General features: G+C 50.6%; 42 protein-coding genes, 8 tRNA genes and 1 riboswitch (1 of these 51 running past the window's edge). Of the genes, 19 read left to right on the top strand and 31 right to left on the bottom strand.

Features of this window, described 5'->3' with window-relative positions; translation table 11 throughout:
* Window positions 1-42: the 5' end (the start) of a hypothetical protein gene (locus tag L2725_RS19210; RefSeq protein WP_249250438.1), read on the bottom strand. 270 nt of this gene lie to the left of the window's left edge; the window shows 42 of its 312 coding nt (coding positions 1-42); its start codon is at window positions 40-42; the stop codon falls past the left edge of the window.
* Window positions 43-163: 121 nt separating this feature from the next.
* Between L2725_RS19210 and L2725_RS19205 the strand changes: the two genes are divergently transcribed.
* The gene (locus L2725_RS19205; protein ID WP_249250436.1) at window positions 164-853 is read left to right on the top strand and encodes a DUF6882 domain-containing protein; all 690 of its coding nucleotides are present in this window, start codon (window positions 164-166) and stop codon (window positions 851-853) included.
* Between the two features lie 84 nt (window positions 854-937).
* Here L2725_RS19205 and L2725_RS19200 read toward each other — a convergent pair whose 3' ends face one another.
* From L2725_RS19200 to L2725_RS19180, 5 genes are all read right to left on the bottom strand, one after another.
* Window positions 938-2,092, bottom strand: a complete 1,155-nt coding sequence (locus L2725_RS19200) for a mandelate racemase/muconate lactonizing enzyme family protein (protein ID WP_249250435.1) — start codon at window positions 2,090-2,092, stop codon at window positions 938-940.
* A 5-nt stretch (window positions 2,093-2,097) separates the two neighbouring features.
* Window positions 2,098-3,699, bottom strand: coding sequence for a BCCT family transporter (locus tag L2725_RS19195; protein ID WP_249250433.1), 1,602 nt, complete (start codon window positions 3,697-3,699; stop codon window positions 2,098-2,100).
* An 801-nt stretch (window positions 3,700-4,500) separates the two neighbouring features.
* Window positions 4,501-6,084: a BCCT family transporter gene (locus L2725_RS19190; protein ID WP_249250432.1), complete on the bottom strand. Its 1,584-nt coding sequence runs from the start codon at window positions 6,082-6,084 to the stop codon at window positions 4,501-4,503.
* A 247-nt stretch (window positions 6,085-6,331) separates the two neighbouring features.
* Entirely contained in the window at window positions 6,332-7,456 is a 1,125-nt protein-coding gene (locus L2725_RS19185; protein WP_249250431.1) for a mandelate racemase/muconate lactonizing enzyme family protein, read from the bottom strand.
* Window positions 7,457-7,479: 23 nt separating this feature from the next.
* Window positions 7,480-8,832, bottom strand: coding sequence for an FAD-dependent oxidoreductase (locus L2725_RS19180; protein ID WP_249250430.1), 1,353 nt, complete (start codon window positions 8,830-8,832; stop codon window positions 7,480-7,482).
* Between the two features lie 134 nt (window positions 8,833-8,966).
* Here L2725_RS19180 and L2725_RS19175 point away from each other — a divergent pair, with 134 nt between their 5' ends.
* Window positions 8,967-9,635, top strand: coding sequence for a GntR family transcriptional regulator (locus L2725_RS19175; protein WP_249250429.1), 669 nt, complete (start codon window positions 8,967-8,969; stop codon window positions 9,633-9,635).
* Between the two features lie 155 nt (window positions 9,636-9,790).
* Complete coding sequence (locus L2725_RS19170) at window positions 9,791-10,705, top strand: cation diffusion facilitator family transporter (protein WP_249250428.1); 915 nt, start codon at window positions 9,791-9,793, stop codon at window positions 10,703-10,705.
* Between the two features lie 121 nt (window positions 10,706-10,826).
* Here L2725_RS19170 and L2725_RS19165 read toward each other — a convergent pair whose 3' ends face one another.
* A complete protein-coding gene (locus tag L2725_RS19165; RefSeq protein WP_249250427.1) occupies window positions 10,827-11,105 on the bottom strand; it encodes a hypothetical protein in 279 nt (92 codons plus the stop codon).
* A gap of 142 nt (window positions 11,106-11,247) precedes the next feature.
* On the opposite strand from L2725_RS19165, the gene L2725_RS19160 reads away from it, so the two are divergent.
* The 4 genes from L2725_RS19160 to L2725_RS19145 all read left to right on the top strand — a co-directional run bounded on the left by L2725_RS19160 (window position 11,248) and on the right by L2725_RS19145 (window position 16,154).
* Entirely contained in the window at window positions 11,248-12,090 is an 843-nt protein-coding gene (locus L2725_RS19160) for an ABC transporter substrate-binding protein (protein ID WP_249250426.1), read from the top strand.
* 139 nt (window positions 12,091-12,229) lie between these two features.
* Window positions 12,230-12,805, top strand: a complete 576-nt coding sequence (locus L2725_RS19155) for a hypothetical protein (RefSeq protein WP_249250424.1) — start codon at window positions 12,230-12,232, stop codon at window positions 12,803-12,805.
* Window positions 12,806-12,880: 75 nt separating this feature from the next.
* A riboswitch (cobalamin riboswitch) is annotated at window positions 12,881-13,128 on the top strand.
* Between the two features lie 113 nt (window positions 13,129-13,241).
* Window positions 13,242-15,236 carry a TonB-dependent receptor gene (locus L2725_RS19150; protein ID WP_249250422.1) on the top strand — a complete coding sequence of 665 codons (1,995 nt, stop codon included), beginning with the start codon at window positions 13,242-13,244 and terminating at the stop codon, window positions 15,234-15,236.
* Between the two features lie 186 nt (window positions 15,237-15,422).
* Window positions 15,423-16,154 carry an HDOD domain-containing protein gene (locus L2725_RS19145; protein WP_249250421.1) on the top strand — a complete coding sequence of 244 codons (732 nt, stop codon included), beginning with the start codon at window positions 15,423-15,425 and terminating at the stop codon, window positions 16,152-16,154.
* Window positions 16,155-16,190: 36 nt separating this feature from the next.
* Here L2725_RS19145 and L2725_RS19140 read toward each other — a convergent pair whose 3' ends face one another.
* Window positions 16,191-17,081: a LysR family transcriptional regulator gene (locus L2725_RS19140; protein WP_249250420.1), complete on the bottom strand. Its 891-nt coding sequence runs from the start codon at window positions 17,079-17,081 to the stop codon at window positions 16,191-16,193.
* Window positions 17,082-17,321: 240 nt separating this feature from the next.
* On the opposite strand from L2725_RS19140, the gene L2725_RS19135 reads away from it, so the two are divergent.
* Window positions 17,322-17,543, top strand: coding sequence for a dodecin (locus tag L2725_RS19135; protein ID WP_115137010.1), 222 nt, complete (start codon window positions 17,322-17,324; stop codon window positions 17,541-17,543).
* Between the two features lie 47 nt (window positions 17,544-17,590).
* On the opposite strand, the gene queG is transcribed toward L2725_RS19135, so the two are convergent.
* Window positions 17,591-18,793 (bottom strand): tRNA epoxyqueuosine(34) reductase QueG, encoded by a 1,203-nt coding sequence (queG, locus tag L2725_RS19130; RefSeq protein WP_249250419.1) that lies wholly within the window; start codon window positions 18,791-18,793, stop codon window positions 17,591-17,593.
* Window positions 18,794-18,939: 146 nt separating this feature from the next.
* On the opposite strand from queG, the gene L2725_RS19125 reads away from it, so the two are divergent.
* Both L2725_RS19125 and L2725_RS19120 read left to right on the top strand, forming a co-directional pair.
* Window positions 18,940-19,473, top strand: a complete 534-nt coding sequence (locus L2725_RS19125) for a phosphatase PAP2 family protein (protein WP_249250418.1) — start codon at window positions 18,940-18,942, stop codon at window positions 19,471-19,473.
* 55 nt (window positions 19,474-19,528) lie between these two features.
* Window positions 19,529-19,948, top strand: coding sequence for a DUF3069 domain-containing protein (locus L2725_RS19120; protein WP_249250417.1), 420 nt, complete (start codon window positions 19,529-19,531; stop codon window positions 19,946-19,948).
* A gap of 51 nt (window positions 19,949-19,999) precedes the next feature.
* Here L2725_RS19120 and L2725_RS19115 read toward each other — a convergent pair whose 3' ends face one another.
* Together L2725_RS19115 and L2725_RS19110 are read right to left on the bottom strand one after the other, a co-directional pair.
* The gene (locus tag L2725_RS19115) at window positions 20,000-21,694 is read right to left on the bottom strand and encodes an NAD-dependent malic enzyme (protein WP_115137007.1); all 1,695 of its coding nucleotides are present in this window, start codon (window positions 21,692-21,694) and stop codon (window positions 20,000-20,002) included.
* Between the two features lie 143 nt (window positions 21,695-21,837).
* The gene (locus L2725_RS19110; RefSeq protein WP_248937393.1) at window positions 21,838-22,299 is read right to left on the bottom strand and encodes a YehS family protein; all 462 of its coding nucleotides are present in this window, start codon (window positions 22,297-22,299) and stop codon (window positions 21,838-21,840) included.
* Window positions 22,300-22,677: 378 nt separating this feature from the next.
* Here L2725_RS19110 and L2725_RS19105 point away from each other — a divergent pair, with 378 nt between their 5' ends.
* Window positions 22,678-25,269 (top strand): TonB-dependent receptor plug domain-containing protein, encoded by a 2,592-nt coding sequence (locus L2725_RS19105; RefSeq protein WP_249250416.1) that lies wholly within the window; start codon window positions 22,678-22,680, stop codon window positions 25,267-25,269.
* A 77-nt stretch (window positions 25,270-25,346) separates the two neighbouring features.
* On the opposite strand, the gene L2725_RS19100 is transcribed toward L2725_RS19105, so the two are convergent.
* From L2725_RS19100 to L2725_RS19080, 5 genes are all read right to left on the bottom strand, one after another.
* Window positions 25,347-25,976: a glutathione S-transferase family protein gene (locus L2725_RS19100; protein WP_249250415.1), complete on the bottom strand. Its 630-nt coding sequence runs from the start codon at window positions 25,974-25,976 to the stop codon at window positions 25,347-25,349.
* Between the two features lie 90 nt (window positions 25,977-26,066).
* Window positions 26,067-26,570, bottom strand: a complete 504-nt coding sequence (locus L2725_RS19095) for a DUF4447 family protein (protein ID WP_249250412.1) — start codon at window positions 26,568-26,570, stop codon at window positions 26,067-26,069.
* Window positions 26,571-26,602: 32 nt separating this feature from the next.
* Window positions 26,603-27,007: an SMI1/KNR4 family protein gene (locus L2725_RS19090; protein ID WP_115137002.1), complete on the bottom strand. Its 405-nt coding sequence runs from the start codon at window positions 27,005-27,007 to the stop codon at window positions 26,603-26,605.
* A gap of 96 nt (window positions 27,008-27,103) precedes the next feature.
* Complete coding sequence (locus L2725_RS19085) at window positions 27,104-27,886, bottom strand: RelA/SpoT domain-containing protein (RefSeq protein WP_249250411.1); 783 nt, start codon at window positions 27,884-27,886, stop codon at window positions 27,104-27,106.
* Between the two features lie 161 nt (window positions 27,887-28,047).
* Window positions 28,048-30,144 carry a M13 family metallopeptidase gene (locus tag L2725_RS19080; protein WP_249250409.1) on the bottom strand — a complete coding sequence of 699 codons (2,097 nt, stop codon included), beginning with the start codon at window positions 30,142-30,144 and terminating at the stop codon, window positions 28,048-28,050.
* A 275-nt stretch (window positions 30,145-30,419) separates the two neighbouring features.
* On the opposite strand from L2725_RS19080, the gene rsuA reads away from it, so the two are divergent.
* Window positions 30,420-31,124, top strand: a complete 705-nt coding sequence (gene rsuA / locus L2725_RS19075; protein WP_249250407.1) for a 16S rRNA pseudouridine(516) synthase RsuA — start codon at window positions 30,420-30,422, stop codon at window positions 31,122-31,124.
* Between the two features lie 90 nt (window positions 31,125-31,214).
* Here the strand turns inward: rsuA and L2725_RS23290 are convergent, their stop codons facing one another.
* Window positions 31,215-36,077 carry a S8 family serine peptidase gene (locus L2725_RS23290; protein WP_283164376.1) on the bottom strand — a complete coding sequence of 1,621 codons (4,863 nt, stop codon included), beginning with the start codon at window positions 36,075-36,077 and terminating at the stop codon, window positions 31,215-31,217.
* 287 nt (window positions 36,078-36,364) lie between these two features.
* Between L2725_RS23290 and L2725_RS19060 the strand changes: the two genes are divergently transcribed.
* Entirely contained in the window at window positions 36,365-37,270 is a 906-nt protein-coding gene (locus L2725_RS19060; protein ID WP_249250405.1) for a LysR family transcriptional regulator, read from the top strand.
* 116 nt (window positions 37,271-37,386) lie between these two features.
* Here the strand turns inward: L2725_RS19060 and L2725_RS23285 are convergent, their stop codons facing one another.
* Window positions 37,387-42,279: a S8 family serine peptidase gene (locus tag L2725_RS23285; protein WP_283164375.1), complete on the bottom strand. Its 4,893-nt coding sequence runs from the start codon at window positions 42,277-42,279 to the stop codon at window positions 37,387-37,389.
* Window positions 42,280-42,582: 303 nt separating this feature from the next.
* On the opposite strand from L2725_RS23285, the gene L2725_RS19045 reads away from it, so the two are divergent.
* Complete coding sequence (locus L2725_RS19045; protein WP_249250403.1) at window positions 42,583-43,512, top strand: LysR family transcriptional regulator; 930 nt, start codon at window positions 42,583-42,585, stop codon at window positions 43,510-43,512.
* Here L2725_RS19045 and L2725_RS19040 read toward each other — a convergent pair.
* From L2725_RS19040 to L2725_RS19030, 3 genes are read right to left on the bottom strand one after another with little or no spacing between them, the layout of a single operon-like run.
* On the bottom strand, window positions 43,505-44,443 hold the full coding sequence (locus L2725_RS19040) for a DUF4097 family beta strand repeat-containing protein (protein WP_249250401.1): 939 nt from the start codon (window positions 44,441-44,443) through the stop codon (window positions 43,505-43,507). The two genes, L2725_RS19045 and L2725_RS19040, sit on opposite strands and share 8 nt — an antisense overlap.
* Window positions 44,440-44,955: a hypothetical protein gene (locus L2725_RS19035; RefSeq protein ID WP_249250399.1), complete on the bottom strand. Its 516-nt coding sequence runs from the start codon at window positions 44,953-44,955 to the stop codon at window positions 44,440-44,442. Before L2725_RS19035 ends, L2725_RS19040 begins: the two co-directional genes overlap by 4 nt.
* Window positions 44,952-45,479: an RNA polymerase sigma factor gene (locus L2725_RS19030; protein WP_346429400.1), complete on the bottom strand. Its 528-nt coding sequence runs from the start codon at window positions 45,477-45,479 to the stop codon at window positions 44,952-44,954. Before L2725_RS19030 ends, L2725_RS19035 begins: the two co-directional genes overlap by 4 nt.
* Window positions 45,480-45,764: 285 nt before the next feature.
* On the opposite strand from L2725_RS19030, the gene L2725_RS19025 reads away from it, so the two are divergent.
* A complete protein-coding gene (locus L2725_RS19025) occupies window positions 45,765-47,627 on the top strand; it encodes a methyl-accepting chemotaxis protein (RefSeq protein WP_115136991.1) in 1,863 nt (620 codons plus the stop codon).
* Window positions 47,628-47,762: 135 nt separating this feature from the next.
* Here the strand turns inward: L2725_RS19025 and L2725_RS19020 are convergent.
* The 8 genes from L2725_RS19020 to L2725_RS18985 all read right to left on the bottom strand — a co-directional run bounded on the left by L2725_RS19020 (window position 47,763) and on the right by L2725_RS18985 (window position 48,800).
* A tRNA-Leu gene (locus L2725_RS19020) sits at window positions 47,763-47,849 on the bottom strand.
* Window positions 47,850-47,907: 58 nt separating this feature from the next.
* A tRNA-Phe gene (locus L2725_RS19015) sits at window positions 47,908-47,983 on the bottom strand.
* Window positions 47,984-48,056: 73 nt separating this feature from the next.
* A tRNA-Leu gene (locus tag L2725_RS19010) sits at window positions 48,057-48,143 on the bottom strand.
* 59 nt (window positions 48,144-48,202) lie between these two features.
* Window positions 48,203-48,278, bottom strand: a tRNA-Phe gene (locus tag L2725_RS19005).
* A gap of 55 nt (window positions 48,279-48,333) precedes the next feature.
* A tRNA-Leu gene (locus tag L2725_RS19000) sits at window positions 48,334-48,420 on the bottom strand.
* 33 nt (window positions 48,421-48,453) lie between these two features.
* A tRNA-Leu gene (locus tag L2725_RS18995) sits at window positions 48,454-48,540 on the bottom strand.
* A gap of 39 nt (window positions 48,541-48,579) precedes the next feature.
* A tRNA-Leu gene (locus L2725_RS18990) sits at window positions 48,580-48,666 on the bottom strand.
* A gap of 58 nt (window positions 48,667-48,724) precedes the next feature.
* Window positions 48,725-48,800: transfer RNA gene (locus tag L2725_RS18985), tRNA-Phe, on the bottom strand.
* 250 nt (window positions 48,801-49,050) lie between these two features.
* Between L2725_RS18985 and L2725_RS18980 the strand changes: the two genes are divergently transcribed.
* Entirely contained in the window at window positions 49,051-51,240 is a 2,190-nt protein-coding gene (locus L2725_RS18980; protein ID WP_249250398.1) for an efflux RND transporter permease subunit, read from the top strand.
* A 40-nt stretch (window positions 51,241-51,280) separates the two neighbouring features.
* On the opposite strand, the gene L2725_RS18975 is transcribed toward L2725_RS18980, so the two are convergent.
* Window positions 51,281-52,042, bottom strand: coding sequence for an outer membrane protein assembly factor BamD (locus L2725_RS18975; protein ID WP_248937405.1), 762 nt, complete (start codon window positions 52,040-52,042; stop codon window positions 51,281-51,283).
* A gap of 125 nt (window positions 52,043-52,167) precedes the next feature.
* On the opposite strand from L2725_RS18975, the gene rluD reads away from it, so the two are divergent.
* The 3 genes from rluD (at window position 52,168) to clpB (ending at window position 56,620) form a co-directional block, all read left to right on the top strand.
* A complete protein-coding gene (rluD, locus tag L2725_RS18970) occupies window positions 52,168-53,142 on the top strand; it encodes a 23S rRNA pseudouridine(1911/1915/1917) synthase RluD (protein WP_115136988.1) in 975 nt (324 codons plus the stop codon).
* A gap of 2 nt (window positions 53,143-53,144) precedes the next feature.
* Window positions 53,145-53,861, top strand: a complete 717-nt coding sequence (gene pgeF / locus L2725_RS18965; RefSeq protein WP_249250397.1) for a peptidoglycan editing factor PgeF — start codon at window positions 53,145-53,147, stop codon at window positions 53,859-53,861.
* 185 nt (window positions 53,862-54,046) lie between these two features.
* Entirely contained in the window at window positions 54,047-56,620 is a 2,574-nt protein-coding gene (clpB, locus tag L2725_RS18960; protein WP_248937407.1) for an ATP-dependent chaperone ClpB, read from the top strand.
* Between the two features lie 90 nt (window positions 56,621-56,710).
* On the opposite strand, the gene L2725_RS18955 is transcribed toward clpB, so the two are convergent.
* On the bottom strand, window positions 56,711-57,178 hold the full coding sequence (locus L2725_RS18955) for a DUF4124 domain-containing protein (protein ID WP_249250396.1): 468 nt from the start codon (window positions 57,176-57,178) through the stop codon (window positions 56,711-56,713).
* Between the last annotated feature and the right edge of the window lie 493 nt (window positions 57,179-57,671).

The following is a 57,671-nucleotide window of genomic DNA, read 5'->3' as shown; positions in this document are numbered from 1 at the left end:
CTTGCTACCGCGACAATCCAGCTTTTGGGTTAATTTACTCATAATGAGTCACCCTTCTCTATGAGGTGTGATTGCTTCACCCCATCCTTGCGAACCCTTTCAGCTTACATTCATCTTGGGAGCCGTAGCTTGCTGCAGTAAACAGGAAAATGTGAGAAAGGGAATGTTCGAGTCCATTTTGAAGTTTAATGTTTGTCGTATGTTGGCCAATCAATACGCGCTGCAGGAGTTTACTGAAAATAGCGCCTGGAGTATCAATCTGGAGCAGGGCAAGTTGTCTTTCGCCAATGGCGCCAGCTTCAGCTTTGATGTGCTTGGTAGTGAGTCATTTCAAAGTAATACCTGGGTATGGAGCTGGGCAAACAGCAGTTTGGGGTTGAGTCCCGCCGACCTCACTAAAGCTGAAGCTATCAAAGCCAGTGGTGAAGAACATGGCATGGAATTTCTGACAACACCCAGGTTCTCACTTGAATACATTAAACCTCATCATATTGCTATGGTCTGCGCATCCATGACTGGCGACCTTTGCTATTTTGTTGCCACTCACGAACATGGTGCATTGTACTTGTTGTTGCGGGGATTGCCTGCGGACATAGAGACGGCTTCAGTGGAGCGTATTATGTTGGTGATAGGGGAAGCCATTCAGGACTATCCCTTCGGCCACAAAGAGATGATTTTGCCTTTTCTGGAAAGCCAGGGGTACGCACTGAGTAAGCTGGGTGACCGTATCAATGCCGTGAAAGACGATGTCGGGCTGGCGCTTATCTTTGATGATCAGGAGCGGCTACAGAAGATTCAACGTTCAGATGACCTCCACGCTCCCACGACACCCTGGTGGAAATTCTGGGTATGAAGACTGTGTCTTTCTATTGATTACTTGAGCGGTAATAAAACAGGCACCCTTGGGTGCCTGTTTGCTGTTGGTCAGGTTAACAGATCAGAACTTACGACCCGTGGCCTTCTCTACAAACTCAAAATTCAGCTCGATTCCCAGGCCAGGCTTGTCGCTGACTTCAATGGTGCCATCGATAATCGGTGGCTCATTCAGGGTCAGGTTCTGAGTCAGGGTACCGTTCCAGAAATCCGGGTGCAGGTATTCAACATACTCAGAAATCCCCAGACAGATACCCAGATGACGGGCGGCAGCAGCCGTGATGCCGGTTTTCCAGTTGTGTGGCATCAACTGGGCATTGTGGTGCTCACAGATATCCATAATACGGATCAGTTCAGTGATACCGCCACAGCGATTGTAGTCAGACTGCACGACACTGATACCTGTCTTTTCCAACCACTCCTGTGCTTCGAAGCGAGTAGTGGACATCTCAGCACCACACAGGCGAGTGTTGATGGCGGCTGCCAGTTTGCGATGGCCTTCCAGGTCATCGTGCTGCAGCGCCGCTTCGATAAAGTACAGATCGATATCTTCCAGCTGACGGAAAGTCCAGCGAGCCTTCTGCCAGTCGGTCCAGCGGTACAGACAGTCAACCATCATGTCCATATCCCAGCCGATAATTTCGCGCAGCTCACGCAGGTAAGCCACGATTTCTTTATCAGTGACATTGTCATTCGGGATGATGCATACCTTGATGGCCTTGGCGCCGTTCTCTTTGGCTTTGGCGATCAGCGGCTTATAGGCTTCAACAATTTGGGCCAGGGTCGCACCGGCTGGCAGCGAAGGATACAGAGTGAAGTAAGGCGTCAGCGCCTTCTTCTGCTTGCCGCCCATCAGCTTGTAAGCGGGCACGCCCAATTGCTTCCCTGCCAGATCGTACAGGGCCATATCGATACCTGAGATGGCGAACATACCCAGACCACGCATGCCGATCCACTTGGTGGTATCGTACATGCGCTGGTAGTTGGCACGGAACTCCAGAGGGTCATGACCAATCACAGCTTCAGTGATGTTGTTCAGCCACTTGTGTTCATTCTCAATTTCGGCGAAGGCCTTCATCACCTCTGGTGGGCCATCGGCCTCGCCCAGACCATAAAGACCATTTTTGTCAGTCACCTTAACGATACAGGTGTTTTCACTCCAGTTAGTGGCAGCCACTTCAACCGGGATGAATTCAACGGAAGCAATATTTGCGCGCATGCTTATTAAACCTCAGATGCAACAGCGGAGTTATTTACAGCTTGAGCCGATTCTGGGGTCGCTTTAGCAGCAGGTGCTACAACAGCATTTTTCATCAGCTCAGGGTGATCCTGACGGATCCACTTCATCAGACAGACCACCATCAGAATGTTCAGCATGATCATTGGCAGGCCAACGATGATACACATGGACTTGATGGTGTCGATGCTGCCACCCATGAAGAAGGCGGCCATAGACACAGCACCAATACCCATGGCCCAAATCATACGCACAGACACGTCCGGATCGGCATCAGCATCCAGTTCTTTGGTGGTCATCATGGAGATAGATACCGCCGCTGAAGTCATGGTGGTAGACATCAGGAAGAACTCAACCACCAGGAAGATAATCAGGATGCCTGCGCCAAATGGCAGGGCGTTGATCACTTCGATTACCGCCATGGATACACCGGCTTCGTTCATCCACTCCAGCACCGGCAGTACGCCGAACAGTTCGCTGTGAACAGAGTAAGAGCCGAAAATCGCGATAAAGAAGGCACAACCGGCAGAGCCGAAGAAGATGGTGGTCAGTACCAGTTCTTTAATGGTGCGGCCTTTGGAGATACGCGCCAGGAAGATACCCATCATCACCAGGTATGCGAAATACCAGGCCCAGTAGTACATGGTCCAGGCTTGTGGGAAGCCGGATTTTTCTACTGGATCAGACCAGAAGCTGATGCGGATAAAGTCGTTCAGCATCACGCCCAGGCTGTCGAAGAAGTAAGAGAAGATAAAGGCAGTCGGGCCAACCAGCAGGATAAAGATACCCAGAGCGAATGCTGCATACACACACCAGTCTGCCAGTTTGGCTACACCTTTCTTCATACCAGCCAGCATGACCACGGCATAAAACACGATAAAAAGTACAATCAGGCCAACCTGTAGCCAGATATCGTTTGGCAGGCCGGTGACTTTCTCAATGCCTGAACCAATCAGGTCAACCGCCAGACCCATAGAGGTAGAGAAGGCGCCCAGGGTGCCGAAGATAGCGATAATGTTGATCGCATAGCCAATTGGGCCGTCGGCATTTTTCTTGCCGATTACGTCTTCCAGCAGATTGGACAGACGCAGGTTACGCTTTTTCTTTTTGTGCAGGTAGTAAGCGTAAGGTACTGCAGGCAAACAGAAAATTGCCCAACCGATAGGACCCCAATGGAACAGGGTATAGGTGATCAACCACTGGGAGGCTTCAGGGCTGCCGGCCTCGGCAAACATCGGCGGGCTTTGCATGTAGTACATAGGCTCGCCTACGGCCCAGAAAATCAGGGCCGCGCCAACACCTGCAGTAAAGATCATAAAGGCGTAGGAAGAGTAAGAGAACTCAGGCTTGTCGTCGTCAGCCCCCAGCTTGATGCTGCCGAAGCGGCTCAGGGCAATCCACAGCAGGAACACCAAAGCGCCGAAACCTGCCAACTGCAGGAACCAGCCCAAATCATTGGTGATCCATTTCATACCCGCGTGGGCGACATCTTTGGAGCCTTCCGGGAAGAACACAGCCATGGCCAGCGCCAGGAAGGTAAAGCTGATGGCGGGCCAGAACAGCTTGTGGTCGAGATTATTGAATTTCATTTTATTGAATCCCCGCTGTCAGGTGTGCTTCCTGCTGCCCGACGCGAATATTGCTCGCATTGCTTAATGTAATGCTTATTTAGTTGTTTTTTATATGGTTACATTCAAGGCTGATATTCATCTAATATATCAGTCGAGTGGTGGCTAATATATCGGTATTTAAGGAATTGGCAATTTGCACAAACAAAAATGTGATGCACAGCATTGTGCTCTTGAGTTATTGCTGGTGGTCGTGAAATTAAGTTAATTTAAAACAATGAGTTAATTGGTTTTTTGTCGGGCGCTGAAACCAGAGGGAGTAGCATGCCTGGTGGTGATCAATGTCTCGTGGTTGCTTGTTTTGTGGAGGTGGTCACTGTGCTGTTTTGCATTAAAAACACCGCTTTTGTGATCTATATCATGCAGTGTGTGGCCGGTATTAGGTGTGGCTGATTTTGGTTGTGGGCTGTTGGGGACGAATCTTGTTTTGAGCGGGCTTTATAAGCACCTGGCAGGCTGACTGTGACAGGAATCGGTCTTGGATCACTGCGCCCAGTTGAGTGTCCGTATGGACAGAGAAACGGCCCATTGGATTGTGGACTTTTTGGGGAAATCAATTCGCTTCAATATGAAAAAAGCAGATGCTTCTGAGAAGGTATCTGCTTTGGCCTGTGGGTATGGCGTGTGAAATCAATTAGTTCCAGATATAAAAAAACGGACCTCTCTGAGAAGAGGTCCGTTTGCGGGGTGTGAAATCAATTACGCCATAGGGCGGTAACTGTCACCGTCAATCTGATTTCAGTTTGTTAGCGCAAAACGTTATCAGGCTTTGGCGGCGTTATCGACGGACTGCTCGTCAGCAATACCGAGGATTTTGTCCTGCTCATTTTGGTGAGCCATGATGCTGTTGTAGTTGTTCTTCAGGTACTGCAGGGTCTTCACTGCAGCCACGAAGAAGATTGGGATAATCAGAGTCACAATCAGCACAGGGAACGACTTCATAATGTTCAGGTCAGCTTCAATCACCAGGAAGATGATTGGCAGTGCAGTCAGCAGCATACACCAGAACAGACGGAACATTGGTGATACGTTGGCTTCGTCATCCAGCTGCTTGGTTGCGATACCCGCCAGAGAGTAAGAAGTACCATCCAGAGTCGTTACAGTGAACAGAATCATGGTGATCAGGTAGATAGCAGTCAGGATCATCGGGATAGAAGTCGAACCGAATACTTCTGCCACCAGCGCCGCTGGCTTGCCTTCGTTAATCAGCTTAACGCCGTCAACCACACCGTTGTTAACCAGATCCATGGTGAAGGTACCGCAAATACCGAAGATAACGGCTGAGCCCAGAGTACCACCGATAACCAGTACCAGGATCAGGTCGCGCAGTTTCTGGCCCTGAGCAATCTTGGTGATGAACACGCCGATACCAGGAGAGTAAGAGATCCAGTTAGCCAGGAAGAATACAGTCCAGTACTGAGGGAACAGGGTAGAACCGAATGGATCTGTGCTGGTGCTCATACGGATGTAGTCGCTCAGCATGATACCGATACCGTTGGACAGGTTGTTAATCATCAGTGCAGATGGACCGATGATAAAGATCAGACCAATGAAACCGGCACAGATATAGATGGTGGCGCTGGACAGAGCTGCCATCCCTTTTTCAATACCTATGTAAGAGCTCAGGGAGAAGATCACGGCCAGACCCAAAATCACGCCCACACCCAGCATCAGGGTATCCGGAATACCGGTCAGGCTGGCGATGTTGGAAGAGATCATCGGGATACCCAGACCCAGGGTCAGGGCAGTGGCAGCCAGAGTGGTAATGATGAACAGCAGGTCGATAGCTTTCTGGGCCCAAACAGGCAGAGCATCGTTACACAGGCTGTTTACCACGCCAGACAGGCTCAGAGACTTGCTGCGCTTGAGGTAGAACACCACAGCGAAAGGCACGGCTACGATCAGGTAAGAGAACCAACCTGCGGCACCCCAGTGGAACATGTTGTACGCAGTCGCGTATTCCATGGCCATGTGCTTATCGTCGATACCGAACTGTGGATCCATGAAGTAGTAAACCGCTTCAATGAAACCCCAGTACATGGTGCTGGCGCCCATACCGGCAGACAGTGCCATGGCGAACAGCTGGAATTTGGTGAACTTTGGTTTGCAGTCACCCATACGGATATCACCGTATTTGGAGAATGCCAGATACAACAAAGCAATCGTGGCAAATACGATGTACCACAGGAAGCCGGTGCCAAGGTTGATTACGGTGAAGTCGAGCATAGTGCCCATGGTGCTTTTGACTTCAGCGGGGAAAAATACTGCGAGGATGCCCAGGAACAGGACCAGGCTGAAACTGCCCAGGGTGAGTTTCAGGTCAATGCCGGATGTGTTTAGTTTCATTGTGATGGCTACTTCTTTCTTATCATCAGAAGGATATGAAGCAGTCAATCAGGCCAGCTCGCCGCGACCTTCCTGCAGGGGTTCCGGTTCGTTGACTTCCGGAACCCCTGAGGAGGCGCTGTAGGCAGAGATCAGTCTGTTGCTGTCTTCATATCAATTTTTTGCCGACAGCCATGTCGGCGTGTTTGTCGTCATCAGATAAAGGCAGCGGTTCTCAGGTCACTGCCGATATCTTGAGTATTTGCTTTTATTCAAATACGTAAGAGGCGACAGACATTTCCTTCACTTTGTCCCAGTCCATTTCAATACCCAGACCATTTCCGGCTGGAGCGTGGACAAAACCTTCCTTGTCAGTGCGGATGGTGTTGATAGCACCCAGTTCGAAGTCTTCGTATGGGTAGAACTGCTCGAAGTACTTGCAGTTGTTGTGAGCCAGTGCCACGTGCAGGTTGGCAGCCTGAGTCAGGGTGTAACCCATTGCCTGGATTTCCAGGTTCTTGGAGAAGCCTTCAGCAATGTGGAAGCACTTGTTCAGTGGAGTAATACCACCACATACAGTGGCATCCTGACGTACGTCGGACCACATGCCCTGAGACAGAGCGTAAGTCACTTCCTGCAGCGTCAGCAGACAGTTACCGTGGCTGGAGATTTCCAGGTCAGTCTTAGCAGTCAGACGCTTGTAAGTGTTGTAGTCGTAGTCAGAAACCGGTGCTTCCAACCATTCCCAGTCGTAGCTTTCCAGACGCTTGGCCATCTTCATTGCCTGCTCTGGGGTGTAGAAGGTCGCAGTATCCAGCATAAAGCGGATGCCGGTTTTACCGTAGCGAGCCTGAACCGCATCAACCAGTGCAACGTCTTTGTCGTATACGCAGTAGCAGTGCAGTTTAATGGCAGTGAAACCGTGCTCAATGCAGTCGTCGATGTAGGGGAAGTACTCTTCCACTGTGTCGAACATAGGGGTAGAAGCGTAAGACAGCATCTTGCTGCGCGCGCCGCCCAGCAACATGTACAGAGGCATACCGGCTTTCTTACCCTTGATATCCCATGCAGCGATATCGATTGGCGACTTGGCTGGCAGACCGCCCCAGGTACAACGAGCCATCAGCCAGTCGTACAGTTCCTGAGTTGCCAGTGGGTTCTTACCCAGCAGGCCAGGCACGATAGTGCGCTGAGATTCGATGATGCAGCGGTCGAAATCGTTTTCGGTGTAGCTGATGGTTGCACCTGCACCTTCGGTACCGTCGTTACAGATCAAACGTACGATATTGTTGGTGTACAGCAGTGGCTCCTGGTTGTCCGCCCATGGGATCGGTGCTGCCAGACGGTCAGCTACTGCATAAAGTTCAACGCGTGCAATTTTCAAATCAGACATTTTCTTTACCTACTCTTCTCGCCTTACAGGGCAGAGCCATTGGCAATCATGGTTTCGCGGATATCGGCAACGTTCAGGTTGCGAATCGCGGTATTGGTTTCAATCGCTTTTACTGCAGCAACGCCGGCGGCGTGACCCAGTTCGAAGCACTGGGCAGTAACGCGGGCAGAGGCCAGAGCTTCGTGCTCGGCGCTCAGGCAGCGACCTGCAACCAGGATGTTTTCACCCACAGCCGGTACCAGAGTGCCGAATGGGATGTCGTAGAAATCGTTAAGCAGCCAGTGCAATTTTGGCTTGTTACCGTTGTGTAGCTCGATTGGCCATGGGGTGCGGCAGATACCGTCTTCGCGCTTGCGGCAGCTCACTACGTCATCGTTGGTCAGGGTTTCCACGCCTACGATAGAGCGAGTCTGACGGATACCCACTTCAACACCGGTATCGACTACGTAGCCGTCTTCGCAGCCTGGAACAAACTCGTTCAGGAATTTGGTGTAAGCACGTACCTGACGGCGACCGAATACTTCAGCTTCGGTGAAGTCAACCGGGTCAATTACGTTCAGCATGCGACCGTCCTGACCTGCCAGACGAGTGGCGTTAACCATCAGCTCGTTTGGACGAGTGGTCGGGAAAATCCAGATCTTATGACGTGGCAGGTCCCAGCCTTCCTGGTTGCACTTGAGGATGTCCTCAGTGACTTTTGGCGGACAAATGGTGTCAGTACCGAAGTAGTCCAGGTACTTGTCCATGTCCACACCGGCCATGCGGAAGAACATGGTTGGGTTCTGGATACGGCCTTCATCACCGAAGTAAGTTTCCATTCCAGCGCGTGCGATAACCGCCGCATCACCGGAAGCATCGATGATGATTTTGGCCAGAATCACGCTCTGACCGGCGTTGGATTCGATAACAACGCCTTTGAAGGTGTTGCCGTCCATGATCACGCCGCTTACCGCAGTGTGATACAGGATGTTTACGCCAACTGCAGTCAGCATGTCGTCGGCCACTTCACGCCATACCAGCGGATCGTGAGTAACTGTGTAGGTTTTACCGTAACGCTGAGGCTCAGTTACGCCGTTACGCTCGGCCAGCGCCTGACGGAAACGCTCAGTAAAACCGAAAACAACCTGCTCAGGCTGAGCATCAGCGTCATCGGAAGCCATGTACATACCACAAATGGTACCGGACAGACCTGCTACTGCGGCGCCGCCACAGAAACCGTACTTTTCAATCAGGTAGGTAGACTTACCGCTTGCTGCTGCAGTCTCGGCAGCAGCTACACCAGCTGGGCCGCCACCGGCAACCAGCACGTCGATGTCTGCCAGCACCGGCAGATCTGGCATCTGCTCATAACGGCGGATGATTTTCCAGTTGTTCATAATAGCTCCAATATACGGCTGATATTCATCTGATATATCAGTTGTGTGGCGCTAATATATTCCTGTAAAATACGCAGTACAAATTAGCCTTGTCTGAAATGTGACGGGGATCCCATCAAGGACTTAATAACGCCATGAACGTTATCAATGATGCGGCGAACAAATCTGAGTTCGCCTACGACAAACTGGAAAAGATGATTACCTTCAGGGAGCTGAAGCCGGGTTCCATGGTCAGCGAGAAGCAATTGGCTGATTCGCTGGAGCTGGGTCGCACGCCCGTACGGGAAGCGCTGCAACGTCTCTCTTACGAGCGCATGGTGGAGATCCATCCGCGCCGTGGCATCCTTATTCCGCAAATTTCCCTTGAGTGTCAGCTGAAGATTCTGGAAGTGCGCCGTGATATCGAGGCACTGTGTGCCCGCTTTGCCGCCGACCGGGTCAGCCCCTCTCAGAAAAGTCGGATGACAGCACTGGCCAACGAGTTGGAAGCCTGCGCCGATAAACAGGATGACCTCTTGTATGCCGATCTGCTGAAAGAGATCCACATTCTTTTGGTGCAGGCCGCCAATAACGAATATCTGCAGCTGGCGATGGCGCCGTTACAGGGGCTTTCCCGTCGTTTCTGGTTTGCCTATAAGAACGAAACTAATGATCTGGCGGAGGCAGCCCATCTGCACGCCGCCACGCTGCGCCGTATTGTTGAGGGTGACCCGGAAGGTGCAGTACAGGCATCCCATGATCTGAACGATTACCTGAGCAAGATGGCCCACGCCACTATTAACCAGGGTGCACGGGTTAACTAATTCATTGAATTAGAGACTGCTTATTTGAAATCCTCCGGGTTTTTTGGCTAGTCTGAAAGAGACTGTCGTTTCAATAATTTGTCATTGAAACGTCTTATTCTTGAGTTCGTTGTCGGCTTTGAGTTGACAACGACAGACTGCAAAAAGGAGGATTTATGGCTTCTTGCCGTAAAAGCAGTAGTGAGCAGCTGGCGCTGCGAATTTCACTGGCCGGTACTGTATTGATGGCCGCCAGTGGTCTCGGAATGGGCTTTTATGTTAATTCCGATGCCATCTTACTCGATGGACTATTTTCCCTGCTCAGTATGGGCATGACAGGTCTGACCCTGTATACGGCTCATCTGGTATCCCGCCCGGACGATGATGTTTTTCAGTTCGGCTACTCTCATCTTGAACCCCTGATCTCGGTCGTTAACGGCCTCATCATTCTTGCTGTCTGTGGCTTTGCCCTGTACGGCGGTATCAGTGCCATGGCATCTGGCGGCACTCAAATCAATCTGGATATGGCGCTGACCTATGCCGCAGTATCGACCCTGTTCAGCTTCTCTATCTATTTTGCCGAGCGACATATCGCCCGTGAAGTGGACTCGGAGTTGGTGCGGGTTGACTCACAGGAGTGGCTGGTCGACGGCATTCTCAGTACAACAATATTATTCGGCTTTTTGCTGGTGTTGCTGCTTGATGAGCTTGGTTATAATCAGTGGAACGCTTATGTGGACCCGATTTTGGTGTCCAGTCTGGCTATTGCTGCCGCCATGCTGCCGCTGCAGGTACTCAGACGTAATCTGAAAGAAGTGCTGTTGATGGCACCGGACAACCGGGTGCGTCAGCGGGTGGAATATACGCTGGCCAATATTGCCCGCAGTCAGGAGTTTGCCGATTACTCCTGTCATTTCAGTAAGTCAGGTCGTCAGTATGATCTGGAAATCAATATTCTGGTGGAGGATAGCCACGACTGGCCGCTGGAGCGTCAGGACAGGATCCGCGAGATGATTCACCGACGCCTGGTCAGGCCCCTGGGTGACACCTGGTTGTCAGTGTCTTTTACCTCCAATGCCAAGTGGTTGTAATCAGAGATAAATAAAGAGTACCGGAGAGGTTGGTCTCCGGTACCGAAATCTGCGGTGACTCATTAGGTCCTGGTTGCCTTAAGCTCAGTTATGTTCCTGCTAGAGAAGAGCTGAGGTGAGTTCAGTCCTGATTCGACAGATGAAACAGCAACACGGGTGCGAGCTCATCCAGCAAGACTTTCACTGCGTCATCTTCCAGCCTTAATGCTACCCAGCCGTCTGTGCCCATCATCTCCAATTGGCTGATTGACTCCAGCACAGGGCTGCCAGTTGCGGCCTGAGGTTGCCACTTACCGCTGACCTTAAAGATACCTCTGTGGGTATGAATTCGACTTATCTCAAATGCGGCCATGGTGCCTCCGACCTGGTTCTCTTTTCCTGTTTGCCCTTCGAACAGCATCACAAAACCGGAATGTAATCAGTGATTCACTGAAATAATGGCCTGTTGTCTGCTTGGTTGCCAGCGAATGGTGAAAATGAATCCTTAACTTGGACATTTTTGCCTTTGATCGCTAATTAAGGACAAAAAGAGGCAACACCCTATGAAGTATTCTGTATTGACCATTGCACTGCTGGCATTTACTGGCGTGACACAAGCCGCCGATTGCAAGGCTGTATTCGGTGATGGCAAACAGGAATTTATTCTGGCCACCGGTAGCCCAGGGGAACTGGGTCTGTTGGAAGAGCTGGCCGATGCATTCAATAAAGACCATAACAGCCGTATGTGCTGGGTTAAAGCGGGCAGCGGCAAGTCATTGTCTTTGCTCAAGGCCGGTAAAGTGGATATGGCCATGGTGCACGCACCGGCTGCCGAGAAGCAGGCGGTAAAAGATGGTTGGGCAGCCCAGCGTACCCTGATTGGCTCCAATGAGTTCTACCTGGTTGGCCCTGCGGCAGATAAGGGCAAGGTAAAAGGTACTGAGTCTGTGGCTCAGGCGTATCGCAACATAGCCAATAACCAAGCCCTGTTCTACACCCGTGCCGATAACTCAGGCACTCACAAAAAAGAGCTGTCTATCTGGCAAAGTGCCGATATTAAGCCTGCCGGCGATTGGTATCAGCAAACCAATGACTTTATGCGGGCATCACTGAAAAAGGCCAATGCCAATGGCGGCTACTTTATGACCGACAGCTCTACCTGGGTGGCGACCGCCAGGCAACTGCCTGATCTGACCATTTTGTTCAAAGGTGATCCTGTACTTATCAATACCTATCACGCTCTGCGGGGGGCTGACTTGAATGATCAGGGTGTCGCATTGTCCAAGACCTTTATTGAGTTTGTGGCCTCCAAACAGGGTCAACAGATTATTACTGAGTACGGCGTAAAAGAGCATGGTCAGGCTATGTATGACAATGCCGTAGTGGCCTCCAAATACGAGGGGTAATGAGTGTTAAGGGGGCCTGACGACCCCCTTTTATTATTGAAACATAAGCTCATTTGAAATTGCTTGATAAAAGGAAGTAGACTCGTTTACAAATTATTAACTCAGCACGGATGCTGGGATAAAAAATGTGAGGATAACGATGAAGGTCAAGCTTTTGGCCGCTGCAGCTTCTCTGGCTTTGCTGCCTGGGATAGCTATGGCAGATGACTCAGCTGAAATATACGGTCAGAGCCTGACGGTAAGCTTGCCGCTCGACTGGAAAAAGGTGCATGACAGGGAGTTGGGGGGCATGCATTCTGTTGAGTTCGTACCCGAAGGGCAGACTATGGCTGAGTGGCAGGAGATCATCTGTTTGCAAGGGTTTGAGGGGATGGCATCCCGGGTAGATGTGTCTGAGTTCCTCGATGCGTTTGCTGCCAGATATCAGGAATCATGTCAGGGAGACTGGACCTTCGACTCCTTTGGAGAGATGACTGAGGCGCAGGGGGTACACGCTGTCATAGGTTGCAGCCGTATTACCAACCAGCACAGCACTGGCGGCAAATCCAAATACTTGGCAGAAATGGGGTATTTTCAGGTATTGGCTGGCCCAAGAGATCTCTATCTGCTGCACAGGTCCTCCCGCGGCCCTGATTATCAATCCATGAAACGGGAATACAGCGATTACACCAGCCATAAGCTCTCTTCTCTCAAACTCACTCCGACCAGCAATTAGACATTCATACGTATAGACGGCTATAATGCGGGCGCTTATTGGCTACTGTGGTAGCCTGATGCCTGCTGTAAGGTATAAGCCGTCAACTCTTCTGGTGCCCGGAACTTGATTGGTTTGGGATAATCGGGAAGCCGGTGCAATGGTGTTTACTCGCTGAACAAGTAAAGGCCGTGAGTCCGGCACTGCCTCCGCAACGGTGAATGGTGAGAGACAGGTGCGCTCTGTTGAGTGTTATAAAAGTCTGTACTCGTGCGACGCTTGAATAAGCTTAAGTGCTTTCGCAGATCCTCAGTCCGGAGACCGGCCAGCTGGGTGACTTTGGGATTTCGGAGGGCAGATCCCTGAGTGCGACAATCCGGGATCTGGTGCCAGCAGGCGCTGTTTCAGGGAGGACGTGACATTTTGCCCCATTTTCTTTTTTAGAGGTAAAAGGTAAATGGGTAGATTCAATTCCGTAAAAAACTATTCTTCCAACACGGGTTCTTACAAAGCTAATTCTGTGGCAGCTGCCGTATTGGTGAGCTTACTGGGCTCTGTACCTGCAGCGTTTGCCGACGACATTGAGCATATGCTGGTACTGGGTCGTGCCGGTGAAGATGCACTGAATATGGCGGCCGACGTGACAGTTATCGATGCGGCTGACATTGCTCAAAGTGGTGTCACCAATGTCACCGAAGCACTGCGTAATATCAGTGGTATTCAAGTCTCTGACAATAACACCAATGCCGTGTTTGCCATGCGTGGTTTCTCTTCCGGTCAGGCCGCGAATAATACGCTTATCCTGGTCGATGGCCGCCGCCTTAATAATATCGATATTGCCGCCCCCAGCCTGAATGCGATTCCCCTGAATATGATTGAGCGGGTAGAGATACTGAATGGTAGCGCCGGTGTGCTTTATGGCGATCAGGCTGTCGGTGGTGTAATTAACATTATCACCCGGGTACCGGGTCGTGATGGCGGCTCATTGAGTGTTTCCGGCGGCAGCTTTGATACTGGTGAAGCCAAAGGTGATCTGGCCGGTCAGTTTGCTGGTAACTGGCACTACTATCTGTCGGGCAACTATAAAAAATCAGATAACTATCGTGACAACAATGCCAGCGAAACCGGCGCCGTGCTGGGACGTCTGGGCTACCGCGATGACACTACTGACTTCTACGTCGAAACCAGCTACTACGACAACTATGTTGAAACGCCGGGTGGTCTGACGGCGAGCGAATACGCAGCAGATCCACGTCAGAGCAACCCCACTTTTGCCAATGACTATCAACATGATGTCACTAAAGCTGCCCGTGCTGGCGTGTCTCAGCAGATAAATGACAACTGGCTGCTGTCTGCCGATGCCAACTACAGTGATACCCAGGTGACTTCTGTCAGCTGGGGATGGCCGGGGCGTAATGACCGCAATCAGTTTATGTTTTCACCTAAAGCTGTTGCGACTTATCCGACTTCCGCCGGTGACCTGTCGATTGTTATGGGTGCTGATATCAGCCGTGGTGAATCAGAGTTCGATTTTGGTCGCAGTAACACCCAGACCCAGTTAAGTGGTTATGTGCAGGCGACCGTACCTTTGACTGCAGAGCTGAGCTATGTGGTGGGTGGCCGCTACGCTGATGTTAAAGATGATTTGACTGATGCCTCTGTTTTCCCTCAGGGAACTGAACTCAATCAGGATGCTAAAGCATTCGAATTAGGTCTGAACTACCAATTTAATGATGCCAATAAGTTTTACCTGCGCGCCGAAGATAACTTCCGCTTTGCCAAGGTAGATGAGCAGGCTTATACACCGCCAAGCGTGGTGGGTCTAAAGCCACAGACAGGGCGTTCCTACGAAGCGGGCTGGCGTTACAGCGACAATAAGCTGCAATCCTGGATAAACCTGTACCGATTGGAGCTTGAGGATGAAATTATCTTCGACCCGACAGCGCAAAAGCCTGAGGGCGGCAGTTTTAATGGTGCCAATATCAATGCTGAGGCGTCCCGTCGCCACGGTTTGGGCCTTGGTCTGGATTGGCAGGTATTAAGTGCACTGCAACTTGGCGGTGAACTTCAGTTTGTGGATGCGGAATTTACCGAAGGAGCCAACAAGGGGAAGCAGTTGTCCTGGGTTGCCCGTGAGTCAGGTCGTATCTATGCCAGCTGGGATATCAATGACCAGTGGCAACTTTATTCGGACGTGGCCTACACAGGAAAGCGTTATGAAGAAGGTGATAACGCGAATATCGCGCCTGAACTGGCCTCTTACACTCTGGTGAATATGGCATTGAACTACAGAGTCAGTGATTGGCAGGCCAGCGTTCGGGTAGACAATCTGCTGGATAAAGACTACGTCAGTGCGGCCTATTATGCCGAGTCGTTCCCTGGATATGAGCCCGCAAAATATTATGTTGGTAATGGTCGAAATATCAGGCTGACATTGAGCTATAGTTTCTGAGAGTGATTCAGACCAAGGTGAAATATGCTTGGTAGCGATAGCCGACACTCAGGTGTCGGCTTTTTCATATCAAGAACTTGGTGTGATATTAATCTCAATGAAGAAATGTTATCCTGTCGCGAACAGGCAAGGGATCTTGCCTTTAGCCCTTGATAATGAAAATGAATTTCAGGTTCAGACTAACCGATGACAGAGCTAGAGCAGCAGGTATTGACCCGTATTCGGGCTATTATGGCCAACGAAGAACAGGTGATTGGCCGACGGGGGGTATTGTTGCCCCTGAAACAGGCGATCATCAGTGATGGTGATATTCGTGTCGTGATTGACATTGTCGCCGGCGATCCCGCGCTGTCAGCTCACCTGCTTTGGCGAAGCAGTTGCGCCCACGGCAGTGGCTCAAGCAGTAAAAACCGCTCCCTCAAAGAAGCCCTGGTTCGGCTTGGGCAGGTCAATATTTACCGCTATGCCTTCACCTATTACCTCAAAGAAAGATTGGATGAGTTGCCTGAACCCTATCGCAAGTTGGTGCATGGCTACTGGCATCTGACCGAGGGCATTGCCCACGCAGCCGTAGATTATCTGGCTGAGCTGGAAGATTGCAAAACGGATCCTGATGAGCTGCACACCCTGGCGCTGTTCAGCGTTTACGGACAGATTATTGCGTTAACTGCTTTTGCTCACATGAATGCAGATCTGGAAGAGTCCTATTCCTTAGGGGTGATGAAGTCGCTGATCGATACTCAGCAGCAGACGCTGTCTGTTGAAGCTTTTACCGCATTGAATATGGACCCTGAATTAAGTCGGGAATTTTTGGTGGCACACAATATTGAAAGTACTGACTGGGAAGAGTCTCCCGGTATGCTGCTGAGGGCGGTGTTAGCCAAAAAAGGCTTGCTGTTAAACCCTTTGACTGCATAATAAGGCCCGGAATTTCCGGGCCTTTGTTGTATAGGGTCAACGATTTTTCTGGTGGTCGTTAAGGAGTGTCAGCAGACTTTGGATCAGGCTGGCATTGGTCGCACTACGATGATAAGCACCAAACATGGGGCGCATCATACCTTCCTGTCCCAATCTTACTGTTTTCAGGCTCAGCCCCTGAGCTTCAGACACCGACCAGCTTGGCAGAGCTGCAATCCCTTCCTGACAGGCAATACGCTGTAGCAGCATCATGGTCAGATCACAGGTCTTCTGCTCCCCGGGCAGAACGCCGGCAGGCTCCAGGAAGTGACGGTAAATATCCAGTCTTTCCAGTTTTACCGGATAGCTCAGCAGTGGCTGTCCGGCCAGATCCTGTGGTGTAACAAAGGGCTTTTCAGCCAGCGGATGATCGCTGGAGACAACCAACTTCATTTCGTAATCAAACAGGTGTTGATAGGCAATTCTGTGACTGGGAGCCGGGTCCGGTGTCAGTACCAGGTCCAGCTCTTCATTTTCCAAAGCATGAATTGCGTTAAACAGGTGACGGCTGGAAAGGTTAAGCTCGGCCCCCGGATGACGTTGGCGAAATTGTTCCATCACAGGCATTAGCCAGCGTACACATGAGTGGCACTCTATCGCGACTGTGAGCTGCTGGCGCTGTGTGGGGACACCTCGTTTCAGCACCTGCTCTATCTCTGTGACCCGTGGCAAAATCTCTTCAGCCAATTGAACCAATCGAATACCTTCCTGGGTAAAGGACAAAGGTTTGCTCTTGCGGATAAAAATGGGGGAATTGATTCGGGTCTCCAGCTCTTTAATCTGGTGCGACAGGGCTGACTGAGTCACAAAACGTTTCTTCGCCGCAGCCGCCAGACTGCCACTTTCTTTCAGTGCCACCAGAGTGCGCAGGTGCCTCAATTCAATCATCTTGCCTCCACCTCATTGAATTATCCTCAGTGCTTCAATTCACGGATTGGGTATCCATAGCAAGCAGGCTAACACAATAAACTTCTAGACGTCTAGATGCCCATTGTTCGCGTGGCAGAAATATTGTTTTGTGTAATTGACATTGTCCGGGGAGGGTTGATGCTTGATGGGGTAACTCCGGCTTGACCTCAGCGAGTCCGGGCGCTACTCATAGTAGGGTGTTGACCAATGGAGAGCGCCATGAGTCATGTATATAAAATCATTGAGCTGACCGGCTCATCCCCCATTAGCAGTGACGATGCAATACGTAATGCCATCGAGGCTGCCAGCCAGTCGTTACAGCATTTACGTTGGTTTGAGGTGATGGAAACCCGTGGCCACCTTGAGGCAGGGGTGATTGCGCACTGGCAGGTGACCATCAAGGTAGGCTTTACTCTTGATCAGGATATGAAAGAAAGCTGACAGCAGGTTAGACAGTATTCTGATCCAAGGGTATATGGCAGGGCTTGTCAGGCGTCTCTGGGCAGGCCCTTCTCTATGCTCCGGATCAGTCGTTGCTGTTTGCGATTGTCTGTGACCAGCCTATCTTTGGTGGCCAGTTGACGCGCCAATGCCCATTGCAGATGTTCTTTTGCCACGTCACCGGGCAGCTCTGACTCCAACTGATGTTGAAGTGCTGACACTATGTCGTCTGAATAGGGAGCGTTACCCAGTGCCACTGCGATATTCCGTTGCCACCTTTGCCAGCCAATGCGGCGAATGGCGCTGCCCTCTGTATGTTTCAAAAACTCAGTCTCGCTCCACCTGAGCAGGGTCAATAACTCTGGCTGTTTTAACTGCTGGCGAATGTGGAAGTCGGCTTCCTCAGTCAGTGGCGCAGCGGCATTCACCGGGCAGGCTAATTGGCAATCATCACAGCCATAGATACGATTACCCAGCAAAGGCCGCAGCTCTTCCGGGATTGGGCCGTCCAGTTCAATAGTGAGATAAGAGACGCAGCGACGGCTGTCCACCACATAGGGCTCAACAATAGCGCCTGTTGGGCAGGTCTTGATACAGGCAATGCAAGTGCCACACGCTTCACTGACAGGAATGTCGACAGGCAGGGGCAGGTTGATAACCAGTTCACCCAGAAAGAACCAACTGCCCGCTTCCTGACTTAGCAGCAGTGAGTGTTTACCTGTCCAGCCCAGGCCTGCTTTATCGGCCAGAGGCCTTTCCAACAAAGGAGCCGAGTCGACAAATGGGCGGTTGTCTGATTGGCTGAATCCCTGTTCGCTGAGCCAGACATCTATTCTTTGCCCCAACTGCTTCATCCGGTTACGGATCAACTTGTGATAATCACGGCCGCCAGCATAACGGGAGATGTAGCCGAGGTTGGGATCTCTCAGATTGGTCGCAAAGCCTGCCGAGGGCGGCAGGTAGTCCATCCGCCCACATATCACTCTTTGGGTGCCAGGGTGTAGCTCATGAGCACGGGCACGCATCATGCCGTGGCTGGCCATGTAGCCCATCTCACCGTGATAGCCTGCATCCAACCAGGCCTGAAGCTTTGGCTCCTCCTCTGTCAGGTCTGTATCACTTATTCCTATTTGAGCGAAGCCCAGCTCTTTGCCCCATTGTTTGATCAGGTGGGCAAGCTGGTTAAGCGCAGCAGCATCCGGCAAATGAGCTGGAGTCTGGGAGGGATTGGAGGATTGAGGCTTGGACATGATTTCCCGGTGCAAAGGAGTGAAAACCCCACAATGATACCTGTTGGCTGAATTTGGCTCCACTGATGCCGGGTGATACCTATCGCCCCTGAGCTCATGAAATCAGGTATAATCGGACGTTTTTTACCATATTGGACAGAGACTTGATGAGACTATTGGTACTGATGACGGCCATGGCTGGCCTGCTTTTAACCCCGGTGGCGCGGGCAAACAGTGATCTGGAAACCTCCGGTGATGTTCTGCATCTGCTGCTACCGGCCACTGCGTTTGGTGCCACTTTGTTTCATGAAGAAGGGGATGAAGGCAGTTGGCAGCTTATCAAGGCTGCGGTCAGTTCCCGGGTGGTGGTGGAAGGCTTGAAGTGGGGAATAGACAAAGAACGTCCCGATGGCAGTGGTAATGATTCTTTCCCATCAGGCCACACCTCAGACAGCTTTATGGCTGCAACCTTTATCAATCAAAGATATGGTTGGGAGTGGGGTGTTCCCGCCTATGCTGTGGCCACTTATGTTGGTTATACCCGGGTGGAAAGTGACAAGCATGAGATTGAGGATGTACTGGCAGGTGCCGCCATCGGCGCGCTGGCAGGTTGGTACTTCACCACGCCCTATGAAGGCCTGACAGTGGTGCCAATTGCCGGTAATGGTCAATATGGGCTTTATGTCAGTGGTCGCTTCTAACCTCAGTGATTCTGCCGCTATAATGCACGCCGTTTAAAAATTGAGAGCGAATGAGATGAGTGATTATCAGGATATCGCCCGTGCAGTGGCGTTAAAAGTGGCATCCAAAGTGATGCCGATGGATCAGTTGCCTGAAAACCTGAAAGGGGCCTATGAAGATTTGGCCGCGCAACTGCTGGCAGATGAGCAGCAAGGCTTTGCCAACACCTGGAATGCTTTGCCTGCCAGCGCACAAAAGCTGATGCCGCAGGCTGAGTTTCATGGTTTCTTTATCGCCCAGAGCTGGCTGAAGCTGAGCATGGCTGGTCAACAACTGGCTGAACTGGCTGAGACTGACAATGCCATTGCCGAGAAAGAGTATCAGGGTATTTTTGCCCAGCTGATTGACGATGCGTTGAAAGAGAGCATCAAGAAGCTGAAGAAGGCCCGTACCGACCGCTCTATGCTGAACAGCTTCAAGCAGGTCATGGCATAAGCTGGTGATAAAAAAGCCCGGCAGTCGCCGGGCTTTTTGTATTGGCAGAGATTAGAACGAGGTTCGCTTGTATTGACGATACTCGGGAGTCCAGAAGTTCTTCTCGATAGCCAGCTTGAGCAGTTCGTCGGTCTTGGGCAGTGCCAGACCCTGTTCAATCGCCACTTTGCCCACGGCAAAAGCGATATGCTTGCTTACATCATGAATATCTTCCAGGCTCGGCAGCAAACCACCTTCACCATCTCTGGCCAGTGGAGAGCATTCGGCCAGCGCCCGGCTTGAGGCCATCAGCATTTCGTCGCTGACTCTGTCGGCTCGGGTAGCTAATACCCCTAGGCCTATGCCGGGGAAGATAAAGCTGTTGTTACACTGGGCAATTTCATAGGTGTTTTCACCATAGACCACAGGTTCGAACGGGCTGCCGGTGGCAACCAGAGCCTGACCTTCGGTCCAGTAGATAATATCCTTTGGCGTGGCTTCGACCCGGCTGGTAGGGTTGGACAGCGGGAACACTATCGGGCGCTCACAGTGCTTGTGCATAGCGCGGATAATCTCCTCACTGAACAGGCCTGGTGCACCGGAAACGCCAATCAGCACGGTTGGCTTGGCATTGTTGACCACATCCAACAGGGAGATATTGTCATTGACCGAGAAAGTCTCCCAGTCCTGGGTCTCGTCTGAGCTCTGAGCCAGCTTCTGCTGGAATGGCAGCAGATTTGGCATGTTGTCCTGCAGCAAGCCCCAGCGGTCCACCATAAAGATGCGGGCGCGGGCCTGCTTGTCACTCAGGCCTTCGGCCATCATCTGGGCGATAATCGCTTCGGCAATACCACAGCCTGCGCTGCCTGCACCCAGGAAGGTGACCGTTTGCTCACTCAGCTTGGTGTCTGCAGCCTGACAGGCCGCCAGCAAAGAACCCACAGTGACTGCAGCCGTACCCTGAATGTCATCGTTGAAGCAGCAGTATCTGTCTTTGTATCGCTCAAGCAGTGGCATGGCATTTTTCTGGGCGAAGTCCTCAAACTGGATAAGGGCATCGGGCCAGCGGCGGGAAACCGCATCCATAAAGGCTTCGACAAACTCGGCGTACTCTTCACCGCCAATGCGGGGATGACGCCAACCCATATACATAGGGTCTTCCAACAGGTGTGGGTTATCTGTACCAACATCCAGCGTAATTGGCAGTGTATATGCCGGACTGATACCACCACAGCTGGTATAGAGAGACAATTTACCGATAGGGATACCCATGCCACCGATGCCCTGATCGCCCAGACCCAGAATACGTTCGCCATCAGTCACTACAATCACCTTCACCTTGTGGCGGGTGGAGTTGTTGAGGATGTCATCGATTCTGTCTTTGTTGGGGTAGGAGATAAACAGCCCCCGGTTGCGACGATAGTCTTTGGAGAAACGCTCGCAGGCCTGACCGACTGTCGGGGTATAGATGATGGGCATCATCTCAGTAATATGGTTCTGAATAAGACGGTGAAACAGGGTTTCATTGGTATCCTGGATATTGCGCAGATAGATATGCTTTTCCAGATCACTGTTAAAGGCTTTGAACTGATCGTAAGCCCGGGAAGCCTGTTCTTCGATAGTCTCGATGACATGAGGAAGCAAACCTTCAAGGTTAAAGAAGATCCGTTCCTCTTCGGTAAAGGCGCTGCCTTTATTAATCAATGGGGCTTCAAGAATCGCAGGGCCGGCGAAAGGCAGATAAAGGGGGCGTTTGTTATCGTCCATGGGTAACCTTTGGCAGTATTGTGGTTTTTTCTATCATTGCTGTTAAAGATAACATGAAATCTGAGACTTGTCGGTCTGAGCAGTGATATTCCAGCCATAAAAAAACGCCGCCCATTGGCAGCGTTTTCAGATAAAAACAGGGGTTATTTACCGCGCAGTTTGACTGACAGACCTTTAATAAAGTTTCTCAGCAACTGGTCACCGCAAACTTTAAAGTTTTTATGTTCCGGCTTTTGGAACAGGGCTGAGATTTCTGACTTTGAAGTGCGGAAGTCTGCCAGAGACAGCAGCTCAACGATATCATCATCACGTAGTTCCAGAGCGATACGTAATTTACGCATGATCAGGTTGTTGTTCAGTCGGGTCGGCTTGGGCGTTTCCGCACCTTCGCGCTGACCACGCTTGAAAATAATCAGGCCATCAAGGAAACGGCACAAATCCTGATCTGAACAGGCCTGAAACCCTTTCTCATCATCTTTTCTCAGCATGTTGTGCAGGGTTTCCTGCGGCATTTCAAATTTTACCTTGGCAAACAGACGGATAACTTTACCGTCGCTGAGATCCAAGGCGTAGCGCAACCGGCGCAAAACATCATTATTGGTCATTGGGTTCCCACTGAGGAAAGCGTGGCCGACACAGATAGCGGCCCTTGTATAAACTTGCGGCATATTCTACCACAGCCACCCGCCCAGAGGCATAGCTCGTCAACGGCTCATTCGTTTTCGCTGTTTCTGGTTAAATCACCCAAGAGTATGTGTGGATGTTGCTGAAATATGTTGCTAGCTGTTTTGTTCTAATACTTTTAACGGATATTTATCTATATCAGGGATGAATTAATTGACTCCTGAAAAGGGGCTTTTAACTTGGGTTCGTTGCGGTTTTACGAGTGTAAAGGAGTACGCGACCGAATATAACAACCCGAGGAAAGCGCGGACGTCCCGAATATTAGTTCGCCACCTTTCCTAACCAATTTGGGGAAAGACATGGACCTTTCTAACAAGCTAAAGCACAGCTGTGCGCTGGCGGTGGCAATGGCCATCTCACCAGCTCTGGTTGCAGCCGAGAATGATGAGCAAGTTGAACGCATTGAAGTGACCGGCAGTCACATTAAACGAATTGATCTTGAAGGAGCTTCACCGATAACTGTGTTATCGGCTGAAGATATCGCCCGTTCCGGCGCTCAGGATATGTCTCAGCTGCTGCGTAAATTGCCAATCTCAGGCAATGGTACCTTCTCGACTCAGGGTAATAACTCTGATGATACTTCCAATGGTGGTGCGGCTATCTCGCTAAGGGGCCTGGGTGCCGACTCAACCCTGGTACTGCTTAACGGCCGCCGTATTTCAGTCAACTCATTCGCCAAGGATATCGACACAGCCTTTGTTGATATCAACTCAATTCCAATGTCGGCGGTTAAGCGCATCGACATTCTCAAAGATGGTGCGTCTGCACTTTATGGTTCCGACGCCATTGCCGGGGTAATTAACATTATCCTGAAGAAAGATTTTGAAGGTTTTGAAATTAATGCCAAGGTGGCCGATACCATTGAAGATGGTGACGGTCAGGTGTCTGCTTCCATGCTCTGGGGTACCCAGGGTGAGAAGAGTCATACCACAGTGATTCTGGATTACTTCAAGCAGAATGAAACCCTGTTTGCCGACCGTGATTATTCCCGCAGTGCAAATCAGACGGCCCGTGGCGGTTTTGATTTTCGTTCGTCCGCAGGTAATCCGGGGACTTATATCCCAGCTACCGTGGGAGCCGATGGCTCTATTCTGGCCAAGTCTGCCGACTTTGACTGGACGCCGGATGCCAACTGTCCGGCTGACCTCAAGAAAGGCAACTTCTGTCGTTATGACTATGCGCCGCATATGACCTCTATCCCTGAGTCGACCCGCGTCGGCCTGTCTGTTTTCCATGACTATGAGTTCAACGATGAACTCAAGATGTTTGCCGAGGTGATGGTTCAGCACAACAACAGCGTAGTCAAAGGTGCAGCCAGCCCATCCTTTTCTGAGTTCTATATGCTGGCCGACAACCCACTGTTTACCAGTGGTGCCCAGGTCAACCCTTTCCCCGGTGAAGACCTGACCATGCGTCGTCGTCTGACGGAAGCCGGTAATCGTTTGAAAGAAGCCGAGTCCAACAGTGCCCGTATGGTATTGGGTCTGAACGGTATGCTCAGCGACTGGGAGTGGGAGCTGGCTTACACCTATTCCTACAACCGTAACCATGAATATGGTCGCCAGGGGTTTGTGCAAACGCCAAGACTGCAGGCTGCCATTAATGCCGGTGAGTACAACCCATTCAGCCAGACTCAGCCTCAGTCAGTGATCGATGATATTACGGTGAATACCACACGTAATGGTAAGTCCACCACTCAGGCATTTGATGGCAAGATCTTCGGCGATATCTTCTCTCTGCCTGCGGGTGATGTAGCCATGGCGGTAGGTTTTGAGTATCGCGAAGAGGAGCTGAGTGATGACCCGGATGAGCTGTTCCTGCGGGGCGAGATCTTTGGTACTGAGGCGACTCAGGCCAGTGGTGACCGCGACCAGACCTCGATCTTTGTAGAGTTTGTGGTACCAGTGGCTGAGCAACTGGAAGCTCAACTGGCGGTGCGTCATGAGGACTACAGCGATTTTGGTACCACTACCAATCCTAAGATTGGCCTCAAGTATACGCCTCTGGATAACCTGACCCTGAGAGCCAGCTGGGGCGAAGCTTTCCGCGCGCCGTCTCTGGTGCAGCTGGGACTGGGGGCAACGCAGGAATCTCCTGGCCTGGTGGATAGCACTCGTTGTCCGCTGACGGGTCTGGAAGAGGATTGTACCGCTCAGGAACGTACTGTTATCTTTGCCGGTAACCCTGACCTGCAGCCGGAAGAGTCTACCTCTTACAACATTGGTGCTGTTTGGGAGATAGTGGATGACCTGACGTTGGGCGTCGACTACTGGAACTATGATCAGGAAGGACTGATCACCTCGGATACCCAGTATTTGCTGGATAACAACGGCAGCAACCCTGCAGTGGTTAAGCGTGAGCCTGCTGCTGGTGGTGTGCCGGGCCGTATCATTGAAATCTATGACAAGTTCTTCAACCTGGGCTCTCAGTCTACCGATGGTGTGGACTTTGACCTGGCTTACCGTATGGAAACCAATGGTGCCGGTGACTTTAACTTCAAGTACAACCTGACCTGGGTTAACTCATTCGAGCAGAAGCGAGTCGATGGCAGCGCCGAGCAGCTGGTGGGTGAATATCAACACCCTGAGTTCCGCTGGGTTGGTGGCGTTGACTGGAACTATGGTGACTGGCAAACCGCGGCTCGTCTGAACTATATCGGCGAGTACGAGGATGACAGAGACGCCGGCGCAACCGGAACCATAGACTCCATGCTGACCTTTGATATGAATGTCAGCTATGTGGGCTTTGAGCACTGGACCCTGACTGTTGGTGGAACCAACCTGTTTAACGAGGACCCACCATTCAGCGCGGCTGACTTTATGGGCTATGACCAGACTACACATTCCGCCCAAGGCGCCTTTGTGTATGGTCAGGCAAGCTATCGCTTCTGATGCTGAGTCTCAGCGTTTAAAAAGCGTATAGCACCGATAAAAAGCGACTCTGAATTCAGGGTCGCTTTTTATTTTGCTCAGGCTTTCCCTGCGCCTGCCAGCTCCTTATTGAGCGCTGCAGTAAAGCTGGCACGCTTGCTCATTCGCTCCATATAGGCACTGAGCTTTGGCGGGATCTTCTGCTCGAAACGGCTGGCCCACATCAGCGTCTGTGCCAGCATAATATCAGCGATACTGATCTCTTCACCCAGCAGAAACGCGGAGTCAGGCATCCAGCCTTCAGCGATGGCGGCGGCTTTATCAAATTCAAACACAGCAACGCCAAGGAACTCTCTGTGGCGGTAAGCTTCCGGCAACGCAAACTTATGTTTACCCATAGTCCACAAGGGTTGTTCCAGCTCGGTAACAATAAAGCTCATCCACTGGTGATGCAGGGCTGATTCGTCAGAACCCGGTGCTGGTAACAGGTCGCCATTACCGTATTTTTCTGCCAGGTGGTAGGCGATAGCGGCTGATTCCGTCATCACCAACCCATCATCTTTCAGTGCCGGGACTTTCCCCTCCGGACTGATGGCAAGAAATTCAGGGTTGCGATTATCCCCTTGGGCAAAATCAATAAATTGATAGTTCCAGTCGAGCTCCAGCTCTTCCAGAATCCAGGAGATACGCAGCGACCGGCTGCGGGGTATGCCGTAAAGGGTAATCATTACCAATTTCCTTAGCTTAATGGTACCATCCATTGAAGCATAAAAAACGGCCTCCTTGGAGACCGTCTTTGGCATAAGTAAGAGCTTAGCTTACTTCAGCTGAGTAGCCGCCCATTTGGCGCGGGCATCACGGCTTTCGCCCATGCTGTTGGTTTCACGGAAGGCTTTGTAGGATTCGACATTCAGCGCGACCAGGCTAACATCCACCTCAAGCACCAGCTTGCACTCTTTCTTGATACGCCAGGCGGCAGTGTTGTACAGCTCTGTCATTGGCAGGGCGGACAAAAACTCAGGGTTGTACTGCTGGTACAGTGCCTGGGTTGGATAAACCACAAACGCCAGATGACGCTTGGGCTCTTTTTTGAACAGCTCTTCAATACCATCACAGGTATTCAGTACCTGCATTTCAATGGTGTCGTCCAGGTCCAGCAGAGTCTTCTGCGCTAAACCTGGTACTTCTGCTTCACCGGCTTCCCAGGCGATCACGTCGGCTTCAGTCTGCTTGGTCAGCTCAGCTACCTGAGCCTGGCTCAGACCCAGAGACAGTCGCAGATACTGCATTTCAATGGCATTCAGGCCAATCGTTTTAGCCATGTCAGGCTCCTTATAAAATTGCTAATTCAGGCTCAGGCTTGTTCCAGCCAGACATCCTCAACCCATTGCCAGAAGGATTCCCAGCTGTCTTCCAACAGTTCGTCATCCTGCCACAGGAAGACTTCACCCTCCTGACTGATGCAGTAGAAATCATCACCGACCTGACAAACAGGGATTAGGTCTCTTGGCAGACCAATAGACCAAGCATGAGCAGCCACCTCTGGCAGGTAGGTGTGACTGCCAGAGTCCGCAGCGGTAACCGGCTCCAGTGTGCCGTAAACCACGTCGCTGGCATGCAACAGATACTCTTTCAGTTCTGCCGGCAGGGGGATCAGGATCTCTTCCTCTACTTCAACCAGTTGGTCAAAGTCAGGCAGATCCAAAGGCACAGGAACCTGTTCGCTCAGTTCCTGCAGTTTATCTATCACTTCATGCATGGCATTGGGGGAGAGGGTGGGTAATGGCGGGAGTATAGCGGCAGATGGGGCAAATCCAAAGCAAACCGGCACTCAATGAGTGCCGGTTCAGTCTCGTTAAGCCACCTTGAGTTGTTCGTCCTGACGTTTATAGTGCAACCAGGCTTTGTGGTACAGCTTATGGGAATCCTGTTGGAGACGGACAATCCGGGCCCTTTCGAGTTCGGTCAGAGCACGGCTTTGTTGACTGGCTCGATACTCGATACCCTGAACTTCCTGATACACCTGATGTTCTATACCGGACTTGATATCGGCAATCTTACGCAGGTGCAGTTGCACTTCTGCAATCATGCCTGTCTCGGGCAGCTCAATCAGCAGGTTAAGGTCACGATAACCTGAGCGCTTGGGCTCGGCGAACCGGTTTTTCAGCTGCACAACGCGGGCCTGTTGTTCCAGCTGGTGGAAGCTGGCCATCAGGTCTTCCAGACTGTCGGCGATAATTGAGCCACGGACAATATCTGTCAGACGGCTGGCATCACCCTCAAGCTTGCCAGCCACTTTCTGCTCCGCCCGTTCTCGGGACTTAATTTGGCCAACGATGGGCTGGGTGCGGCTGTTTTCTGCGGTCAGGTATAACAGCTGAGTCAGTTCAGCCTGAGCATGGGGCGCATCCAGATAGAGGGTATTGAGGTCGGAAGAGGACTGACAGGTATTATGAGCGCCACTGCGTCTCAATTGAGTCAGCCCAAGTCTGTCCCAGCCGGGAGCGGGTCTTTGGGTTTGATGATGGGCTGGCGCACTCAGAAGTGTGGTGAGTGTCAGGCCAACAGGGGCTGCGATGCCGGCTTTGGCACTCAGTACCACCATAAGCACCAGCAGGCTGCGAAACAGTTTGTTCATTCAACTCCAGCGAATTTTATGAAACTGGAGTCCAGTATGCACAGACAAGTCTGAACCAATACTGAATCAGGCTTTTACTGCCGTCATCAGTGTGATCTGATGAGCATAAAAAAGGCGCCTTTCGGCGCCTTGAACACACTATCAATACTGTCAGACAGGGATTACCAGATCTTCACTTGCTTCTCTGCCGGGATATACATCTCGTGGCCTTCTTTCACTTCGAAGGTTTGATAGAACTCAGGCATGTTGGACAGTGCACCAATGGCACGGAACTTGGCCGGAGAGTGAGGATCTGTGGCAACACGGTTGCGCATTGCTTCCTCTTTGAACTTGGCTCGCCAAATCTGAGTAAAGCCAATAAAGAAGCGCTCATCGCCGGTCAGGCCATCAATCACCGGGGCTTCTTTGCCGTTCAGCGACATCTTATATGCCTTGTAGGCGATAGTTGCACCTGACAGGTCACCGATGTTTTCACCCAAAGTGAGTTCACCGTTAACGGTAAGATCATCAAATACCTGATAGCCGTTATACTGGGCGACCAGTGCCTTACCCAGCTGCTGGAATTTTTCCAGATCGCTGTCAGTCCACCAGTTCTTCAGGTTGCCCTCACCGTCGTACTTGGATCCCTGATCATCGAAACCATGTCCCATTTCGTGGCCAATAACCGCACCGATACCGCCATAGTTCACTGCATCATCCGCTTCCATATTGAAGAAAGGAGGCTGAAGAATAGCGGCTGGGAACACGATTTCGTTCATGGTCGGGTTGTAGTAGGCGTTTACCGTCTGTGGAGTCATAAACCACTCCCACTTCTGGATAGGGCCACCCAGCTTGGCCAGTTGGCGATCATGCTCTACACGGGAGGCGCGGATTTTGTTGCCTACCAGTTCATCTGATTTAATCACCAGAGCGTCGTAGTCCTGCCACTGATCCGGATAACCGATTTTAGGATTGAACTTGGCCAGCTTCTCCTTAGCTTTCACCTTAGTTTCAGGGCTCATCCACTCCAGCTCATCAATGCTGGCACCATAGGCCTTGCGCAGATTCTCAACCAGTTCCTGCATGCGAGCTTTGGCTTCCGGGGCAAAGTGTTCTTTAACGTATACTTTGCCAACGACTTCACCCAGGGTGCTGTTAACTGAGGATACACCGCGCTTCCAGCGTGGCTCCTGCTCCTGTTGACCGTTCAGGGTCTTGGAGAAGAAGTTGAAGTTCTCCTGATCCAGCTCTTCACTCATCAAAGAGGCGTAGTTGGTCAGCAGTTGCCACTTCAGGTAGGTTTTCCATTCGTCCAGTGGTAGGGTATCTACTAGGCCAGTCAGCCCTTCAATAAAGCTTGGCTGGTTAATGATGATATCTGGCTGTTTGTCACCGCCCAGAACCTTAAGATAACCATCCCAGTTGAAGTTGGGAGCCAGGGTCTTCAGATCAGCCAGTTCATATTTGTTGTAGCGCTTGGTGGAGTCACGCACGGCAACTTTATCCCAGTGATGCTCTGCAATTGCAGTTTCCAGTGCCATCACGGTTTGCGCCGCTTGCTTGGCATTGTCGAAACCGGCCAGGTTGAACATCTTCTCGATATGTTCAACGTAGGCTTTACGGATGTTGACGAAGCGCTCTTCCTCGTTGAAGTAGTAATCCCTCTCTGGCAGGCTCAGGCCATACTGCCAGATATGGGTGGCATAGCGACTGGAGTTCTTGGCGTCTACACCTATGTAGAAGGCCATTGGGGTACCGCCACCGACAATCTGGCTGTGGGCAAAGTACTCGGCCAGTTGAGCCTTGTTTTCAATAGCGGCGATCTTCTTTAATTCGGCTTCCAATGGTTGTACACCCAGCTTATTGAGGGTTTCCACATCCATATATGAGCGGTACAGATCTGCCACCTTCTGCTCGTCGCTGCCTTCTGCCAGATCTTTTTGGGCTGCCACTTCTTCAATGATGGCTTTCACATCTTCTTTGGACTTTTCACGCAGATCGTAGAAGGCACCAATGGAGGTACGGTCACCCGGGATCTCGGCGGACTTGAGCCAGCCGCCGTTAACATAGGAGTAGAAGTCATCCTGAGGGCGCACGGTGCGGTCGAAGTTGTCGAAGTCTACGCCCGAGCTCAGGGTCGCGCTGACTGCCTCTGCAACAGGCGTTTGAGTCGCTTCAGGTTTGGTGTCGGTTTGCGTGGTTGCTGGCTTGTCATCACTGCAAGCCGAAAGTGTGGCGATGGCACACAGGCCCAATACGCCCAAGACTGATTTTTTCATGGTTATTCCCTGTTATCTTCCCCTGGCAAGTATTGTCATTGCCTTTTAATCCAGCTCACATGCTAAAGCATGTTGATTAAATGTAAATGTCTGCGGGCTTGTATCAGCCTGATAACTGTAACGAATCGTTAACTCACTGGTTTCTGTGGTTTACGGGACGAAGCAGGCCTGTGAGGCAGGGATAAATGCAGGCTAAAAAGGGGCAACTGTATTGGAGAAGGGGGGCGGACAGGAGATAATAGCTTCAGTGATTATGTTGATGAGAGAACACGCCCGTGCGTTTGGATAAATTTATCTGCGAAGCCACCTACCTGACCCGCAGTCAGGCCAAAAAAGCCATGCACAGAGGTGAAGTGTTTTGTGATGGTGTCATGGTGAAAGATCCCTCTTTTAAAGTGAAAGAGGACACCAGAGTGACGTTGGATGGTGAAGAGCTTAGTCTAATCGGCCTGAGATACCTGATGATGCATAAGCCTGAAGGGGTAATATGTTCCACTCAGGATGAAGAGTATCAGTGTGTTATCAGTCTGCTCGATATTGAGAAGCCTGAGCTATTGCGTATTGCTGGCCGCCTGGATGTGGATACCACAGGCCTGGTGCTGATGACGGATGATGGCCAATGGTCTCATCAAATCACCTCTCCCAAGAAAGCCTGTGGTAAGCGTTACCGGGTTGAAGTGGCAGATCCCCTGACCGAGGAGGTGGTTGCTCAGTTTGAACAGGGCATCATGCTTAACGGTGAGGATGAACCAACCCGTCCCGCCAAACTTGAGATCCTTTCTGCCAACGAAGCACTGCTGACGATTGTTGAAGGGAAATACCATCAGGTTAAGCGTATGTTTGGTGCGATAGGCAATAAGGTTGTTGGCCTGCACCGCGAGTCCGTGGGGCATATTGAACTGGATGCAGATATGGAGCCAGGCGAGTGGCGCTACCTGACTGAGGCGGAGATAGCATCAGTAAAGGGCAATAAAGCCTGAGTCTCTGAAACTTAAGCTCGCTGTGCTCTGAATTAAAAAGGCCTTCCGGGGGGAAGGCCTTTTGCTTATGAGTCAAAGCTCATGTGGGTATCAATGCAGTTTGCGACGACGCAGACTTGCCATCACACCCAGACCAATCAGAGACAGCCAGCCCAGGCTACCACCTGATTTTGGCTTTTTGTCAGTCTCAGGCTTTTTCGGGGCTTCAGGTTTCGGCTTTCCGTCAGAGGTAACCTCCAGAGTAAAGCTGGTACTGGCTGCGTCATTGGGATAGGTTTTATCGTACGCGGTAACAGTAACCTTTGTTTTTCCATACCAATGGGCATCGGGCTTTAATGTGACTTTGTTACCATCAATTTTGGCAGATACATTTTTACCCTCTGCTTTAATTGCATTGGCAGTGTTGGCACGGTCCCTTACAGTCACTTCAAAGCTTATCTCTTCATTTTCCTTAACCGTCATATCCTCCAATTGTCCAATAGTCAGGTTGGAAGGGATTTTGACCTTGGCGGAACTGACGATAGCCTTGCTGCCGGTGTAATCACTGGTTGCTTTGATCTCCATATCTTTACCTACCGCAGTAGCGCTGACACGTGCAGCAAATTTTACCTTGATTTCAGATTGCTCTGGTCCCTGGTAGTTGGCACATACCACCAAACCTTCTTTGATTTTTTTATCAAGATTGTCATAAGCAAAGCTTTTACCAAGTCGCCCGTAGGCCGGTCCGAAACTACCCATTGGGCCATAATAACCATGGGTTCCTATAGCACCAATGTTCATTTTCTTACCGGTCAACTTATCATAAGCAAAGATAAATTCGTGCTGACCCGGTGTAAATTCAACCTTGCTTGATGCAATAACCTCGAAACTGTAGCGAGCGTTAGGATCGGGATTTTCGTTTATAAAAGGAACAGTTTCCTGATGCATATTGTCCCACTCTACGACCAGATAACGTCCATTCTGAGTCGCCGCTACTGAAACGCCTACATCTTCCTCGAGCTCTCTATCGTAACCATATTTGATAGCACCATCGCCTCGCCATAAAGGTGCAATAATCGTGTCTGGCGCATAGTTTTTCTCCAGGGGAAAATGTATTGGCAGCACGAACGGAAAACTATCCAATTGGATAAAACCACCGGGGGATATGGTGAGCGTGTCCTTTTCCATTAATTGCGGTTCGTTATTGTAGAGCGGTATATGGCTAATTCCCAAGGTGCTCAGCTTATAGGTTTTAGTGTTGGTTATTGCGCCGGTGATTTGAGGAATTGCATTAATTCCAGCTTGAAGTAAGTCGAGATAATAGGGGTTATTGCCAATCGGCACTCGACAGCTGGGGTCATCATCACTGGTCGTGAATAGGTAGTCACGTTTAACAGTATTACTGGCGTCCTGAACAACAGATAAAGAGAGGCTGGCATCTTGTATGCTTAGCTTATCCTTCAGATCGCGACCCGCCGAGATGGCTGCAGTTTTGTCTTTAACCAGTTGTAGCTCTTTAGGCCATTGCACTTGCAAATCGACTTTGCGTTCCAGTGACAACAGGTTTGGTTGCATGGTGACGGTGAATTCCACAATATCACCTTCGGCAGCTTGTTCTTTGGAGGGCGTCACAGTGATATCATCGCCGCCATGAACCAGATTAACGCCCATTTTGCCAATATTGTTTAGATTGTCAGGACTATTGCCAATTTCCAGAAAAGCGTAATACCTATCGCCCTTTTTCGCGTCTGACAAAGCCCATTTTAGCTCCAGTTGGTATGGGTCCAATCCATTACTGCTCTGTGGACCTGAAACACTTAGGTTGTCGTTATCGCTGTTGCTAATGATGGCTAATGAAGTACTTATAGTGTCGGACGTGTTCTCATCTCCTTCTATTACTCTTTTGAAGTTTCCGACTAATGCCCAGTATCGTCCCGGCTCAGGGTCGTTGATGGCGCAGTAGTCCATTGCATCTGTGAAGGAGTAGCAAATCGCTTCGTCATGCCAGTTGACCAATCCATCTTTGTTGAGATCAATTCCTATATCAATGCTACTTTTTGCTGTATTGCTTTGGCTTGTCTCCTCCCAGACAATCCTTCGGGTACCTTCCGGTACATCGAAGAATTGAATGTTTATTCCAGGGTTGTCGACGAAGGTTTCAGGTTTCTTGAAATCAAAATCCGTACCGGACAGGGAAGTAAGTTTGTGCGTTTGTTGTTTTCCAATCGCCAGTCCGCTTACCCGGGTGTTTAGTTTTTTGATTTCTTTTGTTTTTAGCTCTGGTGTGAGTAGGGTTCCATCGTTACGATGAATTTTACCCGTGATGATAGGAGGCAGAGGGTTGCTTCCAACTTTAGCTATTACTGGCAGATACTGAGCTGGTAAGCTGTTGCTGGTCGGTTCAATGTGGACTTCGCCCATAGTTTCATAGCGTGGTGAGCCAACGGTATCGACATCCAGCAGTTTAGCCTTAACTTTTAAAAGCTGATGTTGTCCTTTTCTCAGTGTAAAGCTTTTGGGATAAACCTCCAGTTCAAGAAATGGTGCCCCCTCAACAGTGATAGTTTTGGTCGACACATTCCAGCTGCCCTCGGAGGTAGCGGTGAAAGTACGTAGCCAGGTACATTCAAGTTGGCAGTTTGCATTTACCAGATAGGGAAGGTTTAATGCAGTAATATCACCGCCCTGATCTGGGTTGGCAGCCTTGTAGTTATCGCTTTTTTCATCAAGTACCAGGCCGGCCCTGACTGCTCGTCCAACATTAATAACGCCACTGCCCATTTCGTGGAAATTGGCGATGCGTGTTTCGTCGTTGACTTCCCGCTTGCCTGGTTTGGCCGTCATCATCAACGCCGATTGAATCATTGCCGGTGTCCACTCCGGGTGGGCTTGTGTCAATAACGCCATTGCCCCGGCAATATGAGGGCTGGCCATTGAAGTGCCGCTGATGCTGGCAAAGTCAGCTGTGTTAGGCTGCTTGGTGAACGGCATATCATCTGCCCAGGGGGCAAATATATCGACACCGGGAGCCGCAAGGTTGGGCACCATCACATCGGGTGTAGTCCTGCTGGGACCTCGCGAAGAGAAACTGCCGAGTAGGTCAGGATTACGATCCTGGGTTTCCAATATTGAGGGGGATATGGTGGCCTGAAGGTCCGGGTTTATCAAAACATTCGTGCCTAATAAGGAGCCTGAGTCAAAATCAATATGTAACCCAGGGATGGGGAAAGGGTTGAGGAACAGTTGGTTACTGCCCTGGCCATCGTCGTCAGCGGTGGCATTGTAAAGGATGATAGCCCCTGCACCACCGGCGGCAACATTAGTGCCTTTAGTTACCCGTGCAATTTCTCCCCGTTTGCAGATGACAATTTGATTGGCCTCAAATGTACCCGGAGAGAAGGGTTCAAGGCATTGTTCATCACCATAAGCTGCGGCATTTACTAAAGTGCCAGTGAAGCTTCCAGAGATGCCTTGTCCTTCTATTTCTCCCAGTCCTATGTCGGTACTAAGTGTCAAAGCGCCCTTTTTTGTGAGTTTAATTTGCTTACCATGAGTGGTGGCGCCAACGGATGTTAACCATGGTGATACATGGTCAATAAGAGATGTGCGATGGCCAAAGTTGCCTGCCGCTGCCGCTACCGATATACCTGACTCGCGGGCAGACAGGAATGCCAACTCAATGGCATCGTACCAAGGCTGTTTTTCAATGCTACCAATGGAAAAGTTAATGACGTCCACGCCGTCTTCGATCGCATCTTCAATGGTGGCAATAAGCACATCCGTCGGACATCCTACATAGGTTTGGTCATAAGAACCATCTCCCGGAAAACATGCCTGATAGGAGATGATGTTTGCTCTTGGAGCGACGCCGGAGATTTCATTAAAGTGCAGGTTTGTATCAAATCCATCACCGGTCTCCTTTGCGTTGGGGATTTTGTAGGGGACATTGCTAAGTAGGTTACCCGCTGCAGTTCCGGCTACATGGGAACCGTGTCCATTGTAGTCTTCACCATTTGGTGGACGTTTATAATCTACTTGCGATTCAGGTACATCTGGTTGAAATTCTGGATTTTTGTAAGAGTCTGTGATGGTTTCATAGGAGCGGATACCAATCAATTTGCTGTTACATAAATCCGGTGACTCGACGCAATCTCCCAGATATTTTCCCTCTCCCAGCGGATTTTTATGTCGGTACCCATCACCAGATACGGCGGCAAATGATGGGTGGTCTGAATTGATCCCGGTATCGATAATTCCTACCAAAACCCCTTCTCCACGAGCGGAGACATTTGCAGGGACGCCGTTCCCTTGCCAAAGATCATCGGCACCTATGTGCTTTGGGCCTTCAAAGGTAAACAGTTGGTGGTTTCTGGAGCGGGTGACTGCAGTTACGCCAGGCATTCTCGCCACCTTGGCGGCTTGCTCCTGAGTCAACTCCATGGTGACGCCATTTAGAGCAACGTTATAACGCCGTTGAATCTCTGCCTGTGGAGCCAGAGTTTGAATATTGGTTACTACTGTGTCCTGGCGCTCAGTAAGGTAATTCTGATAGGAAATAACCGCCGGTTGGTTAAAATCCACTTTCCCGAATCGCTCACCACTCCCCATTGTTGGCGCTATTGCCCTTGCTGAAGTCGCAGCAAACCCATTTACTCCCCCCTGATAGAGCGCAGTAGGTGCATCTTCCATTTGAATAATATAGGTCTGTGGGCCTTCAAGATTGTCCTCCCATACGAACGGGGTGGCTCTGGAATGATTCCCTTGAGGTGCTCTGTGGACGTTCACTCCAAAATGCCCTGGTTTGTTTGGCAGGTCTTGCATTGGATGAAACATTGATTGAGAGGTTTTAGAATTGGTTTCGACTAATTCCGCCTGCCTTAATTGATGTTTATCCTGAAAGGTATTGGCAGCGGCACCAACCCCGGCAGAACTCATAATGGCAAGTGCCACTGTGATGTTTTGTCTTGTCTTCATTTTCTAATATCCAACTATTTGCTCTGTTGTTGTTTTGAACCGCATTGGCGCGATTTTTAGCGGTTAAATTCTGTGTAGGAGTCCTTGTGTGAATCAAATGTGTTTTAGGGCGTTATTGATTACTTTTGGTATTTACGCTGGATTTTCATTGGCATGCTGGTTAAACCTGCTTTCTATTTAGTTTTCCGCAGGTGATTTGATACAAACTGTCACCATGTTTTGGTGTTGTTTGGTTGCTCCGTTGTGTTAATAAAATGTTGCATCGTGTTAGCGTGGAGGCGCTGTGGATGGAGTTAAGGCAAATTAAGCATCTGATTACATTGGCAAAACTTCAGCATTTTAATCGGGCGGCGACAGAGTTGAATCTTGCACAACCTTCTTTGTCGAGGAGCATTCAAAGGTTGGAGGGGGTATTGGGGGTAAAGCTACTGGAGAGAAACTCCAGAAATGTAAAACTGACCCCCTATGGCGAGGTTGTCATAAATCATGGGCAGAGGATTCTCAAGAGTGTTGGGCAGCTGAAGGATGAGCTGAATACAATGAAGAGAAGTGGCGCAGGGGAGGTTGTGATAGGGGCGAGCCCTATTCTGGCGAGCCGTATTTTAGGCTCCGTGATTGGTGATTTTATCAGACAGCACCCCTGGTATAGGGTTGATTTGATAGTTGGTGATTGGAAGAGTCTTTATGAGCAGTTGTTAACTGGGGCGATATCTGTTTTTTTTGCCGAATCAAGCGGGACGGGGTTGGCGAAATCCAACGATATAGAGCTTATTCCGCTCACCAATTTCAAAACAGTGTTTTGCTGCAGGCCGCATCATCCAATATTTGGCAAGCCATCGGCCGTCCGCCTGGATGATTTAAAAGACTATCCCCTTGCAGTACCGTTGGGGTTACCCGGTGAATTGGCAACAGCATTTGGTGGGGTATTGACGAATGGTCGTCATGATAAAGCTGGGCTTATCAGGTTTGAACAGTTTAATCCGATAAAGGTATCGCTTCAGAAATGTGACATGGTTGCACTGGTTCCTGAGGCGTTAATTTCCAGAGAACTTGAAGAGGGAGATTTGGTTTCCTTTGTGCCAGATGATATGCCTAGTGTGAGTATCGGCTTGTGTGCCGTGGTACTGAAAAGTGAATCCCGCTCTCCCGGTGTTTATGAGTTTCTTAAATGCTTGAAAGAATTTGAGTATTAAGTACGAGGCTATTTCCTGTGTTTCTTTACGTGAGAGTGTGATTAATGGAGACTGATACAGAGAAAAGGCCTTCCCAATGGAAGGCCTTTTACTTATGAGTCAACGCTCATGCGGGATCAGTGCAGTTTGCGGCGACGCAGACTTGCTATCAGACCCAGACCAATCAGGGACAGCCAGCCCAGGCTACCACCGTCGTCGTTCTGCGGTTCTGGTGTTGGCTCCGGCGTTGGTTCTGGCTGAGGCTCTACACCATCAGACACCACGTTCAGCATAAAGCTGGTGCTGACAGCGTCGTTAGGGAATGCCATATCATGGGCAGTTACCTTAACCATGGTTTCACCGTGCCAGTTCTCATCAGGCGTCAGAGTCACCATGCTGCCTTCAACCGTGGCAGAGATATTTTCAGCTTCCACCATAATGCCGTTAGCGGTGTTTTCACTGTCGCGCACCATCACTTCAAAGCTGATGCTGGCGTTCTCGTCCACACTCATGTCTTCCAGTGCTGCGATAGACAGGTTTGAAGGTACTTTCACCATGGACTTGGTGACAACGGCATTACTGCCGGTGTAGTCGCTGGTGACTTCGACATTCATATCCTGACCAACAGCCCTGGCGCTGACGCGGGCAGAGAAGTTCATGGTAATGGCTGATTGCTCAGGACCCTGATAGTTGGCACATACCACCAGACCTTCTTTCACTTTTTCGTCAACATCGTTGAACGCATAGCCATGGCCAATGTAGCCATAAGAAGGACCGAAGGTGCCACGTGGGCCGTGATAACCATGGGTACCGATAGAACCCAGATGCATCTTGTCGCCGGTCATCTTGTCATAGGCGAAGATAAACTCATGCTCACCGGGAGCGAAGTTCAGCTCGCTGGATGCCAGCAGCTCGAAGCTGTAGCGCGCATCCGGATCCGGCTCGAAGTTAATGCCCCAGGCAAATTCCTGGCTCATATTATCCCACTCGACAATCAGGTAACGGCCGTCAGTGGTAGATGCCAGAGAGACACCATCGTAAGCTTCGGTGTCCATGTTGAAGCCCGGCTGCATAAAGCCGTCGCCACGCCACAGAGGTGCAATCACTGTGTCAGGGAAGAACTGCCCATCCATTGGATAGTGCGCTGCCCAGAACAGCCACATGCTGTCCAGCTGAATAAAGCCGCCCGGAGAGATGGTCAGGATATCGCTTTCCATATAATCAGGGTGGTTGTTATACAGCGGGATACGGTCGATACCAAAGGCACTCAAGGGTACGCTCAGGGTTTCATTTGCGCGACCGGCAATTTGTGGGATGGGCTCGATGTAAGCTTCATCGTACAGATCCAGATAATACTCGTTAGAGCCAACCGGAATACGACAGGTCATATCATCGTCGCTGGTGGTATAGGTGTAAGCACGCTCAATGGCGTTACTGGCGGCCTGAACAGCAGACAGCGTCATGCTTTGACCATCAATGACCAGGCTATCAACAAGATCCTGATTGGCAGATACCGCAGTCACACTGTCTTCCAACAACTGCATACCTTCAGGCAGTTGCACCTGCAAGTTGACGTTACGCTCCAGCGCCAACAGGTTAGGCTCCATGGATACGGTGAACTCAACTATATCACCTTCAGCCGCCTGCTCTTTGGACGCGTCAACGGTAACATCATCACCGGCATGAACCAGATTCACCGCCATTTTGCCGATATTGCCTATATTGTCAGGGCTGTTACCCACTTCAACCAGGCCGTAGAATCTGTCGCCCTTTGCTGTTTCAGACAGCGCCCAGTCCATCTGCAACTGATAAGGATCCAGACCATTGGTGGTTTGTGGGCCAGTAACAGTCAGGTTGCTGCTGTCATCGGCTCCAATCAGCGCCAGGCTGGTCTTGATGCTGTCGACAGTGTCCTCTTCATCGCCGAATGGACGCTTGAAGTTACCTACCATTACCCAGTAACGGCCCGGCATAGGATCGTTAATGGCGCAATACTCCTGAATATCGGTAAAGGAGTAACAGATTGCCTCATCGTTCCACTGCACCATACCGTCTTCATTCAGGTCCATACCGATATCAAGGGAGCTGACTGCCGCCTTGTCTTCGCTGACCTGTTCCCAAACAATACGACGGGTACCTTCAGGCACATCGAAGAAGTGGATCTCGATACCAGGATTGTCCATCAGGGTTTCAGGTTCTTCGAAGCTGTAGTCCTGAGCACTGGCTGAGCTCAGCAGATGCTCTTTTTGCTCACCGGCCACCAGACCACTCACCTTAACGCTCAGATCGGCAATCTCTTTGGTCATCAGCTCAGGTGTCAGCATGGTTCCTGTATCGCGGTGGATCTGGCCACTGACAATCTTGGGCAGGGTGGAACCGGCAAAGCGTGCCATCACCGGCAGATGTTGCTCAGGCAAGCTGTCGCTGGCCGGAGTCAGATGTACCTTGCCAAAGACTTCATAGTTGGCAGAGCTGGCGTTTACAGACTCAACATCCAGTACCTTGGCGGTAACCATCAGAGTCTGGCTTTCACCGGCTTTCACACTGAAGTTCTTTGGATAGACATCCAGCTCAAGGAAAGGCGCACCTTCAGCTGTAATTGTCTCGGCAGATACAGTCCAGTCACCGTCTTCAGTGGCGGTAAAGGTACGCATCCAGGTACAGCTGCTTTCGCAGGCCGAGTTTGCCAGATAAGGCAGGTTCAGCGCGGTCACATCACCACCCTGATCCGGGTTGGCGGCACGGTAGTTGTCACCATTCTCATCCAATACCAGGCCAGCCTTTACCGCGCGGGCGACGTTGATAACACCACTGCCCATTTCATAGAAGGTAGACTCACGCAGGCTTTCATCCCACTCGCGGGTTTTACCCGGCAGAGCTGTCATCATCAGAGCAGATTGGATCATTGCTGGAGTCCACTCTGGGTGGGCCTGAGTCAGCAGGGCCAGAGCACCCGCTACATGAGGTCCCGACATGGAGGTACCACTGATAGCTGCATAGTCAGCTGGCGCTGAGTATTGACTGAATGGCATGTCATCAGCCCATGCGGCAAATACATCTACGCCCGGAGCTGACACATTGGGGGCCATTACATCCGGGTTAGTGGTGCTTGGGCCACGGGAGGAGAAGTCAGCCAGTACATCCGCTTCGCGCTCAGAAGCCTGGATCACAGAAGGAGTGATGCTTGCCTGTGCGCCTGGGGTAGTGGCTACCCAGTCCAGCAGGTCTTGACCCGAATACAGATCAATATGCAATCCCGGAATTGGGAATGGATTCATATTCAGCGAGTTACCGCCGGTACCATCATCCCATGAAACTGCGTTATACAGGATAACCGCGCCAGCGCCACCTGCGGCAACATTGGTGCCTTTGGCGACACGGGCGATGTCGCCACGCTTACAGATAACAATATCGTCGGCGTCAAAGGTGCCCGGTTCAAATGGCTCAAGACACAGTTCATCACCAAAGTCTGCAGCATCAACCAGGGTGCCGGTAAAGCTACCGGTGACACCATGCCCTTCAATGCCCATAGGGGCATCGGTTCCCACGAGATCCAGAGAACCTTTGATTGGGTCAATTAGACGACCATGGGTAGATGCCGCTACCGAGGTCAGCCATGGAGAAACATGGTCGATCAGTGATGGACCATAGCGTCCCCAGTTACCGGCAGAGGCCGCTACTGAGATACCGGCTTCGCGGGCTGACAGGAAGGCCATTTCAATGGCGTCATACCATGGCAGGCTTTCAATACCACCGATGGAGAAATTGATAACGTCAACACCATCTTTAATGGCATCTTCGATAGCAGCTACCAGCACATCACCCGGACAGCCGCCGTAAGAGTCACCATAGCTGCCGTCGCCGGGGTAACACACTTGATACGCGATGACGTTGGCACGTGGAGCAACACCTGAAACTTCAGGGAATACCAGTTCTGTATCGAAACCGTCTCCTGTCTCTACCGGCTCAGGGATCTGGAATGCGACGTCATACAGCATATTACCTGCGACGGTACCGGCTGTGTGGGAGCCGTGGCCATTGTAATCTTCACCATTTGGCGGACGCTTGTAATCCAGGTCCCATGGAGATGCATCTGGCTGGAATGCGGGGTCTTTATAGGTATCAGTAATTGTGTCATAGGAGCGAATACCGATAAGTTTATCGTTACAAAGCTCAGGTGACTCGACGCAATCACCGACATAGTTACCTTCGCCCATAGGGTTCACGTGCTCATAGCCGTCACCGGATACCGCAGCGAAAGAGGGGTGGTCTGAGTTAATACCTGTATCGATAATACCGGCAACAATACCTTCACCGCGGACAGGTACGTTGGCTGGAACGCCCTGGCCAGTCCACAACTTATCAGCGCCAATATGGGCCGGACCCACATCAGTAAACAGCTTATAGTTCTTGGAGCGGGTTACTGCAGTGACTCCGGGCATCTTGGCAACCTGTGCCGCTTGCTCTTGAGTCAGCTCCATGGTGACGCCGTTCAGCGCGATATTGAAGCGGCGCTTGATCTCGGCATTGGGCGCCAATGTTTTGATATTGGCAACAGCCTTGTCCTGACGCTGGGTCAGGTAGGTCTGATATGAACTGAGTTCAGGCTGCTTAATATCCAGCTTTCCATAGCGTTGACCGCTGCCCATAGCCGGGGCAAAAGTACGTGGCGAAGTTGCTGCCAATCCGGGCAGGTCGCCACGGTACAGTGCAGCAGGAGCATCTTCAAACTGGATGATATAGGTTTGTGGACCCTGAATATCCTGTTCCCAATCAAATGGAGCGCGGTTAAGTGCGCTGCCCTGAGCTGCACGGTGAACGTTTACTCCGATCTGACCGGGCTTTCCGGGTACGGTTTGCGTAGGGTGTGACTTACTTTCCCGATTGCTGACCATCATATCTTCGGTCAGTTTGACAGGCCGTATCTCACTGTTGCCCTGATGAGTGTTCACCTGTGTATTCAGTGTCGCACCCAATCCAGTGGTATACAGAGCGGCCAGTGTCATCAGACTGATTTTCTTCAGTTTCATGTGACTCTTCCGTGTTTTGATTTGTTATTTTTCCGGCAACCATAGACTCGGGTTGCTGTTTGATTCTGTTGCAGTTTTGCAACATGAATCCAATGCATTCGGCTTGGTTTAATAATGCATAAAAGCTATTAATGAGCCGGGGTGGGCACCCGTGGCTATCGAGGAGTGGGTTTGAGGGGGCAAAGCGATGCAGTTTGTGCATGCTTGATACAAATTGTCACGGCTAAACTATTGTTTGGAATAAGTTATTACATAAATATAACATTTCTTCGAAAGGGATTATGAAAGGCAGGTAACCAGCGGATGGAATTAAGACACCTGAAACACTTTATGGTGTTGGCCAGGGTGAGGCACTTCAACCGGGCAGCGACCGAACTGAACCTGGCACAGCCTTCATTGTCCAGAAGCATTCAAAAGCTTGAGAGCTTGCTTGGGGTTAAATTGCTGGACCGTAATGCCAAAACGGTAAAGTTGACCGCTTATGGTGAGTTGGTGCAAAGCCATGGAGAGAAAATTCTATTGAGTGTGGATTGTCTCAAGGAGGAGTTGGACGCCATGAAAGGGTTGAATACCGGCGAGTTGGTGGTGGGAGCCAGTCCCATTCCAGCGACCAGCATTCTCGGTCCTGTTATTGGTGAATTTGTTCGGCGCCATCCTCTTATCGGAGTCGATTTGAAAGTAGACAGTTGGCAGCCCTTGTATAACTCTTTAATTAAAGGTCAGTTATCTCTTTTTATTGCGGAAACAAAAGGTACAGGCCTGGACAAGTGTGATGATGTTGATCTGTTGCCACTTCCGGAGTTCAGTGCTGTGTTCTGTTGTCGCGCCGGCCATCCTTTGCTGGGTAAGCCAGGTCCATTGACCATGTCTGATTTACGCTGCTATCCGCTGGCTATTCCCCGCAACCTTCCCGCCAGCATGTTCGAGATTTTCGGTGATCTGTTCAGTAAGGAAAGGGCGGATTTTGCCGGCCTGGTCAGATTCGACCAATTTCAACCTATCAAGGCGTCATTGCAAAACTGCGATATGTTGGCGATTACACCTGAGATAGCTATCAGAGACGAGTTGGCTGAACATGAGCTTATCTCTCTGAATCCGCTGGATATGCCTGAGTTGAAAGCTCACTTTAGTGTGGTGACTCTCAAAGGCCAGACTCAGGCTCCGGGCGCTTCTGAGTTTTTAACCTGCCTGATGCCAAGAGGGGCAAGCAGGCAGGTTGGTCTACTTAATTGATTGCCAGCTTACCGCTGATAGTATTTATCACTACAGTACCGCCACCTGAGCCGCTGGTGAATTGAAGGCTTTGCTGGCGGGTGTATTTGGCTTTGTTTGGCTTATCGTCAGTCAGTTGATTGTCGATACGACCACCCGGTCCGCCGTTGATACGGAACCTGGCATTGGGAGCAGAGTCGAAGTTGATACTGATATCGCCACTAACACTATCCAGTTTGGCTTGCTCCAGTATTCCTGAGGTGTTGATATCTACGTCGCCACTGACGCTGTTGACCATAAGCTGAGTCAGTTGTGGCGCTTTCAGTTCCACTTCCCCTGACACGGTCTCCAGCTTAATGCCGGTGGCATTGGTGTTGACCTCTATTTCGCCACTGACAGTGGACAGTCCCAGCTTACGCTCGCCGCCGTTGACCTTAATCTCTCCGGAGATAGTGGACAGGTCCATTGCACTGTCTATCTCTGTCGCTTCGATATCGCCAGAAATTGTAGTGAGGCTGGCGCCACCACCGATTTTGGATACTGTGACATCACCGCTGACATTCTGCATGGATACCAACCCGCCAATTTCGGTAATTCTGTAATCGCTGGAAACTCCTTCTGCTTCAATATGAGAGTCAGAAGGAAGCATGATGGTCAGCTTAGAGCCCTGGCCTTTACCCTTGTAACTTTGGGGCATGGTATCTTCGATAGTGACTTGCTCTCCAGACACGGTAAAAACAAGGCCTTCACTCAGGTCATCCAGGGTGCCCTTTACCTGGATCTCAGATCTGTCCCAGGACTTTATATTCACATCGCCCCGCTGAACTTTAATGCTGACATTGGATTTACCGGAAACGTCGCGGCTTTCGTCCACTGTCTCTGCGGCGATTGCCCATCCTGAGCCGAGCAGGGTAAGGCTCAGCAATATGGTATTCGTCATTAATCGGGTCATATTTGTGCTCCTTGTGGTTGGCTGGACACCTGTTGGCTATCCAGCTGAAGTTCGATTTCCTGGCGATGCAGCCATAGCCACATCTCCCATAAAGATTGGTTATCCGGTGCTTTGAGCAGCTCCTGATATACTTGCTGTTCTGCGCCTTTCAGTTGTTCTGCACCCATTTCAATCGCTTGCTGCGCCTGACTGGGTTGCAACTTGACCGGGCGAAACGCTTGCTGCAGCTGACTGAGCTGATCTTTGTGCTGCTGGCGGGTAGACTCGACCAAAGTTATCAGGGCCGGGTCGACACTCTGGCTCATTGGGCCTGTTAACTGCCAGCCAAACATCAGACAAGCCAATAACAGTGCTGCTATGGCCAGTGCCGGGCGATAACTGCGCTTACCAGTCGTCTGGTTTTTTTCCTGGTGGATACGCGCCTGAATCCCCGGCCAGAGGTCACGCTCCGGTGCTATCTGTTCTCTGGCTGTGTTCAACAGTTGCTCGAGCTGTTTATCCTGGTCACTCATACCAACATCTCCTTCAGCAGTTGTCTGGCTCTGTGGTACTGAGCCTTGCTGGTCCCAGATGCAATCTGCATCAGCTCTGCTATCTCTTCATGTCTGTAACCTTCCAGTGCGTGCAGGACAAATACCTGACGGGCGCGCTGTGGCAGTTTGAGCAACATTTTGTCCAGGCCCTGATATTGGTGACCATGTACCTCGATATCTGTCTCGCCCGGCAAAAACCTGTGCCAAAACCTCTGATGACGCCGCAGCGAATAGAGACATTGATTCACGCACACCCTGTGCATCCATGTAGCGAACTCTGAGTGGCCGTCAAACTGGTGCAACTGCTGCCAAAGGTGAACAAAACAGTCCTGGGTTAACTCTTCAGCCAGCGGTATATCCGCAGCCAGCCGCAGCGCCAGGGTATAAACCCGGTTTCGATATTTCAGATACAACTGATGGAATGCCTGCTGGTCTCCCGCTCTGGCTTGTTCAATCCAGAAGGCTTGATGTTGATCTGTTTCCGGTATCGATTTCAGTGCCACTGGATGAGAGTTTCCTTTTCCGGTTTATCTGGTCGCTTACTGTTTAGATGCTGTTAAAGACATAAAAGGTTTAAAGTCTGATTAAAAAAACATCGGTTGAACTAAATAAAGTTGGCTGGCAAACGATAAAGAGTGTGTGAAGTTGACATTTTTATGACAGTTGTCGCACTTTTGTAGCGAGTTTAATAAGTTGCGCACACTGGGGGTTAGTATCACAAATGTATAACAAGGTTGCGAGTTAGGCAGGATGTCGCCATCTGAATAATAAAAACAACAGGAAATAATATGTTGATTCGTCGTAAATTGATGCTGAATGCATTATTGGGATTGGGCACAGTTGTGCTGATCTTTGTACTGCAGCTGCAGGCCCAATCCACTCAGGAAGAGCTGGATACGGCAGTAAAGCATATAGTAGAACTGGAGCGGGATTTGCTCCGTTTGAGAAAAGACGAGAAGGATTTCTTCACACGGCTTGATGACAAGTACACCGCCCGCCATCAGAAAGACAGGGAGCACCTGGCTACTACCGTGGCAAGCTTAAGCCACATTTACGCCGGATTTAATGTCTCCCAGCAGTTACTGGATGAGTTTATGAATGTCAGCCGACAATACACTCAATCTTTCGACATTGCAGCTCAACTTCAAATTGAAATCGGTATGACGCCCAAGAGTGGGCTTTATGGTGAGCTGAGACAGGCAGTGCATAATGTAGAGTCTAAGTTGAAACAGGAGCAGCAGGATGCTCTGACAGTGCTGATGTTGCAGCTCAGACGCAACGAGAAAGACTTTATGTTGCGCCGCGACGTCAAGTATCTGGATCGCTTTAATAATAATATCGAGCTGTTTTCCCAGCGTCTCAAGGTCAGCGGTGTATCGTCAGAGACTCAGAGGGAAATCAGCAGTTTGATGCAGGTCTACCAGAATGACTTCAGGGCGTTAGTGGAGAGAGAGCAGCAACTGGGGCTTGGTGACGGTGACGGTTTGAAAGGTCAGTTGAGTCAGTTGAGTGCACAGATGGACAAACTGTTTGTTGCCTTGAATGAGAAAACCCTTGCAGTCTATGAGGCAGAGACCTCCCGTAATACTATGATATCTCTTGGCGTATTTGCCTGCTTAGCCGCCGTGCTTGCGGTATTTACGGTAGCGATTATCCGCAGCATAGTGAATCCGGTAGAGCAGATCACTGCACTGATCACTCGGGTTGAAACCGAAAGGGATTTGACCCTTCGTTGTGATACTTCCCGTCAGGATGAACTTGGCCAGATAGCGCTGCACTTCAATAATATGCTGGAAAACTTTCAGGCGCTTATCAGGCAGGTCAACGACTCTGTCACTCAGGTCAATGACTCCTGCCTGTCTCTGTCTGAGACTGCACGCAAATCTTCTGATGGAATTACCAGCCAACTGAACGAAACCGATATGGTGGCAACTGCTATCACGGAAATGGGGGCGACCATAGAAGAGATTGCCAACAGTACCGAGCTGGCAGCAGGCAAAGCCGCCAAGACTCATGAAAACGCGCAGCAGGGTCAACACGCTGTGCAGCATACCATAACCATGATCCAGACCTTGGCAGATAAACTGGATGACAGTGGGGACGTGGTTTCCGAGCTTGCCAAAGATGGAGAGACAATAGGTCAGGTTTTGGATGTAATCCGTGGGATTGCAGATCAAACCAACCTGCTGGCATTGAATGCAGCCATCGAAGCCGCACGCGCCGGCGAGCAGGGAAGGGGGTTTGCTGTGGTGGCCGATGAAGTGCGTTCACTGGCGATGCGGACCCAGGAGTCCACTAATGAGATTGCCACTATTATTGATAACCTGCAGACCCGCACTCAAACAGTAGTGTCCATGATGCAAACCAGCCAGCGCCAGGGCAATGACAGCGTAGCTCAGGCTGCAGCGGCAGGGGATGCTCTGGAGCAAATCAATCAGGACATCAGTAATATCATGGACATGAGTACTCAAATTGCTGCCGCAATTGAACAGCAGAGTATGGTGGCCAACGAGGTGAACAAGAATGTTCTGGTGATCCGGGATGTGGCCGAGAGCTCCTCGAAGGCGGCAATCGTTAACGCCAAAGACAGTGCAACTCTGGAAGATAAGGCAGCTGAGCTGCTGGCCTCTGTCAGCAGGTTTAAGGCTTAGCCTGCAGCACTTTCCTGAACCCGAACAGGGCCGGTTATCCGGTCCTTTTTATTTGGTGTAAAAGCTATTTCAGCCAGAGAGAGAACGACAGATACAAAAAAGCCTCGCAGAGCGAGGCTTTTTTGTATCTCAATGTGGTACAGGTGAGAAGACTTGAACTTCCACGCCCGTGAGGGCACCAGCACCTGAAGCTGGCGTGTCTACCAATTCCACCACACCTGCATTGAACTTTTTAAAACTCTTTACCCTTGGTAGCAGACTTTTCAGCCGAAGTAAAGAGTGGTGCCCGAACCCGGAATCGAACCAGGGACACGCGGATTTTCAATCCGCTGCTCTACCAACTGAGCTATTCGGGCAAAACTTTTTGATAAACCTGATGTTTATCTCTTTGCTGTGTACCAACAATCAGCTCACAACAAAGCCTGTATTTGGTACAGGTGAGAAGACTTGAACTTCCACGCCCGTGAGGGCACCAGCACCTGAAGCTGGCGTGTCTACCAATTCCACCACACCTGCATTGAGAACAGTAAACTCTTTACCTTTGGTAGCAGACATCAAGATGTCAGAGTAAAGAGTGGTGCCCGAACCCGGAATCGAACCAGGGACACGCGGATTTTCAATCCGCTGCTCTACCAACTGAGCTATTCGGGCTTTAACGGTTTTATTTTCCGCTAAAAAAACCTCGACGTTATCGAGGTCTTAAAATTGGTACAGGTGAGAAGACTTGAACTTCCACGCCCGTAAGGGCACTAGCACCTGAAGCTAGCGTGTCTACCAATTCCACCACACCTGCATAGAATTTGTTGTTAATCGAATCGTCAGAAATTGGTACAGGTGAGAAGACTTGAACTTCCACGCCCGTGAGGGCACCAGCACCTGAAGCTGGCGTGTCTACCAATTCCACCACACCTGCACTGACGACCTGTGTGATCAACAACTATTTAAACAAGATTGGTACAGGTGAGAAGACTTGAACTTCCACGCCCGTGAGGGCACCAGCACCTGAAGCTGGCGTGTCTACCAATTCCACCACACCTGCACTGTACTATCTTGCTTAAGCTCTTTAATTTAGCCTGTTCAGCACCAAAGTTAAAGAGTGGTGCCCGAACCCGGAATCGAACCAGGGACACGCGGATTTTCAATCCGCTGCTCTACCAACTGAGCTATTCGGGCGACGGCGTGCATTAAAAAGCTTTTGCGGATTTGAGTCAACACTTTTCTTTGGGAAAAACCAAAAACCTGTGTGTTTGCATAAGATTTGCCCGCAAGCGCTGATAATGCTGAGTTTTTGCAGTAAAAGCGTTAGCCTGTTGTGACGTAAAGCGCGAAAAATCACCTGCTTGCACCATGGCTGGGAGTATTGATGATAAAACCGGCGAGAGCAGGCCAAACAGGGCTGGTCGCTATAGGGTAAGTAAACAGGATGATTCAGGGAGAAGCATCGGACTGTATGTATGGATATTTGATTAAGTTGTGGCGACATCCACTGGGTATTGTCCTGTTTTGGTTGGCGCTGGCCGCCACTGTCTCTCCTTTAGTCTGGCAACTGAATATCAATACCCGTTACGACGCGTACTTTGCGCCTGATGATCTGCGATATGAGTTGAGTCGGGAGTTGACTGATAGCTTCAATCGCCCCGATACCCTGTGGTTGATTATCAAAGGCCCGGAAGACTGGCAGTGGCAACATCAGCAAAGTCAGCTTGAGCAGATCAACAATATCCTGACTGACAACTCCGAGGTTTTGTCTGTAGCTGGCTATTTAGAGCTTATCCATGGTTCCGGACACAGGGATAGGCTGCTTTCATACAAAGCTCACCCCAGAGAAAGCCTGGTGATTTCCAAAGATGGCAGAATCGTGCTGCTTGAAATGGAGTTTGAGCAGTCCGCTTTATCTCCCGAGTTGTTTGGTCAATTGATAGAGCAGTTGCAATGGCAATTGACAGCGTTGGTTGATGGTCAGCGGCTTGAGCTGTTCTTCTATGGACCTTTGGCTCTGAACTGGCAGTATGCCGAAGTATTCAGCAGTGACCTTGCCTGGTTTATGCCTTCTCTGATGTTGTTAACCGCAATCTTGCTGGGTTGGTACGTCAGGTCATTACCCTGGCTGCTCGGTATTGGCAGCAGTGCTTTGCTCAGCCTTTGGTTAACTCTGGGCATTGCCGGATGGTTGGCTTTGCCTCTGACGGCAATCAGTGGTGTGATTCCGGTGATTTTGGTGGTGCTGTCGCTGGCGTCGGGTATTCATCTGTTTACCGGTTGGCGCAGGCTTTCTAATTTGGGGCTGGATTGCATGGAGGCCCGGCGCAGAAGTATAGAGGAGCACTTGCCGCCACTGTTTTGGGGGGCGCTCACGACCTGTTGTGGTTTTTTGCTGCTGACTTTCAGTCCTTCACCACCCATAAAAGCCTTCGGCATTCTGGTGGCATTCGCGGTGGCGATCAATCTACTACTGCATCTCACCTGGTTGATGGTGATTGTGGGGCTTGGCAGGCGCAAGGGCCACAGCCGGGACAATAATCCAAAAGAGGCGCGACGACTGGAATGCTCATCCAGATTGGCCATTAAAGCCTTGCAGCGTCCGCTGCCGGGTTTGAGTTTGGCTCTGCTGGCCTGTGTATTTGGCGGAATCGGCGTGGCTCAACTTGTGTTTAAAGATGACCCGCTGGGGTATTTCTCAGCTGATAACCCTTTGCGCCAGGGGGCAGAGGTGACGGCCAAAACGTTTTATGCCGCTAATTATCAAACCTTCCTATATACACACCCAAATGGCGCGCTGGATCCTGAAGCAGTCAGATTTGTTAATCGCTTTTCCCGCTTTTTGAAGCAGCAGCCTGAAGTGGTGAGAGTCGATACTCTGATTGACTGGTTCAGAGCTGCAGGGTTGGGGCGTTCAGCCCTTGAGCAGGTATTTAAGGCTACACCGCCATCAGAGCTTGGACTGGGAAAGGAGGTCACAGATGATTTGCAACGTCAGTTGCTGCAGGTGTACTTACGGCCAACAGATACCGCCAGCATGTTGGCACTGGAGCAGAGAATCAACAGCTGGCTGGCGCAGCAGCAATATCCCGGTGAATTGTCCCCTGCGCTCGGGCCCCAAAGCCTTTACGCTCATTTGAGTGAGGACAATGCCATTAATATGTTGCTGTCGTTTTTGGTGGCATTGGTGATGCTGAGTCTGCTGCTTTACTGGTTGAGAGGGTCAATACGTCTGGCGCTGCTGGGGTTGATGGCCAACCTGCTGCCGTTGATATGGGTGTTTGGTTACTGGGGGATGACGGGGGGAGGCCTCAGCCTGGGGAGCACCATGGTAATAGGTATGATCCTGGGTATTATTGTCGATGATACCCTGCATCTGCTGTTACGGCTGGATGCCAAAGCAGCGCAGCACCCCTTTATATTGAGAAGGCAGTTAATCAGGATCACTCCGGCAATTTCTCTGACCAGTCTGGTGTTGGTCGCCGGGTTTATGCTGGGAATGTTGTCAGATTTCGGCCCCATACTTGAGTTAAGTCTGCTGTCAGCCTTGATTATCGGCTCAGCCTGGTTTTTTGACCTCTTGGTATTGCCCAGCCTTTGGCGGCATTGCTTCCCAAAACAAAACGCCCCATAAAAGGGGCGTTTATAAGGGCAACTTAAAAGGCTATCGACTGTTAGTTAGCGACCAGTTTATTTCCCGGGAAGTTAACTTTGAGCACCTGCAAAACATGCTCTCTAAGCTTTTCCTGTCCGAGTTCTCCGTAGGCTTCAGCCATAATTTCCAACGCGCGCTCGGTTGAAGGAGTACCCGGGTAGGTTTCCATCACAGATTGAGCGCGAACAGCTGCAGCACTCCAGGCGTTCATCTTCAGGTAGTACTCAGCCACATCGATGGAGTAGCGAGCCAGACGATCTTTCAGCCACTGCATACGCTTTTGCGAATCGGCAGCATATTTGCTGTTTGGGTACATCTTGATCAGGCGTTCAAAATCTTTGAAGGCCTGCATCGCGTGCTTGGGATCTCTGTCAGTGCGGTCGATACCCAGCATATCGTGGAACATATAGCTGTCTGACTGCATGTTCACCAGTCCACGCATATAGTAGACATAGTCTATATCAGGGTGGGTTGGGTTCAGACGAATGAAACGGTCAATATTGGCAATGCCGGAAGCCGGATCATTCAGCTTATAATAGGCATAGATCATATCCAGCTGGACCTGAGTTTTGTGAGGTCCAAAGGGATAGCGGGAATCCAGAGCTTCCAGGGTGCGGACTGCTTTGGAAAAATTTCCCAGTTCCATTGAGGTACGGGCCTGGGTATAGAGGGCCTCAGGTGACTGTTTGGACAGGGATTCATCCAGCTCGTTGTTACTGCTACAGGCTGAAATCGCAAGGGATATCAAGGCAACGGCAGCGCACTTGGCAAATCTAGACATAGGAGAATTCAATTCTTTTATAAGTTGTAGTTAAGAATTTTTCCATTTCACGATAAAATAGAAACAATCCGATTGTAACAGATAGCACTTTCTTATTGGACCCCAAATCCGGGGAACGGTTCCTTATGGCTCAAGAGATTAATCTAAAAAGCGAGATTTCAGCAACTCAAACAGGGCTGAGATTGGATCAGGCATTGGCAGAGTTGTTCCCTGACTACTCGCGCACACGCATCAAGGAATGGATCGTATCCGGTGCAGTATATGTTGATGGGGTCAAGGTAGATAAGCCCCGAGAAAAAGTACTCGAATCCCAGCAGGTAGAGATTGAGGCGACCCTTCCAGAGGAAGTGCACGCCGAAGCTCAGGCCATAGATCTGGATATCGTTTACGAAGATGACCACATTCTGGTGATCAACAAGCAGGCCGGTCTGGTGGTTCATCCGGGCGCAGGCAATACAGATGGCACTCTGATGAATGCTCTGTTGCACCACTGCCCGGAAATTGAACTGGTACCCCGTGCCGGTATTGTTCACCGTCTGGATAAAGACACCACAGGTTTGATGGTGGTGGCAAAAACAGTAGAAGCACAGACTCATCTGGTCGCTGCGTTGCAGGCCCGCGAGATCACCCGTGAATATGAGGCGATCTGTATCGGTACCATGACAGCTGGCGGTACCGTTGATGAGCCTATTGGTCGTCATGCCACCAAGCGTACCCATATGGCGGTGATCCATAATGGTCGTCCTTCTGTGACCCACTACCGTGTGGCAGAGAAGTTCCGCGCCCATACCCGTCTGCGTTTGCGCCTGGAAACCGGTCGTACTCACCAGATCCGTGTGCACATGGCCCATATTGGCCACGTACTGGTAGGTGATCCAGTTTATGGTGGTCGTCCTCGTCCGCCCAAGGCTGCCAGCGCCGAGTTCACCGAGGTGCTGAGAAACTTCAAGCGTCAGGCGCTGCACGCTGTACGTCTTGAGTTGGTGCACCCGGTTGATATGGAAATCATGAGCTTCCAGGCACCGGTTCCTGCAGATATGGTTGAACTGACCAAAGCACTGCGTAAAGACACAGAAGAACATCCGATGGAGTACATCTAAGGGTGTTTGGCTGGGCGGTACCCGATAACATAGGTTTTGCTGTCTCCACCCGTGAGGGGGGAGTCAGTCTGCCACCTTTCGACAGCTTGAATCTGGGGGATCATGTCAATGACGACCCACAAGCTGTTACCGAAAATCGTCGTCGGGTGCAGTCCATGTTCGCCATGCCTTCTCAGCCGGTTTGGTTGGAGCAGGTTCATGGTACAGATGTGGTTTCCCTTCCTCTTGATGGTTCCAATCAGGCTGATGCCAGTTACACCAATACACCCGGTCAGGTGTGTGCGGTCATGACGGCTGATTGTCTGCCTGTTCTGCTGTGCGACCGCCATGGTACTGAAGTCGCTGCCGTTCATGCCGGTTGGCGTGGATTATGTAACGGCGTGATTGAAGCCACCCTGGCAAAGTTTAAGGCTCGCCCTGAAGATATTCTGGCGTTTACCGGCCCGGCCATTGGTCCAGCTGCTTTCGAGGTTGGTGGCGAAGTCCGCGATGCTTTTATGGCTGTTGACGAAGCGGCTCAACAGGCTTTTGTGGCTGTTTTGCCCGGCAAGTTCCTCGGCAATCTGGAAATGTTGGCTCGTCAAAGACTGGAGTCGGCAGGAGTCTCTGAAATCCTGTGTGCCGGTGAGTGTACCTATACCCAGGACCATAAATATTTTTCTTTCCGCAAAACCGCAACCACAGGACGTTTTGCCTCTTTTATCTGGCTTAAGGCCTGACCCTTCCCTTGAAAATCCGGATTCAGACTCCATCTTTTTGTTAGAAGACGGTGCAGACGAATCTGCCGGTGTATATTTATCTATTTGATTAAATTTTCTTTTTATACACTGGATATATGCTGGATTAAAAAGCAGCCGATACCTGCCCCGTTGGTGACTATATTTGGCTTTCCTCAGGAGGTTTTATGCGACTCGATCGTATGACCAATAAATTCCAGATCGCCATTTCAGATGCCCAATCCCTGGCGTTAGGCCGGGATCACCAGTTCATTGAACCCGTGCACCTGATGATGGCGTTGCTCAATCAAGATGGTGGCTCCATCCATCCCCTGCTGACTCAAGCGGGGATCCGTGTCAGCAATCTGCGTTCTTTGCTCAGTCAGGAGCTGGAGCGTCTGCCACAGGTAGACGGTACCGGTGGTGACGTACAGCTTTCCCAGGCACTGATCCGTTTGCTGAATTTGTGCGATAAGCTCGCCCAAAAACGTAAAGACAAATATATCTCCAGCGAATTGTTCGTCCTCGCAGCGCTGGAAGGCAATGACACCCTGGCTCGTATTCTTAAGGAGTCGGGTGCCACCAAAGAGTTAATGGAGAAAACCATAGAAGCGATTCGTGGTGGCCAGAAGGTGGATGATCCCAATGCAGAGGATCAGCGCCAGGCATTAAAAAAATACACAGTGGATCTGACCGAGCGTGCTGAACAGGGCAAGCTGGATCCTGTTATTGGCCGTGATGACGAAATACGCCGCACTGTTCAGGTGCTGCAGCGCCGCAGTAAAAATAATCCTGTGCTGATTGGTGAGCCGGGTGTGGGTAAGACAGCCATTGTTGAAGGTCTGGCCCAGCGTATTGTTAACGGTGAAGTGCCTGAAGGTATCAAGAACAAGCGGGTGCTGTCGCTGGATCTCGGGGCGCTGGTTGCCGGTGCCAAATACCGTGGTGAGTTTGAAGAGCGTCTCAAGGCTGTGCTCAACGAACTGGCTCAGGAAGAGGGACAGGTGATCCTGTTTATCGACGAGCTGCACACCATGGTCGGCGCCGGTAAGAGTGACGGCGCCATGGATGCGGGCAATATGTTAAAGCCGGCATTGGCCCGTGGTGAGCTGCACTGCGTCGGTGCCACTACCCTGGATGAATACCGGCAATATATAGAGAAAGATGCCGCCCTTGAGCGCCGCTTCCAGAAAGTTCTGGTGGAAGAGCCCAATGTGGAAGATACCATCGCTATTCTCCGAGGCCTGAAAGAGCGCTATGAGTTGCACCACCATGTGGAGATCACCGACCCGGCCATTGTTGCTGCGGCGAGCATGTCTCACAGGTATATCTCTGACAGAAAACTGCCAGATAAAGCTATCGACCTGATTGACGAAGCCGCCTCCAGTATTCGTATGCAGATTGATTCCAAGCCTGAACAGCTGGATCGTCTGGAGCGTCGTGCTATCCAGCTTAAGCTGGAAGAGCAGGCGTTGGTGAAAGAAAATGATGAAGCCAGTCGCAAACGTTTGGCGACACTGCGGGAAGATCTGAAAGAGATTGAAGCCAAGGCAAATGAGTTGAATGAGATCTGGTATACAGAGAAAGCTGCACTGGCAGGGACTCAACAGATCAAGGCTGATCTTGAGCAGGCGCGTATGGATATGGAAGTGGCACGCCGTGCCGGTGACCTGACCCGCATGTCTGAGCTTCAGTATGGTCGTATTCCAGAGCTGGAAAAGCAGCTTGATCTGGCGTCTCAGGCCGAAATGCAGGACATGACCCTGCTGCGCAATAAGGTCACAGATGTGGAGATTGCCGAAGTGCTTTCCAAGGCGACGGGGATCCCGGTTGCCAAGATGCTGGAAGGTGAGCGTGAAAAACTGTTGCAGATGGAAACTGCTTTGCATGAGCGGGTGATAGGTCAGAATGAAGCGGTTGACGCTGTGGCCAATGCCATTCGCCGCAGCCGTGCCGGTTTGGCCGACCCTAATCGTCCGATTGGCTCCTTCCTGTTCCTTGGCCCCACCGGGGTGGGTAAGACAGAGTTGTGTAAAACCCTGGCGAAATTCCTGTTCGACAGTGAATCGGCGCTGGTTCGTATCGACATGTCTGAATTTATGGAGAAACACTCGGTGTCCCGTTTGGTCGGTGCACCTCCTGGATATGTGGGTTATGAGGAAGGGGGATACCTGACTGAAGCTGTGCGTCGCAAACCTTACTCAGTAATTCTGTTGGATGAGGTTGAGAAGGCGCACCCGGATGTATTCAATATTCTGCTGCAAGTATTGGATGACGGTCGTCTGACCGATGGGCAGGGCAGAACTGTGGATTTCCGCAATGCAGTGGTGATTATGACATCCAACCTCGGCTCTGATGTGATTCAGGAGAGGTTTGGGAGTTTCTCCTATGAGGATATGAAGACTGAGGTGATGGATGTAGTGAATAAGTACTTCCGCCCTGAGTTCCTGAACCGCATAGACGAAACTGTGGTGTTCCATCCTCTGGATGCCGAGAACATTAAACGCATCGCTGATATTCAGATTGGCTCTTTGCGCACGCGATTGGCTGAGAAAGAGTTCGACTTGCAGGTGTCTGACGAGGCGTTGGCTATTATTGCTCAGGCTGGGTTCGATCCGGTATTTGGAGCCCGTCCCCTGAAGCGGGCACTGCAACAGGAGATAGAGAACCCACTGGCTCAGCGCCTGCTTAAAGGAGAGCTGGTACCGGGTAAGGCAATTAAGGTTGAAGTGGAAGGTAATGCTCTAACTTTTACCCAGTAATAGATTACCCAGGTCTATCAGTAGAAAGGGCGTCCACGGACGCCCTTTCTTATATGTACTTACTTGTTGTTGTGCCTTGGCTCGGATGGCTCACTCTTCACAAAAGAGTTTGACTCTTTCCTGGCTCTCTTTAATCGCGGCCTGCTTCTGCTCTTGTGTCATAGTCACCATTTCACCGTTACTTTCATCCTTACGGGTCACCTGAGCATGGGTGAGCAGTACATTCAGGGTGTGTTTGGCATTGTCACAAATACTTTTGGCCTGCTCTGCATTCTGCGCTTTTATCTCATCGGCCTGTTTGGTTAAATCGTCTTCGGTAGCTGGTTTGGCTTTTGCCACGGCTCTGACCGGAGATACAGTTCCTATTCGCTTGGGTTCAAGATCCTGATGGTTCAATCGGGTAACTTCATACTCACCTTCGGGGGGGAGTTGACTGTAGTGTTTTGTACCGTTTTCATCTACCCAGGTGTAAATGATGTCGTTGGCATTGGTTGTTGTTGAAAGCAACATCCCAGCAATCATTATCTGCAGTGCCACCAGTTTCAAAAGCGTTGTCATTGCCATTCCTTGCATTTTCAGCTTTGTTCTTATTCGCCTTGGCGGTTATTCAATCAACTTTATCAATGTTAACGATAAATACAATCCAGTCTGCTCCAAAAACAGCCACCACCTATTGGTTTCTGAGCTAATTATAACCGCAATGCCTAAATTGCAGGCGCTTGGTAAAGTGTTGCTATAAAAGCGCTTGCGCAAACGAATTTGCTCCCTATAATGCGCCCTCACTGACACGGCACACAGCGACAAACGGCGCGGTTTAAAGGTCAGGTCGGCAAGAGCCGAAGAGATGGAAAAGCAGTGTTGAAAACGACATTTGGTCACAAATTAACCGCTTGAAAATCTTCTTCAAAAAAGCGCTTGACGAAAGAGGTTTGAAGCGTAAAATACGCAGCCTCTTCGGAACGAAACGAACTTCCGAAACGCTCTTTAACAATTAGACAGACAAGCAAATCTGTGTGGACATTCACAGTAGTTGATGAGGTCGACAAAGACT

Origin of the sequence: Shewanella corallii, assembly GCF_023349125.1 — a bacterium.
In the GTDB taxonomy this organism is placed as follows: Bacteria; Pseudomonadota; Gammaproteobacteria; order Enterobacterales; family Shewanellaceae; genus Shewanella; species Shewanella corallii.
The sequence above is the reverse complement of the archived record's forward strand: the minus strand, read 5'-3'. Positions and strand labels throughout refer to the sequence as shown.

What these genes read in the sequence shown, in the direction of transcription:
- L2725_RS18980 (WP_249250398.1), top strand. Translation starts at nt 49,051, where the DNA reads ATGATTCAGGGAGAAGCATCGGACTGTATGTATGGATATTTGATTAAG.
- L2725_RS19155 (WP_249250424.1), top strand. Translation starts at nt 12,230, where the DNA reads ATGAAGGTCAAGCTTTTGGCCGCTGCAGCTTCTCTGGCTTTGCTGCCT.
- L2725_RS19085 (WP_249250411.1), bottom strand. Translation starts at nt 27,886, where the DNA reads ATGAACAAACTGTTTCGCAGCCTGCTGGTGCTTATGGTGGTACTGAGT.
- L2725_RS19135 (WP_115137010.1), top strand. Translation starts at nt 17,322, where the DNA reads ATGAGTCATGTATATAAAATCATTGAGCTGACCGGCTCATCCCCCATT.
- L2725_RS19060 (WP_249250405.1), top strand. Translation starts at nt 36,365, where the DNA reads ATGGAGTTAAGGCAAATTAAGCATCTGATTACATTGGCAAAACTTCAG.
- L2725_RS19125 (WP_249250418.1), top strand. Translation starts at nt 18,940, where the DNA reads ATGAGACTATTGGTACTGATGACGGCCATGGCTGGCCTGCTTTTAACC.
- L2725_RS19185 (WP_249250431.1), bottom strand. Translation starts at nt 7,456, where the DNA reads ATGTCTGATTTGAAAATTGCACGCGTTGAACTTTATGCAGTAGCTGAC.
- L2725_RS19205 (WP_249250436.1), top strand. Translation starts at nt 164, where the DNA reads ATGTTCGAGTCCATTTTGAAGTTTAATGTTTGTCGTATGTTGGCCAAT.
- L2725_RS19035 (WP_249250399.1), bottom strand. Translation starts at nt 44,955, where the DNA reads ATGAGTGACCAGGATAAACAGCTCGAGCAACTGTTGAACACAGCCAGA.
- L2725_RS19140 (WP_249250420.1), bottom strand. Translation starts at nt 17,081, where the DNA reads ATGATTGAATTGAGGCACCTGCGCACTCTGGTGGCACTGAAAGAAAGT.
- L2725_RS19115 (WP_115137007.1), bottom strand. Translation starts at nt 21,694, where the DNA reads ATGGACGATAACAAACGCCCCCTTTATCTGCCTTTCGCCGGCCCTGCG.
- L2725_RS18955 (WP_249250396.1), bottom strand. Translation starts at nt 57,178, where the DNA reads ATGACAACGCTTTTGAAACTGGTGGCACTGCAGATAATGATTGCTGGG.
- clpB (WP_248937407.1), top strand. Translation starts at nt 54,047, where the DNA reads ATGCGACTCGATCGTATGACCAATAAATTCCAGATCGCCATTTCAGAT.
- L2725_RS19200 (WP_249250435.1), bottom strand. Translation starts at nt 2,092, where the DNA reads ATGCGCGCAAATATTGCTTCCGTTGAATTCATCCCGGTTGAAGTGGCT.
- L2725_RS19150 (WP_249250422.1), top strand. Translation starts at nt 13,242, where the DNA reads ATGGGTAGATTCAATTCCGTAAAAAACTATTCTTCCAACACGGGTTCT.
- L2725_RS19165 (WP_249250427.1), bottom strand. Translation starts at nt 11,105, where the DNA reads ATGCTGTTCGAAGGGCAAACAGGAAAAGAGAACCAGGTCGGAGGCACC.
- L2725_RS19160 (WP_249250426.1), top strand. Translation starts at nt 11,248, where the DNA reads ATGAAGTATTCTGTATTGACCATTGCACTGCTGGCATTTACTGGCGTG.
- L2725_RS19090 (WP_115137002.1), bottom strand. Translation starts at nt 27,007, where the DNA reads ATGCATGAAGTGATAGATAAACTGCAGGAACTGAGCGAACAGGTTCCT.
- rluD (WP_115136988.1), top strand. Translation starts at nt 52,168, where the DNA reads ATGGCTCAAGAGATTAATCTAAAAAGCGAGATTTCAGCAACTCAAACA.
- L2725_RS19025 (WP_115136991.1), top strand. Translation starts at nt 45,765, where the DNA reads ATGTTGATTCGTCGTAAATTGATGCTGAATGCATTATTGGGATTGGGC.
- L2725_RS19190 (WP_249250432.1), bottom strand. Translation starts at nt 6,084, where the DNA reads ATGAAACTAAACACATCCGGCATTGACCTGAAACTCACCCTGGGCAGT.
- L2725_RS19040 (WP_249250401.1), bottom strand. Translation starts at nt 44,443, where the DNA reads ATGACCCGATTAATGACGAATACCATATTGCTGAGCCTTACCCTGCTC.
- L2725_RS23285 (WP_283164375.1), bottom strand. Translation starts at nt 42,279, where the DNA reads ATGAAACTGAAGAAAATCAGTCTGATGACACTGGCCGCTCTGTATACC.
- L2725_RS19195 (WP_249250433.1), bottom strand. Translation starts at nt 3,699, where the DNA reads ATGAAATTCAATAATCTCGACCACAAGCTGTTCTGGCCCGCCATCAGC.
- queG (WP_249250419.1), bottom strand. Translation starts at nt 18,793, where the DNA reads ATGTCCAAGCCTCAATCCTCCAATCCCTCCCAGACTCCAGCTCATTTG.
- L2725_RS19045 (WP_249250403.1), top strand. Translation starts at nt 42,583, where the DNA reads ATGGAATTAAGACACCTGAAACACTTTATGGTGTTGGCCAGGGTGAGG.
- L2725_RS19110 (WP_248937393.1), bottom strand. Translation starts at nt 22,299, where the DNA reads ATGACCAATAATGATGTTTTGCGCCGGTTGCGCTACGCCTTGGATCTC.
- L2725_RS19170 (WP_249250428.1), top strand. Translation starts at nt 9,791, where the DNA reads ATGGCTTCTTGCCGTAAAAGCAGTAGTGAGCAGCTGGCGCTGCGAATT.
- L2725_RS19120 (WP_249250417.1), top strand. Translation starts at nt 19,529, where the DNA reads ATGAGTGATTATCAGGATATCGCCCGTGCAGTGGCGTTAAAAGTGGCA.
- L2725_RS19100 (WP_249250415.1), bottom strand. Translation starts at nt 25,976, where the DNA reads ATGATTACCCTTTACGGCATACCCCGCAGCCGGTCGCTGCGTATCTCC.
- L2725_RS19080 (WP_249250409.1), bottom strand. Translation starts at nt 30,144, where the DNA reads ATGAAAAAATCAGTCTTGGGCGTATTGGGCCTGTGTGCCATCGCCACA.
- L2725_RS19145 (WP_249250421.1), top strand. Translation starts at nt 15,423, where the DNA reads ATGACAGAGCTAGAGCAGCAGGTATTGACCCGTATTCGGGCTATTATG.
- L2725_RS19105 (WP_249250416.1), top strand. Translation starts at nt 22,678, where the DNA reads ATGGACCTTTCTAACAAGCTAAAGCACAGCTGTGCGCTGGCGGTGGCA.
- L2725_RS23290 (WP_283164376.1), bottom strand. Translation starts at nt 36,077, where the DNA reads ATGAAGACAAGACAAAACATCACAGTGGCACTTGCCATTATGAGTTCT.
- L2725_RS19175 (WP_249250429.1), top strand. Translation starts at nt 8,967, where the DNA reads ATGAACGTTATCAATGATGCGGCGAACAAATCTGAGTTCGCCTACGAC.
- L2725_RS18975 (WP_248937405.1), bottom strand. Translation starts at nt 52,042, where the DNA reads ATGTCTAGATTTGCCAAGTGCGCTGCCGTTGCCTTGATATCCCTTGCG.
- L2725_RS19095 (WP_249250412.1), bottom strand. Translation starts at nt 26,570, where the DNA reads ATGGCTAAAACGATTGGCCTGAATGCCATTGAAATGCAGTATCTGCGA.
- L2725_RS19180 (WP_249250430.1), bottom strand. Translation starts at nt 8,832, where the DNA reads ATGAACAACTGGAAAATCATCCGCCGTTATGAGCAGATGCCAGATCTG.